Annotated in this window: 57 protein-coding genes, 1 tRNA gene and 1 pseudogene (2 of these 59 running past the window's edge); 32 read left to right on the forward strand and 27 right to left on the reverse strand. The window is 61.6% G+C overall.

Going from position 1 to position 54,530, the window contains the following annotated elements; all coding sequences use genetic code 11:
- The 9 genes from phnD to phnG all read right to left on the reverse strand — a co-directional run.
- On the reverse strand, positions 1–462 hold the 5' portion of the coding sequence (gene phnD, locus RLEG4DRAFT_RS33410) for a phosphonate ABC transporter substrate-binding protein (RefSeq protein ID WP_003583463.1). 444 nt of this gene lie to the left of the window's left edge; the window shows 462 of its 906 coding nt (coding positions 1–462); the start codon lies at positions 460–462; its stop codon lies off the left edge, out of view.
- 86 nt (positions 463–548) lie between these two features.
- On the reverse strand, positions 549–1,394 hold the full coding sequence (gene phnC, locus RLEG4DRAFT_RS33415; protein ID WP_037094493.1) for a phosphonate ABC transporter ATP-binding protein: 846 nt from the start codon (positions 1,392–1,394) through the stop codon (positions 549–551).
- A gap of 128 nt (positions 1,395–1,522) precedes the next feature.
- Positions 1,523–2,140, reverse strand: a complete 618-nt coding sequence (locus tag RLEG4DRAFT_RS33420) for a DapH/DapD/GlmU-related protein (protein WP_003583467.1) — start codon at positions 2,138–2,140, stop codon at positions 1,523–1,525.
- Positions 2,137–2,844 (reverse strand): phosphonate C-P lyase system protein PhnL, encoded by a 708-nt coding sequence (phnL, locus tag RLEG4DRAFT_RS33425; RefSeq protein WP_003583469.1) that lies wholly within the window; start codon positions 2,842–2,844, stop codon positions 2,137–2,139. Before phnL ends, RLEG4DRAFT_RS33420 begins: the two co-directional genes overlap by 4 nt.
- Positions 2,845–2,875: 31 nt before the next feature.
- Complete coding sequence (phnK, locus tag RLEG4DRAFT_RS33430) at positions 2,876–3,652, reverse strand: phosphonate C-P lyase system protein PhnK (protein WP_003583470.1); 777 nt, start codon at positions 3,650–3,652, stop codon at positions 2,876–2,878.
- Positions 3,649–4,524: an alpha-D-ribose 1-methylphosphonate 5-phosphate C-P-lyase PhnJ gene (locus tag RLEG4DRAFT_RS33435; RefSeq protein WP_003583473.1), complete on the reverse strand. Its 876-nt coding sequence runs from the start codon at positions 4,522–4,524 to the stop codon at positions 3,649–3,651. Before RLEG4DRAFT_RS33435 ends, phnK begins: the two co-directional genes overlap by 4 nt.
- A complete protein-coding gene (locus RLEG4DRAFT_RS33440) occupies positions 4,521–5,627 on the reverse strand; it encodes a carbon-phosphorus lyase complex subunit PhnI (protein ID WP_003583474.1) in 1,107 nt (368 codons plus the stop codon). The genes RLEG4DRAFT_RS33435 and RLEG4DRAFT_RS33440 overlap by 4 nt, the downstream gene beginning before the upstream one ends.
- A gap of 4 nt (positions 5,628–5,631) precedes the next feature.
- Positions 5,632–6,240: a phosphonate C-P lyase system protein PhnH gene (gene phnH / locus RLEG4DRAFT_RS33445; RefSeq protein WP_003583475.1), complete on the reverse strand. Its 609-nt coding sequence runs from the start codon at positions 6,238–6,240 to the stop codon at positions 5,632–5,634.
- On the reverse strand, positions 6,240–6,716 hold the full coding sequence (gene phnG, locus RLEG4DRAFT_RS33450; protein ID WP_003583476.1) for a phosphonate C-P lyase system protein PhnG: 477 nt from the start codon (positions 6,714–6,716) through the stop codon (positions 6,240–6,242). The genes phnH and phnG overlap by 1 nt, the downstream gene beginning before the upstream one ends.
- Before the next feature lie 119 nt (positions 6,717–6,835).
- Here phnG and phnF point away from each other — a divergent pair, with 119 nt between their 5' ends.
- Positions 6,836–7,573, forward strand: a complete 738-nt coding sequence (gene phnF / locus RLEG4DRAFT_RS33455; RefSeq protein WP_003583477.1) for a phosphonate metabolism transcriptional regulator PhnF — start codon at positions 6,836–6,838, stop codon at positions 7,571–7,573.
- Between the two features lie 39 nt (positions 7,574–7,612).
- Here phnF and RLEG4DRAFT_RS33460 read toward each other — a convergent pair whose 3' ends face one another.
- The 6 genes from RLEG4DRAFT_RS33460 to mepA all read right to left on the reverse strand — a co-directional run bounded on the left by RLEG4DRAFT_RS33460 (position 7,613) and on the right by mepA (position 13,608).
- Positions 7,613–8,248 carry a 2,3-bisphosphoglycerate-dependent phosphoglycerate mutase gene (locus tag RLEG4DRAFT_RS33460; protein WP_003583478.1) on the reverse strand — a complete coding sequence of 212 codons (636 nt, stop codon included), beginning with the start codon at positions 8,246–8,248 and terminating at the stop codon, positions 7,613–7,615.
- Positions 8,249–8,275: 27 nt separating this feature from the next.
- A complete protein-coding gene (dapB, locus tag RLEG4DRAFT_RS33465) occupies positions 8,276–9,094 on the reverse strand; it encodes a 4-hydroxy-tetrahydrodipicolinate reductase (protein WP_003583479.1) in 819 nt (272 codons plus the stop codon).
- Positions 9,095–9,109: 15 nt separating this feature from the next.
- The gene (locus RLEG4DRAFT_RS33470; RefSeq protein ID WP_003583480.1) at positions 9,110–10,897 is read right to left on the reverse strand and encodes an ABC transporter ATP-binding protein; all 1,788 of its coding nucleotides are present in this window, start codon (positions 10,895–10,897) and stop codon (positions 9,110–9,112) included.
- Positions 10,898–10,998: 101 nt separating this feature from the next.
- Complete coding sequence (locus tag RLEG4DRAFT_RS33475; RefSeq protein ID WP_003583481.1) at positions 10,999–12,024, reverse strand: glucokinase; 1,026 nt, start codon at positions 12,022–12,024, stop codon at positions 10,999–11,001.
- Between the two features lie 17 nt (positions 12,025–12,041).
- Positions 12,042–12,422: a methylglyoxal synthase gene (locus tag RLEG4DRAFT_RS33480; RefSeq protein WP_003583482.1), complete on the reverse strand. Its 381-nt coding sequence runs from the start codon at positions 12,420–12,422 to the stop codon at positions 12,042–12,044.
- A 109-nt stretch (positions 12,423–12,531) separates the two neighbouring features.
- A complete protein-coding gene (gene mepA, locus RLEG4DRAFT_RS33485) occupies positions 12,532–13,608 on the reverse strand; it encodes a penicillin-insensitive murein endopeptidase (protein WP_003583484.1) in 1,077 nt (358 codons plus the stop codon).
- Between the two features lie 273 nt (positions 13,609–13,881).
- Between mepA and RLEG4DRAFT_RS33490 the strand changes: the two genes are divergently transcribed.
- From RLEG4DRAFT_RS33490 to pncB, 7 genes are all read left to right on the forward strand, one after another.
- Positions 13,882–15,714 (forward strand): extracellular solute-binding protein, encoded by a 1,833-nt coding sequence (locus tag RLEG4DRAFT_RS33490; RefSeq protein ID WP_003583487.1) that lies wholly within the window; start codon positions 13,882–13,884, stop codon positions 15,712–15,714.
- 150 nt (positions 15,715–15,864) lie between these two features.
- Positions 15,865–16,953 carry a microcin C ABC transporter permease YejB gene (locus RLEG4DRAFT_RS33495; RefSeq protein WP_003583489.1) on the forward strand — a complete coding sequence of 363 codons (1,089 nt, stop codon included), beginning with the start codon at positions 15,865–15,867 and terminating at the stop codon, positions 16,951–16,953.
- Positions 16,953–18,101, forward strand: a complete 1,149-nt coding sequence (locus tag RLEG4DRAFT_RS33500) for an ABC transporter permease (protein WP_003583491.1) — start codon at positions 16,953–16,955, stop codon at positions 18,099–18,101. Before RLEG4DRAFT_RS33495 ends, RLEG4DRAFT_RS33500 begins: the two co-directional genes overlap by 1 nt.
- Positions 18,098–19,735: an ABC transporter ATP-binding protein gene (locus tag RLEG4DRAFT_RS33505; protein ID WP_003583493.1), complete on the forward strand. Its 1,638-nt coding sequence runs from the start codon at positions 18,098–18,100 to the stop codon at positions 19,733–19,735. The genes RLEG4DRAFT_RS33500 and RLEG4DRAFT_RS33505 overlap by 4 nt, the downstream gene beginning before the upstream one ends.
- A gap of 7 nt (positions 19,736–19,742) precedes the next feature.
- Complete coding sequence (locus tag RLEG4DRAFT_RS33510) at positions 19,743–20,702, forward strand: 2-hydroxyacid dehydrogenase (RefSeq protein WP_003583496.1); 960 nt, start codon at positions 19,743–19,745, stop codon at positions 20,700–20,702.
- 444 nt (positions 20,703–21,146) lie between these two features.
- Positions 21,147–21,512, forward strand: a complete 366-nt coding sequence (locus tag RLEG4DRAFT_RS33515) for a hypothetical protein (protein ID WP_171898259.1) — start codon at positions 21,147–21,149, stop codon at positions 21,510–21,512.
- Positions 21,513–21,700: 188 nt separating this feature from the next.
- Complete coding sequence (pncB, locus tag RLEG4DRAFT_RS33520) at positions 21,701–23,005, forward strand: nicotinate phosphoribosyltransferase (RefSeq protein ID WP_003583500.1); 1,305 nt, start codon at positions 21,701–21,703, stop codon at positions 23,003–23,005.
- Here the strand turns inward: pncB and RLEG4DRAFT_RS39535 are convergent.
- Positions 22,987–23,225: pseudogene (locus RLEG4DRAFT_RS39535) on the reverse strand (CrpP-related protein). The gene pncB and the pseudogene RLEG4DRAFT_RS39535 overlap by 19 nt on opposite strands.
- 257 nt (positions 23,226–23,482) lie before the next feature.
- Between RLEG4DRAFT_RS39535 and RLEG4DRAFT_RS33525 the strand changes: the two are divergent.
- Positions 23,483–23,737 carry a hypothetical protein gene (locus RLEG4DRAFT_RS33525; RefSeq protein WP_003583501.1) on the forward strand — a complete coding sequence of 85 codons (255 nt, stop codon included), beginning with the start codon at positions 23,483–23,485 and terminating at the stop codon, positions 23,735–23,737.
- Here the strand turns inward: RLEG4DRAFT_RS33525 and RLEG4DRAFT_RS33530 are convergent.
- Positions 23,709–23,915 (reverse strand): KTSC domain-containing protein, encoded by a 207-nt coding sequence (locus tag RLEG4DRAFT_RS33530; RefSeq protein ID WP_003583503.1) that lies wholly within the window; start codon positions 23,913–23,915, stop codon positions 23,709–23,711. The two genes, RLEG4DRAFT_RS33525 and RLEG4DRAFT_RS33530, sit on opposite strands and share 29 nt — an antisense overlap.
- 209 nt (positions 23,916–24,124) lie before the next feature.
- On the opposite strand from RLEG4DRAFT_RS33530, the gene RLEG4DRAFT_RS33535 reads away from it, so the two are divergent.
- The gene (locus RLEG4DRAFT_RS33535; protein ID WP_003583504.1) at positions 24,125–24,859 is read left to right on the forward strand and encodes a hypothetical protein; all 735 of its coding nucleotides are present in this window, start codon (positions 24,125–24,127) and stop codon (positions 24,857–24,859) included.
- Between the two features lie 270 nt (positions 24,860–25,129).
- On the opposite strand, the gene RLEG4DRAFT_RS33540 is transcribed toward RLEG4DRAFT_RS33535, so the two are convergent.
- Positions 25,130–25,219 (reverse strand) — tRNA-Ser (locus RLEG4DRAFT_RS33540).
- Between the two features lie 227 nt (positions 25,220–25,446).
- Between RLEG4DRAFT_RS33540 and RLEG4DRAFT_RS33545 the strand changes: the two genes are divergently transcribed.
- The 9 genes from RLEG4DRAFT_RS33545 to deoA all read left to right on the forward strand — a co-directional run bounded on the left by RLEG4DRAFT_RS33545 (position 25,447) and on the right by deoA (position 34,152).
- A complete protein-coding gene (locus tag RLEG4DRAFT_RS33545) occupies positions 25,447–25,764 on the forward strand; it encodes a hypothetical protein (protein WP_003583505.1) in 318 nt (105 codons plus the stop codon).
- A 314-nt stretch (positions 25,765–26,078) separates the two neighbouring features.
- A complete protein-coding gene (locus RLEG4DRAFT_RS33550; RefSeq protein ID WP_003583506.1) occupies positions 26,079–27,071 on the forward strand; it encodes a BMP family lipoprotein in 993 nt (330 codons plus the stop codon).
- 88 nt (positions 27,072–27,159) lie between these two features.
- Positions 27,160–28,671, forward strand: a complete 1,512-nt coding sequence (locus tag RLEG4DRAFT_RS33555) for an ABC transporter ATP-binding protein (RefSeq protein ID WP_003583507.1) — start codon at positions 27,160–27,162, stop codon at positions 28,669–28,671.
- A 7-nt stretch (positions 28,672–28,678) separates the two neighbouring features.
- The gene (locus RLEG4DRAFT_RS33560; protein ID WP_003583508.1) at positions 28,679–29,782 is read left to right on the forward strand and encodes an ABC transporter permease; all 1,104 of its coding nucleotides are present in this window, start codon (positions 28,679–28,681) and stop codon (positions 29,780–29,782) included.
- A 10-nt stretch (positions 29,783–29,792) separates the two neighbouring features.
- A complete protein-coding gene (locus tag RLEG4DRAFT_RS33565) occupies positions 29,793–30,764 on the forward strand; it encodes an ABC transporter permease (protein ID WP_003583509.1) in 972 nt (323 codons plus the stop codon).
- Between the two features lie 2 nt (positions 30,765–30,766).
- Complete coding sequence (locus RLEG4DRAFT_RS33570) at positions 30,767–31,156, forward strand: cytidine deaminase (protein ID WP_003583510.1); 390 nt, start codon at positions 30,767–30,769, stop codon at positions 31,154–31,156.
- Entirely contained in the window at positions 31,153–31,953 is an 801-nt protein-coding gene (locus RLEG4DRAFT_RS33575; RefSeq protein WP_003583512.1) for a purine-nucleoside phosphorylase, read from the forward strand. Before RLEG4DRAFT_RS33570 ends, RLEG4DRAFT_RS33575 begins: the two co-directional genes overlap by 4 nt.
- Before the next feature lie 113 nt (positions 31,954–32,066).
- Positions 32,067–32,843 (forward strand): deoxyribose-phosphate aldolase, encoded by a 777-nt coding sequence (gene deoC, locus RLEG4DRAFT_RS33580; protein WP_003583514.1) that lies wholly within the window; start codon positions 32,067–32,069, stop codon positions 32,841–32,843.
- 1 nt (position 32,844) lies between these two features.
- Positions 32,845–34,152 carry a thymidine phosphorylase gene (gene deoA / locus RLEG4DRAFT_RS33585; RefSeq protein WP_003583515.1) on the forward strand — a complete coding sequence of 436 codons (1,308 nt, stop codon included), beginning with the start codon at positions 32,845–32,847 and terminating at the stop codon, positions 34,150–34,152.
- A 6-nt stretch (positions 34,153–34,158) separates the two neighbouring features.
- Here the strand turns inward: deoA and RLEG4DRAFT_RS33590 are convergent, their stop codons facing one another.
- The 7 genes from RLEG4DRAFT_RS33590 to RLEG4DRAFT_RS33620 form a co-directional block, all read right to left on the reverse strand.
- A complete protein-coding gene (locus tag RLEG4DRAFT_RS33590; protein WP_003583517.1) occupies positions 34,159–34,728 on the reverse strand; it encodes a TIGR02281 family clan AA aspartic protease in 570 nt (189 codons plus the stop codon).
- Between the two features lie 125 nt (positions 34,729–34,853).
- Positions 34,854–35,483: a uracil phosphoribosyltransferase gene (gene upp, locus RLEG4DRAFT_RS33595; protein ID WP_003583519.1), complete on the reverse strand. Its 630-nt coding sequence runs from the start codon at positions 35,481–35,483 to the stop codon at positions 34,854–34,856.
- A 118-nt stretch (positions 35,484–35,601) separates the two neighbouring features.
- On the reverse strand, positions 35,602–36,570 hold the full coding sequence (locus tag RLEG4DRAFT_RS33600; RefSeq protein WP_003583521.1) for an adenosine deaminase: 969 nt from the start codon (positions 36,568–36,570) through the stop codon (positions 35,602–35,604).
- Positions 36,567–37,787, reverse strand: coding sequence for a phosphopentomutase (locus RLEG4DRAFT_RS33605; RefSeq protein WP_003583523.1), 1,221 nt, complete (start codon positions 37,785–37,787; stop codon positions 36,567–36,569). Before RLEG4DRAFT_RS33605 ends, RLEG4DRAFT_RS33600 begins: the two co-directional genes overlap by 4 nt.
- 108 nt (positions 37,788–37,895) lie before the next feature.
- A complete protein-coding gene (locus RLEG4DRAFT_RS33610; protein ID WP_003583526.1) occupies positions 37,896–38,477 on the reverse strand; it encodes a TadE/TadG family type IV pilus assembly protein in 582 nt (193 codons plus the stop codon).
- Entirely contained in the window at positions 38,477–39,112 is a 636-nt protein-coding gene (locus RLEG4DRAFT_RS33615) for a TadE/TadG family type IV pilus assembly protein (RefSeq protein ID WP_037094497.1), read from the reverse strand. Before RLEG4DRAFT_RS33615 ends, RLEG4DRAFT_RS33610 begins: the two co-directional genes overlap by 1 nt.
- A 114-nt stretch (positions 39,113–39,226) precedes the next feature.
- Entirely contained in the window at positions 39,227–39,637 is a 411-nt protein-coding gene (locus tag RLEG4DRAFT_RS33620) for a pilus assembly protein N-terminal domain-containing protein (RefSeq protein ID WP_003583529.1), read from the reverse strand.
- Between the two features lie 378 nt (positions 39,638–40,015).
- On the opposite strand from RLEG4DRAFT_RS33620, the gene RLEG4DRAFT_RS33625 reads away from it, so the two are divergent.
- The 10 genes from RLEG4DRAFT_RS33625 (at position 40,016) to RLEG4DRAFT_RS33670 (ending at position 49,633) form a co-directional block, all read left to right on the forward strand.
- Positions 40,016–40,204 (forward strand): Flp family type IVb pilin, encoded by a 189-nt coding sequence (locus RLEG4DRAFT_RS33625; protein ID WP_003583530.1) that lies wholly within the window; start codon positions 40,016–40,018, stop codon positions 40,202–40,204.
- 124 nt (positions 40,205–40,328) lie between these two features.
- A complete protein-coding gene (locus RLEG4DRAFT_RS33630; RefSeq protein WP_003583532.1) occupies positions 40,329–40,841 on the forward strand; it encodes an A24 family peptidase in 513 nt (170 codons plus the stop codon).
- Positions 40,842–40,951: 110 nt separating this feature from the next.
- Positions 40,952–41,767 (forward strand): Flp pilus assembly protein CpaB, encoded by an 816-nt coding sequence (gene cpaB / locus RLEG4DRAFT_RS33635; RefSeq protein ID WP_003583534.1) that lies wholly within the window; start codon positions 40,952–40,954, stop codon positions 41,765–41,767.
- Between the two features lie 12 nt (positions 41,768–41,779).
- Positions 41,780–43,279, forward strand: coding sequence for a type II and III secretion system protein family protein (locus RLEG4DRAFT_RS33640; RefSeq protein WP_003583536.1), 1,500 nt, complete (start codon positions 41,780–41,782; stop codon positions 43,277–43,279).
- Positions 43,276–44,034: a CpaD family pilus assembly protein gene (locus RLEG4DRAFT_RS33645; RefSeq protein ID WP_037094498.1), complete on the forward strand. Its 759-nt coding sequence runs from the start codon at positions 43,276–43,278 to the stop codon at positions 44,032–44,034. Before RLEG4DRAFT_RS33640 ends, RLEG4DRAFT_RS33645 begins: the two co-directional genes overlap by 4 nt.
- Positions 44,035–44,048: 14 nt before the next feature.
- Positions 44,049–45,326 (forward strand): AAA family ATPase, encoded by a 1,278-nt coding sequence (locus RLEG4DRAFT_RS33650; RefSeq protein ID WP_003583540.1) that lies wholly within the window; start codon positions 44,049–44,051, stop codon positions 45,324–45,326.
- Between the two features lie 112 nt (positions 45,327–45,438).
- The gene (locus tag RLEG4DRAFT_RS33655; RefSeq protein WP_003583542.1) at positions 45,439–46,914 is read left to right on the forward strand and encodes a CpaF family protein; all 1,476 of its coding nucleotides are present in this window, start codon (positions 45,439–45,441) and stop codon (positions 46,912–46,914) included.
- 5 nt (positions 46,915–46,919) lie between these two features.
- Entirely contained in the window at positions 46,920–47,927 is a 1,008-nt protein-coding gene (locus RLEG4DRAFT_RS33660; protein ID WP_003583544.1) for a type II secretion system F family protein, read from the forward strand.
- A 15-nt stretch (positions 47,928–47,942) separates the two neighbouring features.
- Positions 47,943–48,929 carry a type II secretion system F family protein gene (locus RLEG4DRAFT_RS33665; RefSeq protein ID WP_003583546.1) on the forward strand — a complete coding sequence of 329 codons (987 nt, stop codon included), beginning with the start codon at positions 47,943–47,945 and terminating at the stop codon, positions 48,927–48,929.
- Positions 48,930–49,000: 71 nt separating this feature from the next.
- On the forward strand, positions 49,001–49,633 hold the full coding sequence (locus tag RLEG4DRAFT_RS33670) for a LysE family translocator (protein WP_003583548.1): 633 nt from the start codon (positions 49,001–49,003) through the stop codon (positions 49,631–49,633).
- Positions 49,634–49,665: 32 nt separating this feature from the next.
- Here the strand turns inward: RLEG4DRAFT_RS33670 and RLEG4DRAFT_RS33675 are convergent, their stop codons facing one another.
- The gene (locus RLEG4DRAFT_RS33675) at positions 49,666–50,502 is read right to left on the reverse strand and encodes a tetratricopeptide repeat protein (RefSeq protein WP_003583550.1); all 837 of its coding nucleotides are present in this window, start codon (positions 50,500–50,502) and stop codon (positions 49,666–49,668) included.
- A gap of 142 nt (positions 50,503–50,644) precedes the next feature.
- Here RLEG4DRAFT_RS33675 and RLEG4DRAFT_RS33680 point away from each other — a divergent pair, with 142 nt between their 5' ends.
- The 3 genes from RLEG4DRAFT_RS33680 (at position 50,645) to RLEG4DRAFT_RS33690 (ending at position 53,476) form a co-directional block, all read left to right on the forward strand.
- Positions 50,645–52,036 carry a leucyl aminopeptidase gene (locus tag RLEG4DRAFT_RS33680; RefSeq protein WP_003583552.1) on the forward strand — a complete coding sequence of 464 codons (1,392 nt, stop codon included), beginning with the start codon at positions 50,645–50,647 and terminating at the stop codon, positions 52,034–52,036.
- A 174-nt stretch (positions 52,037–52,210) separates the two neighbouring features.
- Positions 52,211–52,561, forward strand: a complete 351-nt coding sequence (locus RLEG4DRAFT_RS33685) for a MarR family transcriptional regulator (protein ID WP_003583553.1) — start codon at positions 52,211–52,213, stop codon at positions 52,559–52,561.
- Positions 52,562–52,594: 33 nt separating this feature from the next.
- Entirely contained in the window at positions 52,595–53,476 is an 882-nt protein-coding gene (locus RLEG4DRAFT_RS33690; RefSeq protein ID WP_003583555.1) for an NlpC/P60 family protein, read from the forward strand.
- Here the strand turns inward: RLEG4DRAFT_RS33690 and RLEG4DRAFT_RS33695 are convergent.
- A protein-coding gene (locus RLEG4DRAFT_RS33695) for an amidase (RefSeq protein WP_003583556.1) crosses the window boundary here: on the reverse strand, positions 53,445–54,530 show its 3' portion. 306 nt of this gene lie beyond the right edge of the window; 1,086 of the gene's 1,392 nt are visible here — the last part of the coding sequence; its start codon lies off the right edge, out of view; the stop codon is at positions 53,445–53,447. The genes RLEG4DRAFT_RS33690 and RLEG4DRAFT_RS33695 overlap by 32 nt on opposite strands.

The following is a 54,530-nucleotide window of genomic DNA, read 5'->3' on the forward strand; positions in this document are numbered from 1 at the left end:
CAGCGGAACGAGGTAGCCCGAGGTGGAGTCCGGATCGGCATAGCCGAGCTTCTTGCCCTTGGCGTCCTTGATGTTCTTGATGCCGGAGGACTTCAGCGCCAGGCCGATCGAATAATAGCCCGTCGAACCATCCTTCTGCTGCGTCGTCAGGATCGGGGTAACGGCCTTCGGATCCTTGAGGTAGACGGAGGCGTAACCGGAGGCGCCGAGTTCGGCGAAGTCGAGCGTGCCGCCGAGCAGGCCCTGGATAACGCCGTCATAATCGGCGGCCGGGAACAGCGAGACCTTCTCGAAGCCGAACTCCTGCTTCAGGTGGTCGGCAAGGCAGGCATAGTTGCGCAGGCGATCGGTTTCGTTTTCGCCGCCGAGGATGCCGATGCGGAATTCCTTGAGGTCTGCAGCATGGGCTGCGCCGGCGAGCGCAAAGAGCGCCGTTGCCGCAAAGAGTGCTTTCTTCAACATGTGTCTCTCCTATTGACCGGTGTCCCCGGTCTCCCGTTACGAAGAAGTGTGCCCTTGACGCGGGCGCTCGATCGCGGCCGTCTCCCTCAGAGACCGGCCAGCGCCAGCGGTTGGATGCCGGCGGATTGATTGTCTGCCCGTTCGGGAGCGATATTGATGGAGGTCGAGGTCATCGTTTCGTCGATGCCGGCGCCGTCCTTGTCCCTCCCGTAGATTTCCTTCACCGCTTCGGCGGTCAGCTCTGAGGGCTTGCCGTCGAAGACGACGCGGCCGCCGGCCATGCCGACGATGCGCTCACAATAGTTGCGGGCGGTGTCGAGCGTGTGGAGGTTGGTGATGACGGTGATGCCCTCGCGCTCGTTGATATCGCGCAGCGCATCCATGACGATCTTGGCGTTCAGCGGATCGAGCGAGGCGATCGGCTCGTCGGCGAGAACCATCTTCGGGTTCTGCATCAGCGCGCGGGCGATCGCCACGCGCTGCTGCTGGCCGCCGGAAAGCGTGCCGGCCGCCTGCAGCGCCGTCTGCTCGATGCCGAGGCGTTCCAGCGCTGCGATGGCATGCACACGCTCCTCGCGGGTGAAGATGTTCAGCAGGCTCATGAGCGTCGAGCGATGGTTGAGGCGACCGAGCATCACATTGGTGAGAACATCGAGGCGCGGCACCAGATTGAACTGCTGGAAGATCATCGCGCAATCGCGCTGCCAGTTGCGCAGCGACCGGCCGCGAAGCCCGGAGACCTCGACGCCGGCGAAATGAATGGAGCCGGAGCTCGGCTCCTGCAAGCGGTTGATCATGCGCAGCAGCGTCGACTTGCCGGCGCCGGAGCGGCCGATGATGCCGACCATCTGGCCTTGGGGAATGTCGAGCGTGACGGAATCGACGGCGAGCTTTTTTCCGAACCGACGTGTGACATTCTTCAGCTCGAACATCATGCTTTCCCCTTGCACTCCAGGCCTTGGTCAGCATCGCATTAGTCCCGCTTGATGAACCTCGCATGTCATATTTGTGTAAGTCCTGTCACATATCTCCGCGCTTGTTCCGCACCTATATCGGCGGTTTAACCGCCGTAGCGGGCGAGGAAATCTTCCGCGCTCAGGTTGCGGAAATCCTGAAGCGCCAAGCGCAGCCGGTCATGCTCCCAATCCCACCAGGAAAGCCTGTCCATCCGTTCGCCGATCTCTTTTGAGAAGCGTTCGCGGATAAGTTTGGCCGGCACGCCGCCGACGATCGCATAGGGAGCGACGTCCTTCGATACGACGGCGCCGGCGCCGATCACCGCGCCGTTGCCGACGCTGACGCCGGGCAGGATGGTCACCCCATGACCGATCCAGACGTCGTTGCCGATCGTCACGCGGTTTGCGCGCCGCCAGGCGAAGAAGTCCGTTTCCATGTCGCCGTCCGGCCAATAGTCGGCGGCGCGATAGGTGAAATGATGTAGCGTCGCCCGCCAGGTCGGATGGTTGGTGGCGTTGATGCGCACGGCAGCCGCGATATTGACGAACTTGCCGATCGTCGCACACCAGACGGAGCCATCCTGCATGATGTAGGAATAGTCGCCGAAAGTGGCTTCGCTGATGCGGCAGCGTTCGGAGACCTCGGTATAGCGCCCGAAGGTAGAATCGCTGATCGATGCGGTCTCATGGACATAGGGCTCGATATCAAGCTTGCGGCTCATGCGGCGATCTTTCGAGGAGAGAACTGCTGGACGTCGAGGATGCGGTCGGCGACCGCCTCGCGCACTTCCTCGTCGTGGAAGATGCCGAGAAGGGCGCCGCCGGCCTTCTTCTTCTCGGCGATCATGTCGACGACGACGGCGCGATTGCGAGCGTCGAGCGATGCCGTGGGTTCGTCGAGAAGCAGGATCGTGTGTTCGGTGATGAAGCCGCGGGCGATGTTGACGCGCTGCTGCTCGCCGCCGGAGAAGGTGGCGGGCGGAAGCTGCCAGAGCGCTTCCGGCAGGTTGAGCCTGGCGAGCAACGCGCCGGCTTTTTCCCGTGCAACGCCGGCTTCCTCGCCGCGCGCCACCAGCGGTTCGGCAACCACGTCGATCGCCGCCACACGCGGCACGGTGCGCAGGAACTGGCTGACATAGCCGAGCGTATTGCGCCGCACGTTAAGCACGGTGCGCGGATCGGCGGAGGCCAGATCGACGACGCGGCCGTCATGGCGGATGAGGATCTGGCCGGTGTCGACGGCATAATTGCCGTAGATCATCTTGAGCAACGAGCTCTTGCCGATGCCCGAGGGGCCGCCGAGCACGACGCATTCGCCTGAGGCGACCGAAAAGCCGACATCGGAAACGACAGGCAGCTTGATGCCGTCGCGCAGGTGCATGGTGAAGCTCTTCGAGACTTCGGAAACGACGAGGGGCGTTGGCATGATGTGTTCTTCCTGGTTTTAGACCGTGCGCTCAGACCTGCAGGATCGAGGAGACGAGCAGCTGCGTGTAGGGTTCGCGCGGATCGTCGAGCACCCGGTCGGTGAGCCCGTGTTCGATGACGTAGCCGTCCTTCATCACCATCATCCGATGCGAGAGAAGGCGGGCGACGGCAAGATCGTGGGTGACGACGATGGCCGACAGGCCGAGATCGTTGACGAGCCCACGCACGAGATCAAGCAGGCGCGCCTGCACAGAGACGTCGAGGCCGCCTGTGGGTTCGTCCATGAAGACGAGACGCGGGCCGGTGACGAGGTTGCGGGCGATCTGCAGGCGCTGGCGCATGCCGCCGGAAAAGGCGCGCGGCTGGTCGTCGATGCGGTCGGCGTCGATCTCGACGCGTTCGAGCCAGTCGATCGCCGAGGCGCGGATCTTGCCGTAGTGCCGGTCGCCGATCGCCATCAGCCTTTCGCCGACATTGGCGCCGGCCGAGACCGCCATACGCAGGCCGTCGGCCGGGTTCTGGTGCACGAAGCCCCAGTCGGTGCGCATCAGGAAGCGCCGCTCGGCCTCGTTCATTCGGTAGAGATCGCGGTAACTACCGTCGCGCATGTGGTATTCGACGCTTCCGGTGCTCGGCAGCAGCCGTGTCGAGAGGCAGTTCAGCAGCGTCGTCTTGCCGGAGCCGGACTCGCCGACGATGGCCAGCACTTCGCCGGGCCAGAGTTCGAAGGAAACGTCGCGGCAGCCGATGCGATTGCCGTAGAATTTCGAAACGTTATGGACTTTGAGAAGTGGGATATCGCTCATTCTGCAGCCTCCCGGGCCAGCATCTCGCCGGCATGCCCTTGCGCGCGGCGGTCTTCGCAATGATCGGTGTCGGAGCAGACGAACATGCGCCCGCCCTTGTCGTCGAGGATGACCTCATCGAGGTAGACTTCCTCTGCGCCGCAAAGGGCGCAGGGCTTGCCGAAGCGCTGGATCTCGAAGGGATGGTCTTCAAAATCCAGGCTGACGACGTCGGTATAGGGCGGAACCGCATAGATGCGCTTCTCGCGTCCGGCGCCGAAGAGCTGCAGCGCATCCGACATGTGCATCTTCGGATTGTCGAATTTCGGCGTCGGCGAGGGATCCATGACATAGCGGCCATGAACCTTGACCGGGTAGGCATAGGTCGTGGCGATGCGGCCGTTGCGGGCGATATCCTCGTAGAGCTTCACATGCATGAGGCCGTATTCTTCGAGCGCGTGCATCTTGCGGGTCTCGGTCTCGCGCGGTTCGAGGAAGCGCAGCGGCTCGGGGATCGGCACCTGGTAGACGAGCACCTGGCCGACCTTAAGCTTTTCCTCCGGGATGCGGTGGCGCGTCTGGATGATCGTCGCCTCGCTCGTATGCGTGGTCACCGCGACATTGGCGACCTTCTGGAAGAAGGCGCGGATGGAGACGGCATTGGTGGTGTCGTCGGCACCCTGGTCGATGACCTTCAGCACGTCGTCCGGTCCGATGATCGAGGCCGTCACCTGCACGCCGCCGGTGCCCCAACCATAGGGCATCGGCATTTCGCGCGAAGCGAAAGGCACCTGATAGCCGGGAATGGCGATCGCCTTCAGGATGGCGCGGCGGATCATCCGCTTGGTCTGTTCGTCGAGATAGGCGAAGTTGTAGCTGGCCAGATCGCTCATTCGGCGGCTTCCTTCATGTCTTCGCCACCGTTTCGGGCGGCTTCGAATTCGCGGCGCATGCGGCGGACGAGATCGAGTTCGGCCTGGAAGTCCACATAATGCGGAAGCTTCAGGTGCTCGACGAAACCGGTCGCCTGGACGTTGTCGGAGTGCGAGATGACGAATTCCTCGTCCTGGGCCGGCGCGGTAATGTCTTCGCCGAGTTCTTCCGCGCGAAGCGCCCGGTCGACCAGTGACATTGCCATTGCCTTGCGCTCGCTCTGGCCGAAGACCAGGCCGTAACCGCGGGTAAATTGCGGCGGCGCCTTGGCCGAACCCTTGAACTGGTTGACCATCTGGCACTCGGTAATCTGGATCGTGCCGAGCGAGACGGCGAAACCGAGTTCCGGCACGTCGAATTCCACCTCGACCTCGCCGATGCGGATCTCACCGGTGAAGGGGTGGTTGCGGCCGTAGCCGCGCTGAGTGGAATAACCGAGCGCCAGCAGGAAGCCTTCGTCGCCGCGGGCAAGCGCCTGCAGGCGCAAATCGCGGCTCATCGAGAATTCCATCGGCTCGCGGGTCAGATCGCCGATTTCGTGATCTTCAGGCATGTCGCCGTCGGCCTCGATCAGGCCCTCCTCGCCGAGGATCTCGGAGACACGCATGACGCGGCCGGTCTCGGCCTCACGCCGGGCGGGTTCCTCGATCGCTTCGTCGTGAAGCAACGAGGGATCGAGCAGCCGGTGGGTATAGTCGAAGGTCGGGCCGAGCAGCTGGCCGCCCGGCAGGTCCTTATAGGTCGCCGAGATGCGGCGTTCGATCGTCATAGCGGCCGTGTCGAGCGGCTTGGAATAGCCGAAACGCGGCAGCGTCGTGCGGTAGGCGCGCAGCAGGAAGATCGCCTCGATCATGTCGCCGCGCGACTGGCGGACGGCCAGCGCTGCGAGCCTGCGGTCGAAAAGCGAGGCCTCGGCCATGACGCGGTCGACGGCGAGCGCCAGTTGCGCCACGATCTGGTCGATGCCGATCGCCGGCAGCGACCGGTCGCCGCGGCGGCGGTCGGCAAGCAGGCGGTGAGCATTGGCGATGGCGGCCTCGCCACCTTTGACGGCAACATACATGAGCTCAGATCTCCGTTGCTGTGATCTTGGTGGTACGCGGCAGGCAGAGGAAGCGCTTGCCCGCCGCCAGCACGATGTCGATGCCGCGCGGGAACAGCGCGCGGTTCTCGGTCCACAGCCGCAGAAAGGTTTCCGGCAGGCCGACAGGCGCGATCTCGGTCACGCTCTGAATGCCGGGACCCATCAGCGCCAGTCTGCGCCCGCCCTCGAGTTCGGCGAGTTCGATGATGAGCGTCGTCGAGCGGTCGGGATATTCCTGTGTGCCTGATGCAAAGAGGCCGAAGGGGCAAAGTGCGGTGCCGGCTTCGGTGAAGGCGAAACGCGCCTCGGCCTTTTCGGTGGTCAGCGGCGCGCCGGTGTGGAAGCCGAGCCACTCCGGCACGGCGGATTTCGCCAGTCCCTGGGAAAGCCAGACAGATGTGTCGTGGTCGCAAAGCGTCAGCGCGATCGTGCCGGCGGCGATGCCGAGCGGCGCCGGCGGCGCGATATCGGGCTGAACGGTCTGGATCGTGCCGGGACGGGACATGCCGTCCATCAGCATCTTAAAGACGCTCTGGGCATGGAAGACCGGCTGGGCAAAGCCGCCGGTCAGGGCTTCGGTCTTCATGCCCATCAGTTGTCCCCCCGCACCATGGTGAAGAAATCGACACGGGTCGCCGCCGTCTCGTCGGCCTTGCGGCGTTCGGTCGTGGCGATCCGCTCAGCGATCGGCAAAAGCAGCGCCTTTTCGACGAAATCCTTCGTCGCATCCTCCTGCCAGAGCGCGTCGAAGATCGCCGCAAGCCGGGCCTTCTCACGGTCGGTGCCGAGCGCCTGCGCATGGCCGATCGAGCCGGAATCGAGCCGGACGGTTGCCCGCGTCATCGTCACCTCGCCGAGATTGAAGGGCGCGCCGCCGCCGCCGATGCGGCCGCGGACCATCACCAATCCAGTCTCCGGTCCGCGCACCGGATGCGCCGCAGGCTTTTGCGGCAACGCATCCCAGGCTGCCTGGAGTTCGCTGCGTTCCGCGCGCGCCAGCAGATCGGCGGCGCGTTTGCGCCCGGATGCCGTCTGTGACGCAGCGTCTTTCCTGTCCGCTGAGATCATTGCCGCTTTCCCCAAAATGTCTATTGATATAGACAACTATACAAGCTATCTTTAGTCCTAAATCGATGTCGTGACAAGCGTATGACGTCGTCGGGTTGAAATGACGGGGCAAGGGCGGAATGGCAGGATTGAAACAGGTGCAAAGGCAGACCGGCGTAGCGCTCTGGCGCCAGATCGCCGACCGGATTCGCGAGTCGATCAGTACCGGAACCTATGATGAAACGGGAATGATGCCGCCGGAAACGGTCCTGGCGCTGCAATTCGGCGTCAACAGGCATACTGTGCGCAGCGCTTTGGCGGCCCTGGCGCAGGAAGGCATCGTCCGTGCGGTACAAGGTCGCGGCACACTGATCGAGCGCAAGGAGCGGCTGAATTTCCCGATCACCCGGCGCACACGTTTTACCGCCGGCATCGGCGATCAGGCGCGCGAGATGCGCGGCCTTCTACTTCACGATGTCACGGAGGAGGCGAGCGCGGAGGTGGCCCGCTGGCTGGGCCTGAAGCAGGGGGAAAAGGTGATCCGCCTGGAAACATTGCGCCATGCCGACAAGCGGCCGGTTTCAAAGGCGACCAGCTGGTTTCCTGCGAAGCGCTTCACCGGGATCGGCGAGGCCTACCGCAAGCGCGAATCGATTACCAAGGCCTTTGCCGACCTTGGCCTGTCGGACTATGTCCGCGCGACGACCGAGGTGACGGCCGCGCATGCGAGTGCAGCCGATATGGCCGATCTCGAACTCACCCCCGGCGCCATCCTGCTGATCGCCAAGGCGATGAATACCGATCTCGACGGCGTACCGGTGCAATATTCGATCAGCCGCTTCGCGGCCGACCGGGTGCAGTTCACGATCGAGAATTGAGATGTGCCAGCCGCTTCCGGCTGGCACGGGCAACTTGTTTCAATGCGCGCCGGACATGTCGCCGAGCACTTCCTTGGAGGCGACGGTGGAATCCGCCTTCAGCGTGTAGACCATCGGCACGCCGGTGGCGAGATTGAGGGCAAGCACGCCTTCCTTGCTCAGCTTGTCGAGGACCATGACAAGCGAGCGCAGCGAATTGCCGTGTGCGGCAACCAGCACCTTCTCGCCCCTCAGCACGCGCGGAAGGATTTCGGTGAGGTAGTAGGGCCAGACGCGGGCGCCGGTGTCGCGCAGGCTTTCGCCGCCCGGAGGCGGCACGTCATAGGAACGGCGCCAGATATGCACCTGTTCCTCACCCCATTTGGCGCGCGCATCGTCCTTGTTGAGGCCGGAGAGATCGCCGTAGTCGCGCTCGTTCAGCGCCTGGTCGCGGATCGTCTCGAGATCGGGCTGGCCGACCTTGTCGAGGATGAGCTTCAGCGTGTGCTGCGCGCGCACCAGCACCGAGGTGTAGGCGACATCGAATTTGATCCCGTATTCGGCGAGCGCCTTACCGCCGGCATTGGCTTCCTCGATGCCGAGCGCCGTCAGATCGGGATCCTTCCAGCCGGTGAAGAGATTCTTCAGGTTCCAGTCACTCTGGCCGTGGCGAACGAGGACGAGGGTACCGCTCATGAATTAGCCTCCGAAATATCGTTATTGCTAGGAAAGCCCGAGCACGTCGAGCATGGAATAGAGACCCGGCTTCTTGTCGCGCGCCCAGAGGGCCGCCTTGATGCCGCCGCGCGCAAAGATCGAGCGGTCGGCGGCGCTATGCGACAGGGTGACGATTTCGCCTTCTCCGGCGAAGAGCACCGAATGCTCGCCGATGACGGAGCCGCCGCGCAACGTTGCAAAGCCGATCGTGCCGGCCTCGCGGGCGCCGGTATGGCCGTCGCGCACCCGGACCGATTTCGAGGTCAAATCGATGCCGCGCCCCTTTGCTGCGGCCTCGCCGAGGAGTAGGGCGGTGCCGGACGGCGCATCCACCTTGTGTTTGTGGTGCATTTCCAGGATCTCGATATCCCAATCGGCCGGCTCGAGCGCACGCGCCGCCTGCTGGGTCAACACGCTGAGCAGATTGACCCCAAGGCTCATATTGCCTGATTTGACGATGCGGGCATGGCGGGTGGCGGCCGCAATCTTGGCATCGTCGTCGGCCGAACAGCCCGTCGTGCCGACGACATGGACGATGCGGGCCTGCGCGGCGAGGCCGGAGAATTCAACCGTCGCGGCGGGCGAGGTGAAGTCGAGCACGCCTTCGGCATGCAGAAAGGCATTGAGCGGATCGTCGCCGATGATGATACCGGTCGGGCCGAGGCCGGCAATCTCGCCGGCATCCTTGCCGATGAAGGGCGAGCCGCTGCGCTCGACCGCGGCATGCAGCGTCGCGCCCTCGATGGAATGGATGAGCCTGATCAGCGTCTGGCCCATGCGCCCGGCTGCGCCAACCACCACCAGTTTCATCGCAGCATCGCTCATCTCGGTCTCACCAGGTCAGTTTGAATCGGAGGCCGAAGGCCTCTGCAGATTGTTGAGGCGAGCGTAAAGACCGTCGCTGACCTTCGCAAGCGTCTCGTGATTGCCTTCCTCGACGACGCGGCCCTGCTGCATGACGACGATCTTGTCGGCGCGCACCACGGTCGAAAGCCGGTGGGCGATGACGACGACGGTGCGTCCGGTCATCGCCTCGTCGAGCGCCTTCTGCACGGCGGCTTCGGATTCGGTATCGAGAGCCGAGGTCGCCTCGTCGAGCAGCAGGATCGGCGCATTGCGTACCAGCGCACGCGCAATCGACAGCCGCTGGCGTTGACCGCCCGAAAGCGTCACGCCGTTTTCGCCGACCGGCGTGTCGTAACCCTGCGGCTGCGCTGCGATAAAGTCATGCGCATAGGCAAGCCGGGCCGCCTCTTCCACCTCTGCATCGGTCGCTTCCGGCCGGCCGTAGCGGATATTGTCGCGGATCGTGCCCTCGAACAGGTAAGGCTGCTGCGAGACATAGGCGAGCTGATGGCGCAGCGACTTCTTGGTAATGTGGGCGATATCCTGTCCGTCGATCAGAATTTCGCCCTCGCGCGGATCGTAAAAGCGGGGAATGAGGTTGATGACCGTCGATTTGCCGGCCCCCGAAGGACCGACCAGCGCCGTGGTCGCGCCGCCCTCGGCGATGAAGCTCACACCGCTGAGCACGCTCTCATTGCCGTAGCCGAAGGAAACATTGCGGAATTCGATCCTGGCTTGCGTCACCGTCAGCGGCTTTGCGTCCGGCAGGTCGCGCTGGCGTGGCTCCATGTCGAGCAATTCATAAATCATCCGCGCATTGACGACGGCACGCTCCATCTGCACCTGCAGGCGGGCAAGCCGGCGGGCCGGGTCATAGGCAAGCAGCAGCGCCGTGACGAAGGAGAAGAAGGCGCCCGGCGGCACATTGTAATAGATCGACCGGTAGGCGGCATAGGCAAGCACGCTGGCGACGGCAAAACCCGCGAAACTCTCGGTCAGCGGCGAGGTGCGTTCGGAAAGCCGGGCAATCCGGTTCGCCCTGTTTTCGGCGCCTTTGATCAGCTTGGTGACCTTGCGCTCCAATTCGTCTTCCATCGTGAAGGCTTTCACGATGGCGATGCCCTGGATCGTCTCCTGCATGGCGCCGAGAACGTGGCTGTTCAGATGCACCGCCTCGCGCGTCGCCGAGCGCAGCCGCTTGGAAACATAGCGCAGCGCGTAAAGCAGCGGCGGCGCCATGATGAACACCGCAAGGCTGAGCAGCGGATCCTGGAGGATCATCACGGCGAGCAGCGAGATGAAGGTCAGCAGATCGCGCACCGTCGAGGTGATCGTCAGGTTGAGCACATCGCGGATGCCGCTGACGTTCTGGCTGACCTGCGCGGCGATATGGGCAGAGCGGGCTTCGCTGAAAAAGCCGACTGAAAGCGTCATCAGATGCGAATAGAGCCGGCGCTGGTAACGCGCGACGATATCGTTGCCGACCTTGGACAGCGCCACCGCCTGGCCGTAGCTCGCAAAACCGCGCAGCACGAAGGCAATGAAGATCGAAAGACAGATGATCCAGACGACGTCGGCGCGCCGGTTGGCGAAGGCCTCGTCGATGATCGCCCGCATGATCCAGGCGGTAAATGCCGTCGAAAGCGCCACGACGATCAGGCAGGCAATCGCAAAGACATAGCCCCAGAGATGGTCGCGGCCGTTTTCAGCGATGATGCGCTTCAGGATGCCGGTTACGGTATCGCTGCTGACGCTCTGCGTTCTGCTTTCCGCCGCTTCCAAAAATCGGGTTTCCTGTCTCGCACCAAACGCGGCGCAGGGGGCGACGCGTACTTTTGCCGGCTCTATAAAGAGTTGGGATTGGTTTGGCTAGAGCGCCGGGGTCAGCGCCGCCAGCGGCGGCCTTCCGTCGAGACGCCGAAATTCGCCGGCATTCGCGCATAGGAGGAAAGCCCGGCAAGCGCTGCCAGCGGATGCGTCACCACATAGGTCGGGATGGTGCGAAGGAGGCCCGTATGCGGCGCCTTGTCCTCGAAGGCCAAGCGGAATTCCGGTCTCTTCAGCGCCGGCAGGATTTTCTGCGAGATGCCGCCGGAGAGATAGACGCCGCCGCGCGCCATGAACACCATCGCCATGTCGCCCGCCACGCGGCCGAGATAGGTGGCAAACAGCGAGACCGTCTCGACGGCCGCCTTGTCGCTGCCGGCCAGCGCGTGCGAGGTGATGTCGGCCGGATCCTTCATCGTCGGCTGGATGCCGTCGACAATGCAGATGGCGTTGTAGAGGTTGACGAGGCCCCGGCCGCAGAGGATCTGCTCGGCGGAGACGCGGCCCTCGATCGTCTCGATATGCGGAAAGATTTGATAGTCGCGTTTGCTGCGCGGTCCGAGATCGACATGGCCGCCTTCGCCGGGAACCGGGATCCAAGTATGCTGGGCATGCACCAGCCCGCCGACGCCGAGCCCGGTGCCCGGTCCGAGCACGACGCGGGAAGCGATCATGTCGCCGGTGGCGTCGCCGATGCGTTCGCGGTTCTCATCCGAAAGGGCGGCGACTGCGAGCGCCTGCGCCTCGAAATCGTTGACGACGAGCACGTCCTCCATGCCGAGGCCCTCGATCATCGTCTTTGGCCGCACCACCCAGTCGCAATTGGTCAGCGGGATCTCGTCGTCGTTGATCGGGCCGGCGACGGCAAGGATAGCCGAGCGCGGCTGCACGGCTGTTTTGTCAAGCACCCCTTGCTGGATCGCTTCGTCGATCGTGGCGAAATCTGCCGTGCGCACGTTCGGAAACTGCTTCGGCTCGGCATAGGCGTCGCTCAGGATGGAGAAACGGCCATTGGTGCCGCCGATATCGCCGATCAGGATCGGGAAAGGCAGCGGAGCGGTGCTGTTGTTCGGTTTTGGCATGGCCGGTTCCGTGCTGATCAGGCTTCGAGTGTGGGAAGAAGTTTTATAGCGGTCGCGTGGTTGAGCGCCATCGGAATATCGTAAACGATGGCCAGCCGCATCAGCGCCTTGACGTCGACATCGTGCGGCATCGGCGTCAATGGATCGACGAAGAAGATCAGGGCGTCGACCTCGCCGGTGGAAATCAGCGCGCCGATCTGCTGGTCGCCGCCGAGCGGCCCGCTTTTCAATCTGGTGACGTCGAGATCCGGGGCGGCGTCCAGCACGCGCCCGCCGGTCGTGCCGGTGGCGACGATCTTCCAGCGGGAGAGAATATCCCGGTTGGCGCGGGCGAAGTCCGCCATGTCGTCTTTTTTCTGGTCATGCGCAATCAATGCAAGGCATTTGCCGCCGGCCATGAACCCAATCTCCGCCCAAGCATTTCAATCGATTTGACCGCTTCTATACCAAGAATTTGCGATTTGAAAGACAGCGCATCTTGCCTCGGTTTCCAGGCTTTGAGCACCGTCATTGGATCGCCGGTTTATCGTTCGGAACCGGGCCGACATCCGGCAGTGCCCCATCGGGATCGGCGGCCGGCTCTGCTGCCGGCGTGGCAGTCAGCGCGCTTGCCGCAGAAGCTCCGCCGTAAGTGGCGGCCTGCATAGACGCGACGGAAGCGGCATCGAGCACGGCGGCGCAGGCCTTCGGCAGGTCGGAGACCATCATCTCACGCGGCGGTTTCGGCGGCTTGGCGCCGGGCTTCGGCGGTTTCGGCGGCGCCCAGGGTGCCGGCGTGAACCACCAGGCGAGCGACTTGTCGCAGCCGTCGCCGGCGGCAACTGGCGCCTGCGGCGTGCATCCGGCGGCACCGGCTGGGCATTTGATGCGGATGTGGAAATGCGAGTCATGGCCGTATTCCGGCCGAAGCTTGCCGAGATTGGTACGATCCCCCGTCCAGGTGTCGCACATCTTCTTCTTGATCGCCGGATTGACGAAGATGCGTTCCACCTCGGGATAGCTTGCCGCCAACATCAGGAGCCGCGCCCGCGATTGCGTCCACACATTGGGGTCGACGGTCAGGAACTTGTCCTTCTGCAGCATGCTGGTGAAAGGCAGGGTCTCGCGCGCCTCGGCGCTCATGCGGCGCGCCGGCATCGGCGTGAACCAGACATCGGCATCGAGACCGATCTGATGCGAGGCGTGACCGTTGATCATCGGGCCGCCGCGCGGCTGCGCGATGTCGCCGACGAGGATGCCCGGCCACCCGGCATATTTGGCCCCGTCCTGGGAAAGACGTTCGAGCAGCGAAATCATCGCCGGATTACCCCAGCGGCGATTGCGCGAGAGCCGCATCGCCTCCCAGGTCGGCCCGTCGGCCGGCAGCGCCACCGCCCCAGTCATACAGCCCTTGGCGTAAAAACCGATCGGCTGCGCTGGTCCCTGGGTCGGCAGGCCGACGGCACCGAACTGGCCCTTGGCACTGCCGGGGCTCGGCGTCTTCTGCTCGGCGCCGACATCGCCGGCGGCAAGGCTTGCGCCGATTGCGCCGGCAAGCGTCAGTTTGCCGAATGTCCTGAAAGCCTGAGCGAAGCCGAAAGCCATACTGTGTCCTTGAAACGCTGCCGAAGTGATTTGCGTCGAGCCTATCGTGAAAAGAGATTTTGGTGAATCGATGTTTTGGCCGGCGGCGATAGGCGACAGCGGTGACGGATCGCCGCAGCGTTGCGGCCGCCTGCAATTCCGATGATATCTTCAACCTTGACGCGGCCGAGCAAGGTCAAAAATTCGCGAGCCCGGCAAAAACCAAACTCTCTCCTGTTTTTCGCCGGTATTTTTCGTATTGTCGAACCCACCAATAATTAGGGGAAAGCGTGAATGGCGGCTTTGTGGTCGAAGATCGGTTTGTTTCTGACGCTTGCGGGTGCCTTGGCGCCCATGACGGCAACAGCTCAGGACCAACCCTTTCAGATTGGCAGCTCGGTCATCAGCGAGATGAAGTACAAGCCGGGCTTTGCGCATTTCGACTACGTCAATCCCGATGCTCCAAAAGGTGGAGATCTGCGTCTGTCCGCCAGCGGCGCCTTCGACACCTTCAACCCTCTGTTGGCAAAAGGCCAAACAGCGATAGGCCTGTCGCTTGTTTACGACACGCTGATGAAGCCGGCCGATGACGAACTTCTCGTCTCCTACGGTCTGCTTGCCGAGGGGCTATCCTATCCTGATGACGTCTCCAGCGCGACCTTTCGCCTGCGCAAGGAAGCAAAATGGGCGGACGGTCAGCCGGTAACGCCGGAAGACGTCATTTTCAGCCTGGACAAGACCAAGGAATTGAACCCCGTCGCCGGGAATTACTACCATCACGTCGTCAAAGCGGAAAAGACCGGCGATCGGGACGTGACCTTCACCTTCGATGAGAAGAACAACCGCGAATTGCCCAACATTCTCGGACAGTTGATGATTGTGCCGAAACATTGGTGGGAAGCGGCGGGGCCGGATGGCAAACCGCGTGACATTACCAAAACGACGCTGGAGCCGGTGATGGGTTCCGGACCTTACAAGATTGCTTCCTTCTCGCCTGGCGCAACCATCCGTTATGAGCTGCGTGACGACTATTGGGGCAAAGACCTCAATGTGAATGTCGGCCAGAACAATTTCCGCAATGTCATCTACACCTATTTCGGTGACCGCGATGTGGAGTTCGAAGCCTTTCGCGCCGGCAATAGCGACTATTGGCAGGAGACCACGGCTGCGCGCTGGGCGACTGGATATGATTTTCCCGCAGTGAAGGAAGGACGCGTCAAGAAGGAAGAGGTTGCAAATCCCCTGCGCTCCACCGGCATCCTGCAGGCTCTTGTGCCGAATATGCGGCGTGACCTCTTCAAGGATATCAGGGTCCGCAAGGCGCTGAACTACGGCCTCGATTTCGAGGAGCTGAACCGCACCGTTGCCTTCAACAGCTACAAGCGCATCGACAGCTATTTCTGGAACACCGAGCTCGCCTCCTCCGGCTTGCCGCAGGGGCGTGAGCTGGAAATACTGCAAGGCCTGAAGGACAAGGTTCCGCCGGAGGTCTTCACAACGCCATACACCAATCCCGTCGGCGGCGATCCGCAGAAGAGCCGCGACAACCTCCGCAAGGCGATTGCTCTGCTGAAAGAAGCCGGTTGGGAGCTGAAGGGCAATCGCATGGTCAATACCGAGACCGGCCAGCCAATGAGTTTCGAGATATTATTGTCGAGCCCGATGTTGGAGCGCTGGGCGGTGCCCTATGCCAGTAATCTCAAGAAAATCGGCATAGATGCGCGCGTTCGGACAGTCGACGCTTCGCAAGCTGTCAACCGCGAACGCAGCTTCGACTTCGATATGATCTGGAATGTCTGGGCGGAGACGATGAATCCGGGCAACGAGCAGGCCGACTATTGGGGATCCGGCTCGGTCAACCAGCAGGGTTCTCGCAACTATGCCGGCATTGCCAACCCCGCCGTCGACGAACTCATCCGCATGATTATCTTCGCGCCCAACCGCGATGAACAGGTCGCGGCGATCAAGGCGATGGACCGGGTTTTGCTCGCAAATCACTACGTCATCCCGCTGTTCTACCGCGATACCTTTAATATCGCCTATTGGAACACGGTCACGCATCCTGCCGAGTTTCCGGCCTACAGCCTGGGCTTCCCGGAAGCCTGGTGGTCGACCTCGGCAAAATGAGCGGGCTTGCATTGCGTGGGGCCTGGGCTCCAAATGGCGCGAACGAATCACGACACGCCGGCAGCGCCGGCAAGGAAAGGCTGGCGGATTGAGCGGCATTGGACTGGACGGCAGGCAGACGAGAAAAACATTTCCGGAGGCTGAAGGCTGATGGGTGCCTATGTCATTCGCCGCCTGCTTTTGATGATCCCGACCATCGTCGGCATCATGGCAATTTCCTTCATCGTCATTCAATTTGCGCCCGGCGGCCCCGTCGAGCAGGTGATCGCCCAATTGACCGGTCAGGCCGACAGTGCCGACCAGCGCCTGTCCGGCGGTGGCGATCTTCTCGGCGGCGGCGGCAGCGACGAAGGCTCTAGATATCGCGGTGCCCAGGGGCTCGATCCGGAACTGATCGCCAAGCTGGAAAAACAATTCGGCTTCGACAAGCCGCCACTGACCCGTTTTGGCGAGATGATGTGGAATTACATCCGCTTCGATTTCGGCGAGAGCTTCTTCCGCAATACCTCGGTGCTCGACCTCGTCAAGGAGAAGCTGCCGGTGTCGATCTCGCTCGGCATCTGGATCCTGATCTTCTCCTATGCCATCTCCATCCCGCTCGGCATCCGCAAGGCGGTCAAGGATGGATCGACCTTCGATGTCTGGACGTCGGGCGTCATCGTCGTCGGTTACGCTGTACCGAGCTTCCTCTTCGGCATTCTCCTGATCGTGCTTTTCGCCGGCGGCTCCTTCTATGACTGGTTTCCGCTGCGCGGTCTGGTTTCCGATAATTTCGACCAGCTGGCCTGGTGGCAGAAGCCGCTCGACTATTTCTGGCACCTCACCTTGCCGCTGATCTCGCTTTCGCTCTCCGCCTTCGCGACGACGACGCTTCTGACCAAGAACTCCTTCATCGAGGAGATCAAGAAGCAATATGTCGTCACCGCCCGCGCCAAGGGCCTGAACCAGCGGCAAGTGCTCTACGGTCATGTCTTCCGCAATGCCATGCTGATCATCATCGCCGGTTTTCCCGGCGCTTTCATTTCGGCTTTCTTCACCGGTTCGCTGCTGATCGAAAACATCTTCTCGCTGGATGGCCTCGGCCGCCTCGGCTATCTCTCGGTCATCAACCGCGATTACCCGATCGTCTTTGCCACGCTCTACATCTTCTCGCTGCTCGGCCTCGTCGTCAGCCTGGTTTCCGACCTGATCTATACCTGGATCGATCCGCGCATCGATTTCGAGCGGAGGGATGTCTGATGGACGCCGCCGCAAATCCTGCTGTCGCAACACCCGTCAAGCCGCCGCGCAAGGGCCTGCTGTCGCCAACCAATATTCGCCGCTGGCAGAATTTCCGGGCGAACGGCCGAGGTTACTGGGCGCTTTGGCTGTTTCTGGTGTTGTTCGTGCTCAGCCTGTTTGCCGAGTTCCTCGCCAACGACCGGCCGATTATCGCCTCCTACAAGGGCGAGATCCTGTTTCCGGTTATCATCGACTATCCCGAGGAAAAGTTCGGCGGCTTCCTGGCCGAGACTGACTACCGTTCCTCGGTGATATCGGAGGAGATCAATGCGAATGGCTGGATGATCTGGCCGCCGATCCGCTATTCCTACCGCTCCGTCAATTCCAACATTCCGCATTCGGCGCCGACCGCCCCCTTCTGGCTGATGACCAAGGAGGAACGCTGCGCCGGTTATCCGCAAGGCGTGAACGATCCGGATTGCACGCTTGGCAATCTCAACTGGCTCGGCACCGACGATCAGGCGCGCGACGTTCTGGCACGCGTCATCTACGGTTTCCGCATATCTGTGCTCTTCGGCCTGGTGCTGACCATCTGCTCGGCGATCATCGGCGTGACGGCAGGTGCGGTACAGGGTTATTTCGGTGGCTGGACCGATCTGCTGTTGCAGCGCTTCATCGAGATCTGGTCGTCGATGCCGGTGCTTTACATCCTGCTCATCATCGCCGCACTCCTGCCGCCCGGCTTCTTCGTGCTGCTCGGCATCATGCTGCTTTTCTCCTGGGTGGGTTTCGTCGGCATCGTGCGCGCCGAATTCCTGCGTGCCCGCAATTTCGAGTATGTCCGCGCCGCCCGCGCGCTCGGCGTCAACAACCGCACCATCATGTGGCGCCACCTGTTGCCGAATGCCATGGTTGCGACGCTCACATTCCTGCCTTTCATCCTCTCCGGCTCGATCACCACGCTGACCTCGCTCGATTTCCTCGGCTTCGGCATGCCGCCGGGTTCCCCGTCGCTTGGTGAGATGATCGCCCAGGGCAAGGCCAACCTGCAGGCGCCATGGCTGGGGCTGACGGCATTCTTCGCCATGTCGATCATGCTGTCCCTGCTGATCTTCATCGGCGAAGCCGTGCGCGATGCCTTCGATCCGAGGAAGACGTTTCAATGAGTGACATGACAGAACCGCTGCTCTCCGTCCGCGATCTCTCGGTTGCCTTTCATCAGGGCGGCGAGACGTCGCTTGCCGTCGATCATATCTCCTTCGATATCGCCAAGGGCGAAGTCGTGGCGCTTGTCGGCGAATCCGGCTCCGGCAAATCGGTTTCGGCCAACTCGATCCTGCAGCTCTTGCCCTACCCCTCGGCAAGCCATCCTTCCGGCGAGATCCTGTTCAAGGGCAAGGACCTTCTGAAGGCGTCGGAGCGGGCGCTGCGCGAGGTGCGCGGCAACGACATCACCATGATCTTCCAGGAGCCGATGACCTCGCTCAATCCGCTTCACACGATCGAGAAGCAGATCGCCGAGATCCTGGCACTGCACCAGGGTCTCAGCGGCCAGTCGGCGCGACAGCGCATCCTGGAATTGTTGAATCAGGTTGGCATCCGCGAGCCGGAGAAGCGGTTGAAGGCCTATCCGCATGAACTCTCCGGCGGCCAGCGCCAGCGCGTGATGATCGCCATGGCACTTGCCAACCGGCCGGAATTGCTGATCGCCGACGAGCCGACCACCGCGCTCGACGTCACCGTGCAGGCGCAGATCCTCGAACTGCTCCGCCAGTTGAAGGCCGTGCACGGCATGTCGATGCTGTTCATCACCCACGATCTCGGCATCGTACGCAAATTCGCTGATCGCGTCTGCGTCATGACCAAGGGCAGGATCGTCGAAACCGGAACGGTCGAGGAGGTCTTCGCCAACCCGAAACACGAATACACCCGCCACCTTCTCGCCTCCGAACCGCGCGGCGAGCCGCCGATCGCCGATCCGTCGAAACCGATGGTGATGGAAGGTTCGGACATTCGCGTCTGGTTCCCGATCAAGGCCGGGCTGATGCGCCGCGTCGTCGATCACGTCAAGGCGGTCGACGGCATCGACCTTTCGCTGCGCGCCGGGCAGACTCTCGGCGTCGTCGGCGAATCCGGCTCCGGCAAGACCACGCTCGGCCTGGCGCTTACCCGGCTGATTTCTTCGCAGGGGCGGATCGCCTTCGTCGGCAAGGATATAGCCGGCTATTCGTTCAGCGAGATGCGGCCGCTGCGCAACCAGTTGCAGGTGGTCTTTCAGGATCCCTACGGCTCGCTCAGCCCCCGCATGTCGGTCGGCGATATCGTCGCAGAAGGGCTGAAGGTGCATGAGCGCGCGTTGACATCGGAAGAGCGCGACCAGCGCGTCTGCTGGGCGCTGGAGGAAGTCGGTCTCGATCCCCTGACCCGCTGGCGTTATCCGCACGAATTCTCCGGCGGCCAGCGCCAGCGCATTGCTATTGCCCGCGCCATGGTGCTGAAGCCGCGCTTCGTCATGCTCGACGAGCCGACCTCGGCACTCGATATGAGCGTGCAGGCCCAGGTGGTCGATCTGCTGCGCGATCTGCAGAAGAAGCATGACCTCGCCTATCTCTTCATCAGCCACGACCTGAAGGTGGTGAAGGCGCTCGCCAACGACGTCATCGTCATGCGTTTCGGCAAAGTGGTGGAGCAGGGCCCGTCAGCGGAAATCTTCCGCGCGCCGAAGGACGATTACACCAGGGCGCTGATGGCCGCCGCCTTCAACATCGAGGCGGTGCCGACGCCCGCCGTGCAGCAGTAAAGAGATCATGTCCGCACATCCTCCCGTTCTCGTCGATATCAAATTCAATCCCGAAGGCGTCGCCCGCGTGCTGAAGACGGCCTTTGCCGATCGCGGCAGCATCAATCTCGCCGATCCGGGCGATCGGGCGCGGGATCTCCGCGAGGCCGAATACGCGCTTCTCTGGAAGCCGGATGCCGACCTTTTCGCGCGGGCGCCGAACCTCAAGGTGATTTTCTCGGGCGGCGCCGGCGTCGACCATATCATCGGCATGGACGGGCTGCCCGAGATCCCGATCGTCCGTTTTGTCGATCGCAGCCTGACGACCCGGATGAGCGAATGGGTGGTCATGCAATGCCTGATGCATCTGCGTGGGCAGTACGCCCATGACAGCCACCAGCGGCAGCGCCAATGGGCCAAGCTGATCGCGCCGGAGGCGGCGGAGGTCACGGTCGGCGTCATGGGTCTCGGCATTCTCGGGCTGGATGCGGTCGCCAAGCTGAAGGTGATGGGTTTCAACGTCATCGGCTGGTCGCGCACCCGCAAGCAAATCGACGGCGTCGAAACCTTCGATGCCGGCGCGTTGGACGAGTTCCTCGGAAAGACCGACATCCTCGTCGGCCTGCTGCCGCTGACGCCGGAGACGACGGGCTTCTATGATAGCGGGCTATTCAACAAACTCCGCAGCAACGGCGCGCTCGGAAAGCCGGTCTTCATCAATGCCGGCCGCGGTAAGAGCCAGGTCGAGGCCGATATCGTTTCCGCTGTCCGCAACGGTACCCTCGGCGGTGCGTCCCTCGATGTCTTCGAGGTGGAACCGCTCGGCCCCGACAATCCGTTGTGGGAATTGGAAAATGTCTTCATCACGCCGCACGACGCGGCGGTCTCCGAAGAAAACGCCCTGTTCCGTCATGTCGAGATGCAGATCGCCCGTTTCGAGCGCGGCGAGCCGCTGCAGTTCGTGGTCGATCGCGCCGCCGGCTATTAGAGCCTTTCCGGGTTAGATTGAAGCATTCTGTTGGCTCAAACGGAGTCGGATGGTCGACCGGCCGGCGCGCGTCGTAGCCCGGCTCTACGGCCAAGCCGGCCGGTCGATCAGCCGGCCCGTTTCAGCCAACCCTCCCGCAGATTTGCCTTGGCAAATCTGCAAGACTTAGAAATTGCCGGGCGCACTTATCGCTTCGCCATGCGAAGCGGTGCGGCCGGTGGGCCGGGCATCTCTAGCCAGGATCAAAGGCGATCGGCTCGGACGTACCAAAGGGTATGCCCTTCGCCAATCGCCTTTGCCCTGACGAAAATGTGCTCCGGCAGAATGCTTCAATCTAACCCGGAAAGGCTCTAAGCCTCCCGGAACCTTCCAGACGGCCACCCGTTTCCTCTGCTGAAATTCTTCGCTGGCCGGATATGCCGGTCATGACGGCGGAAGGAGACGATGATGGCGCATCAGACGGAAACACGCTGGGAAAAGTCCGACGGCCAGCTCCACAAGGAAGAGCAGATCCCGACGGTGAAGGCCAAGCAAGGGCGCACGGGTTATCGCATTCTGCTGGTGCTGGTCGCCGCGCTGGTGCTCGCCTTCGTGGTTTGGATCCCCGTCGAGATCTGGGGCAAGCGCGAGGCAAACCAGGTGGCGCCGCAGCAGCCCGGCCAGCAGTTGCAGTCGCAGCAGCCCGCCACGGCACCGGCGCCGACACTGCAAAATGGCACTGCGGTTCCGACCGAGACCGAGAACACTGCGCCGGCTGCTCCTGGCGTCACGCCCGCAGCACCGGCCCAACCCGCAGCACCGGCGCAATGAGCATCCGGCAGGTGACCTCTCACATCCCGCCGCCGTACCGCGGCGGGATGTTTATTGATTTGTCTGGACTTTCTCTGCCGATTTTTCGATAAGAAGGCGCACGAGCCGGTTTCGTGCGCCGGCCCCGCACTTGGCAGCACGCGGGAATTTGGCAGCACCTGACCGGAGTGGACAGGGGCGGGAATTTCATGGCCAGGACCGATATCGCAAGACGCGTCTACAATCACGCTTGGAAGCTCGATCCGATCGTCCGCAGCCTGATCGATACCGACTTCTATAAGCTGCTGATGCTGCAGATGATCTGGAAGCTTTATCCCGACGTCAACGCGTCCTTCACCCTCATCAACCGCACCAAGCGCGTGCGCCTCGCCGATGAGATCGACGAAGGCGAATTGCGCGAGCAGCTCGATCATGCCCGCACCCTGAAGCTCTCCAAGAAGGAGATGATCTGGCTGGCAGGTAACAGCTTCTACGGTCGCGCGCAGATCTTCGAGCCGGAATTCCTCGCCTGGCTTTCCAACTTCCAGCTCCCCGAATACGAGCTGTCGAAGAAGGACGGGCAATATGTGCTGGATTTCCATGGCTCCTGGAAGGAAACCACGATGTGGGAAATCCCGGCGCTCGCCATCGTCAACGAGCTGCGGTCGCGCTCGGCGATGAAGGCGCTCGGCCCCTTCACCCTCGATGTGCTCTATGCCCGCGCCAAGGCGAAGATGTGGTCGAAGGTCGAACGGCTGAAGGAACTGCCGGGCTTGCGTATCTCCGATTTCGGCACCCGCCGCCGTCACAGTTTCCTCTGGCAGCGCTGGTGCGTCGAGGCGCTGAAGGAAGGCATCGGCCCGGCCTTTACCGGGACCAGCAACGTCTTGCTGGCGATGGATTCCGATCTCGAGGCCGTCGGCACCAATGCCCATGAGCTGCCGATGGTGGCGGCGGCCCTTGCGCAAACCGATGAGCAGTTGCGCAACGCGCCCTACAAGATCCTGCGCGACTGGAACAAGCTTTATGGCGGCAACCTTCTGATTGTCCTGCCGGATGCCTTCGGCACCGCCGCATTCCTGCGCGATGCGCCGGAATGGGTGGCGGACTGGACAGGCTTTCGCCCCGACAGCGCCCCGCCGATCGAAGGCGGTGAAAAGATTATCGACTGGTGGAAGAAGATGGGCCGCGATCCGCGCCAGAAGCTCTTGATCTTCTCCGACGGTCTCGATGTCGACGCCATCATCGATACCTACCGGCATTTCGAAGGTCGCGTGCGCATGAGCTTCGGCTGGGGCACCAATCTGACCAATGATTTTTCCGGTTGCGCGCCGACCGAAATATCAGGCCTCAACCCCATCTCCGTCGTCTGCAAGGTCAGCGACGCCAATGGCCGGCCGGCAGTCAAACTGTCTGACAATCCGCAGAAGGCGACCGGCGAACCGGCAGAGGTCGAGCGCTACCTGAAATTCTTCGGTGCCGAGGACAGGATCGATCAGACCGTCCTGGTGTAGGTTTGGGACAGGGGCTGCCATTGCGTGGTGGACTGTTATGCCCGGCCATCGCATCCTCGATCGACCAACCGAAGCGCCAGGCGTCGAACATCGAATACCATTCCTGGAAATCGGTGATCGGCAGGATATCCGGCTTCGACATCGGATTGTCGGCCAGGCTGCGGCCACGTGCGCGGTCCCGTACGCCACGCTCCTGCATCTCAAGCAGCGTCTCGAACATCATCACCCCCTCGGTTCTATCCGATCGATTCATGCAATCATTCTAATAAAGCATTGTCGAGTCCGGATTCGAGAATTGGGGTTTTTCACAGGATTAGCCCCAAATCGCTAGTTCGGGGGCTAGAGCAATTCCAGGAAAAGTGCGAAGCGGTTTTCCGCCCGGAATTGCGTAAAAACAAAAAGTTAGAGTGGTTCAGCGCTTCCGTGAAAACCTGAACCGCTCTAGTGCAGACCGGAACGGTCCGGGATCATGCGATCATGATCAACGACAATGTCGGGAGGCCCGGCTTCCTGGCTGGGGTCCGCCACCGGGCCTCCCGGCTAGCCGACCTTGAACAAGCCGGCAGCGCCGACACGTTGCCGCCTTTCGGCCGGCGCGATCCAACCAAGATGATGGGGAAGGTTAAAGGACAGTTAATATCCACCGGGACCTGTGCCGATCCCGCGCACGCCTGCCCGTGGGCCGGCGGCATTCCTCGGCTGGTCAGGCAGCTCTCCGAAACCGGGTTCTGATCCGGTCGAGGTAATAATGGCCGGGAGACGGCGCCGCCGTCATCGCATGGGCTTCCGAGGACGGCACGCCTTCGAATAGACGTTCCTCGCCATTCTTGAAAAAAATCCTGAGCCGTCCGTCTTCCTGGCTGAAATAGACGGATTTGATGATCTTCGACTTCACCGAAAGTTCTTCCACCTGTTTAATCTCCGTTTTTTAGTTTGGCAGAAGATAAACTCAAACGTGCAAAGACGCGGTGAAGCGGAATGGTAAAAATTCTGGAATCCTCGGAATGCTGTCGGCTCCCTTGGTTCCACAATGTTCATGACACTCCCCGCATTTGACAGCGTCATATTTTAATGACGATATCTTCGACTCAGCGCGAGCGGCAGGTGGCAGGGGTGACAATGCTAGGTGAAACGATTTCTTTTGTAAGACATAATCTAGCTCTTGTTTGTTTATTTGTTGGATTAAGTTGTGCGATAATAGTATTTTCTGAGTATAGCGAGAGCCGTAGCGGCGGTTCCACTCAGTTTTTTATTGCGCTATATATAGGCTATTGCGTCCAAAGTACCATATTGAACGGAACCGGGCGAGTGCAGATCGGCCGGGGCATGGTTGGGTTTGGCAGCTACATCTGGAAAAATTTGCTTATCCTGCTTCTTGTTTTGGGTGTCGCAATCGGCGTCCCTCTTGCATCCGGCGCCGCTTCCTTTTCAATGGGCGCATTTTTACTGTTATGCGGCGGGCTGTTCGCAATTATCTATCCGTTGCTCCTCGCCCTTGTCGGAACCTGGCCGACTGCCGGAATAGCAGGTTCGAAGAGCGGACTTGCAGATGCCTTTGCCAAGGGCAAACATAGCTTCCTTCCAACCTTTCTGCGCCTGTTTGCGGGGATTATTCTTCCCTCTATGGTGTCGTTTCTGTTGCTAGCCGTAGCGGCGTCGATGTCATACGAAGCGGATGCTGTCTTTCAAGGTGGAAAAATAAGCCCGGTGGCTTTGGTGCTCCTGATTGTTTCTCAAAGCCTGGGCACATTTGGATTATGCTATGCCTCGGTGGTTTTGGCTCGCAAATTCCAGTTTTCCGAGTTCGCACGGAACTCCCCTCAAGGAGATGCCGTCTCAGAAATATTCCGCTAGACATCCAGAGCCGTGATGACCCGGATGCTTTTCGGCCGGCAATCTGACGGCTCTCAGCCTCGATCGCGGCTCATTCTTTGCGAGCGAATGGCTCCGGAACCCATCCGATTTGAGGCTGTTTTGTCATGGTTCGAGAGAATCGCAGATACCTGGAACGCCAGATGTTCTCCGGCTTGCAGCGCCTTGGGCGCGCAATCGATTTTCTTGAAAGCTCGCGGCGCCGCTAAAGACGCAAGGGTTCCACGTGCCCGACCTGAGAGAGAAGGGGTATGGCGGACAGGGTGGGATTCGAACCCACGGTACGCTTTCACGTACACACGCGTTCCAGGCGTGCGCCTTAAACCACTCGGCCACCTGTCCTTCTTGGGCGTTCGCGCCTGGATAGGAGCAAATCGTCGGAACGGCGCGATATATACCGATGAATTTTTGTCGATCAACCGAAATCTAACAGTTTTTTGACTTCTTCAGATAAAACTCGCCTCCGCCCGTCCATTGTGCTTCACCCCATCGACGCCTATGTAATTCTCAAGGTGAGGAATGGCGCGGCCGGCCGGGATTGTCCGGCATATCGAGCGTCGGAGGAATTGATGCGTTTCCTGTTGCGTCTGGCCAGCCTTGTCGCGCTAGCGGCGGCCGTTATTGCCGGGACCATCGATTCGATCCAATCGGTTGCTGCGTCCGCAGTGGTGGTGACGCCGATCTCCGATGCCTGGCAGGATGTGAGTCCGACAACCCTCACGTCGCTGCAATCCTCCCTTTCCTATTATATCCACCCACGTTTCTACGCCTTCATCTTCCAGTGGCTGATGCTGCAGCCGGCCTTTGCCGTTTTCCTGGTAATCGCGCTGCTTCTCTGGATGGTCGGCTATAAGAAGTCGCCGGTGGCCGGTCGCTTCACTGCATAGGCAAGCCGGTTTGGCGCCGCGACCCGGCCGGAATCCGATCGGCCGCCAGTGTTTTCGTCATCCCGACATGCTGTCGGATTGGCTGGAAATTTTGCATTCCGGCGGCGGAAATGTCTAAAAATCAATCCCGCAGAGATGATTTTCGGCAATTGCTGCAAATCTTTACCAGCCGAAAAATTTCTGGTGAATTTTTCCGTGAGCCATGCAAGGATGCGCGCAGCCAGGCCTCCGGGGGGAGGTCGGTGGTTCCGCAGACATGTCCGAAAAGGGCTTGCGGGAGGACCCCTAACGAATAGCAACAACAGGGCTGCACAATGAAAAAATCCCTTCTCACTCTCCTTGCCGTGGCTGCCATGTCGACGACGGCGCTTGCCGCCGATGTCAAGCCGGCGCTGGTTTACGGCACCGGCGGGAAGTTCGATAAGTCTTTCAACGAAGCGGCCTATAACGGCGCCGAGAAGTTCAAGGCCGAGACCGGCATTGCCTATCGCGACTTCGAGCCGACCGGCGACACCCAGGGCGAACAGGCCATCCGCAACTTCGCAAGCCGCGGTTTCAATCCGGTGGTTGCCGTTTCTTTCGCCTGGACGTCGGCGATCGAGAAGGTCGCAGCTGAATTCCCCGATACCAAGTTTATCATCGTCGACTCCGTCGTCGATAAGCCGAACGTCCGCTCGGTGGTCTACAAGGAAGAAGAAGGCTCCTACCTCGTCGGCGTTCTCGCCGGCATGGCGTCGAAGACCGGCAAGGTCGGCTTCGTCGGCGGCATGGACATCCCGCTGATCCGCAAGTTCGAATGCGGCTACGAGCAGGGCGCGCGCGCCGCCAAGGCCGATGTCGAAGTTTTCCAGAACATGACCGGCACCACGGGTGCGGCTTGGAATGACCCGGTTCGCGGTGGCGAGCTCACCAAGAACCAGATCGACCAGGGCGCCGATGTCATTTACGCGGCAGCCGGCGCTACCGGCCTCGGCGTTCTGCAGACCGCCGCCGACAACAAGAAGCTGTCGATCGGCGTCGACAGCAACCAGAACCATCTGCATCCGGGCTCGGTCCTGACCTCGATGGTCAAGCGCGTCGATCTCGCCGTTTACAACGCCTATAGCGACACCAAGAACGACAAGTTCACCGGTGGCGTCCAGGCGCTCGGCGTCAAGGAAGACGGCGTTGGCGCCGCGATCGACGACAACAATAAGTCGCTGATCACACCGGAAATGCAGGCCGCCGTCGACAAGGCCAAGGCCGATATCATTGCGGGGACCATCAAGGTTCACGACTATACCTCGGACAATGCTTGCCCGAAGTGATCCGCGCCCTGATGTAATCGACGATTGAGATCGGGCGTATGGCGGAGGGTATTTTCGCCATACGCCCTTTTCTTATTTGGAGCCTGCAGTGACAGATAAGCCCGCTATCGAGCTTGTCGGCATCGATAAGAAATTCGGTGCCGTCCATGCCAACAAGGACATCAACCTCACCGTTGCCAAGGGAACGATCCACGGCATCATCGGTGAAAACGGCGCCGGCAAATCGACGCTGATGTCGATCATCTATGGTTTTTACCATGCCGACAGCGGCGAGATTCGCGTCAACGGCAATCCGGTCACCATCCGTGACAGCCAGGCGGCGATCGCCACCGGCATCGGCATGGTGCATCAGCATTTCATGCTGGTCGATAATTTCACGGTGCTCGAGAATATCATGCTCGGCGCCGAAGGCGGCATGCTGCTGGCGAGAGGCGTTGCATCGGCCCGCGCCGAACTCAAGCGGCTGGAAACGGAATACGGCCTCGAGGTCGATCCGGACGCGCTCATCGAAGAACTCCCGGTCGGTCTGCAGCAGCGCGTCGAAATCCTGAAAGCCATGTATCGCGGCGCCGAGATCCTGATCCTCGACGAGCCGACGGGCGTGTTGACGCCGGCCGAAGCCGATCACCTCTTCCGCATCCTCAAGGTGCTGCGCGACCAGGGCAAGACGATCATCCTCATCACCCACAAGCTGCGCGAGATTATGGCGATCACCGACACGGTCTCCGTCATGCGCCGCGGCGAGATGGTCGCCACCCGCAAGACGGCCGAAACGACGGTGGAGGAGCTTGCCGAGCTGATGGTCGGCCGCCGCGTGCTGCTGCGCGTGCAGAAGGGCGAGGCGAATCCAGGCGCCCCCGTTCTCTCCGTCCGCAATCTCTCGGTCAAGGACAATCGCGGCGTCACCATGGTCGACAATGTTTCCTTCGACGTGCGTGCCGGCGAGATCGTCGGCATTGCCGGCGTCGCCGGCAATGGCCAGTCCGAATTGCTGGAGGCGATCGCCGGCATCCGCAAGCCCGCCTCCGGCGAAATCCTTCTCGACGGCCAGACGATCGACAAGGCCGATCCCGCCCGGCTGCGCGAACTCGGCCTCGCCCATATTCCCGAAGACCGCCATCACATGGGTCTGGTTTTGAAGTTCGAGGAATACGAAAATTCCGTACTCGGTTATCACCGCCGTCCGGGCTACAGCCGCGGCCCGCTGCTTGATCTCGAAGCGATCCGCAGGGATGCGATGGAGAAGATCGAAAAATACGACATCCGCCCGCCGAACCCGCGGCTGAAGACGGCGAATTTCTCCGGCGGCAACCAGCAGAAGATCGTCGTCGCCCGCGAGATCGAACGTGACCCGAAGATGCTGATCATCGGCCAGCCGACGCGCGGCGTCGATATCGGCGCCATCGAATTCATCCATCGCCGGATCATCGAAATGCGCGATGCGGGCAAGGCGATCCTGCTTGTCTCCGTCGAACTCGATGAAATCCGCTCCCTTTCAGACCGTATCCTTGTCATGTTTGCCGGCCATGTCGTCGGCGAGAAGACGCCCGATGCCGGTGAACAGACCCTCGGCCTGATGATGGCCGGCATTGCCGCGTGAGGCCTTTATGAGCACTGCTTCCGTTCCGCTGCCAAACTGGATCAACTACGGTCTGATCCCGCTCTTGAACCTCATCGTCGCCTTCCTAATCTCAGGCCTGGTCGTCTGGCTGATCGGTGAGAGCCCGCTCGCTGCGCTGTCACTGCTGATCGAAGGCGCGTTCGGCAGCGGTGAGGGCATCGGCTTCACGCTGTACTACGCGACGAGTTTCATCTTCACCGGCCTCTCGGTGGCTGTTGCCATCCACGCCGGTCTGTTCAACATCGGCTCGGAAGGCCAGGCCTATGTCGGTGGGCTGGGCTGCGCGTTGGTGGCACTGGCGCTCGATCGTTACGTGCCGTGGTATGTGACGATGCCGATCGCTGTTGTCGGAGCCGGCCTCTTTGGTGCGGCCTGGGCCTTTATCCCCGCTTTCCTGCAGGCCAAGCGCGGCAGCCATATCGTCATCACCACGATCATGTTCAACTATATCGCCGCCGCCCTCATGGTGTATCTTCTGGTGCACGTGTTGATCGTGCCGGGCAAGATGGCGCCGGAAACCCGCACCTTTCTAGAAGGCGGGCAATTGCCGAAGCTTGGCTGGATCATGCAGATGTTCGGCGCCAAGCTGGGTGCTGCCCCGTTCAATGTTTCCTTCATCATCGCCCTTGTTGCCGCCTGGTTTGTCTGGATACTCATCTGGCGTACCAAGCTTGGCTTCGAGATGCGCACACTGGGCGTGAGTTCGACGGCGGCAGCCTATGCCGGCATTCCCTACGCGCGTATCGTTATCATCGCCATGCTCATTTCCGGCGCGCTCGCCGGCATGATGGCGCTCAATCCCGTCATGGGCTCTTCCGCCCGGCTGCAGGTGGAGTTCGTCGGCGGCGCCGGCTTCGTCGGTATCGCCGTTTCGCTGATGGGCCGCAACCATCCGCTCGGCATCATCTTTTCCGCCATCCTTTTCGGCATTCTTTATCAGGGCGGCGACTGGATCTCCTTTGAGATGCCGAACATCACCCGCGAGATGATCCTGGTCATCCAAGGTCTGGTGATCCTGTTTGCCGGCGCTCTGGAATATATGTTCCGGCCGGCGATGGTGCATCTCTACCAACAGTTCAAGCGAGCCTGAGGAGCGGACGATGGATTATTATGACATCTTCATCAGCGTTCTGAGCTCGACGATTCGCCTGTCGATCCCGCTGATCTTCACCGCCCTTGCCGGTCTGTTTTCGGAACGTGCCGGCATCTTCGATATCGGTCTCGAGGGCAAGATGCTGGGCTCGGCCTTTGCCGCCGCCTGCGTTGCCTATCTGACCGATTCCGCCTGGCTCGGGCTCGGCGCCGGCATCGCCTGTTCGGTGGCGCTCAGCCTGGTGCACGGCTTTGCCTCGATCACCAACCGCGGCAACCAGATTGTCTCGGGTGTGGCGATCAATTTCTTCATCGCCGGCATCACCATCGTGCTTGGCCAGGCCTGGTTCGGCCAGGGTGGGCGCACGCCGCAGTTGCCGCCGGATGCGCGCTTCGCGCCGATTATCCTGCCCGGCGCCGATGCCATCCGCGACGTACCGATCGTCGGCCCGCTCTATGCCAACGTCATATCCGGCAACAATATCCTCACCTATCTCGCCTTCCTCGCCGTACCCTTTTCCTGGTGGGTGCTGTACCGCACACGCTTCGGCCTCCGGCTGCGCGCCGTCGGCGAAAATCCGGGTGCGGTAGATACCGCAGGGATCTCGGTCGCTTGGCTGCGCTATCGCGCCGTCATGTGCGCCGGCATCCTCTGCGGCTTTGCCGGCACCTATCTGGCGATCGCCCAGTCGGCCGCCTTCATCAAGGACATGTCGGCCGGCAAGGGCTATATCGCGCTCGCCGCCCTCGTCTTTGCCAAGTGGAAGCCGGTGCCTGTGATGTTTGCCTGCCTGCTCTTCGGCTTCCTCGATGCGCTGGCGAACTTCATGCAGGGCAAGCAGGTGCCGCTGATCGGCGAAGTGCCGGTTCAGGTCTTCCAGGCGCTGCCCTATATCCTCACCTGCATCCTGCTTGCAGGCTTCATCGGCGTCGCGACCCCGCCGAAGGCCGGCGGCGTGCCCTATACGAAGGAACGTTGATCATGTCCCACGATCTGTTCGAAGCCGCCCGCGGCGCCATGGCCTTTGCCCATGCGCCCTATTCGAAATTCCCGGTCGGTGCCGCGATCCGCGCCGAGGACGGCAAGGTCTATATCGGCGCCAACATCGAAAACCTCTCCTTTCCGCAAGGGTGGTGCGCCGAACCGACGGCGATCGGCGCCATGATCATGGGCGGCGCCAAAAAGATCATCGAAATGGCCGTTATCGCCGAGAAGCTGCCGCTCTGCCCGCCCTGCGGCGGCTGCCGCCAGAAGATCTCCGAATTCGCCTCGAAGGACACAAAGATCTATCTCTGTGATGAGGCGGGCGTGAAGAAGGTGATGACGATGGAAGAGCTGCTTCCCTTCAGCTTCGAGACGGAACTCGGATGAAGGCGACGGTCAACCTGCTTGCCGCATTGTTCGGCGGTATCAAGCCGCGGCATGGCATCGTGCTCGGCTCCGGTCTCGGCTCCCTCGTCGCTCAGCTGGACGGCGCCGTCCGCGTTCCCTATCGCGATCTGCCGGGCTTTCCCGTCAGCGCCGTCTCCGGCCATGCGGGCGAGGTCGTGGCCGGCCGTCTCGGTGGCCAACCCGTGGTCATGCTCTCCGGCCGCGTGCATTATTACGAGAAGGGCGACGCCAACGCCATGCGGCTGCCGATCGAGGTGCTGAAGGCGTTGGGTGTCGAGGCGCTGATCCTGACCAATTCGGCCGGATCGCTACGCGACGACATGCCGCCCGGTTCGGTGATGCAAATCACCGATCATATCAACTATTCCGGCATGAACCCGCTGATCGGCGAGGAAAGCGATCACCGTTTCGTCGGCATGACCAATGCTTACGATGCCGGCCTCGCGACCGCGATGCAGAAGGCAGCGGCAAAGCTCAAAATCGAGCTGGCGCAGGGTGTGTACATGTGGTTCTCCGGCCCAAGCTTCGAAACACCGGCTGAAATCCGCATGGCGCGTATTTTGGGCGCCGATGCTGTCGGCATGTCGACGGTGCCCGAGGTCATCATCTCAAGAATGCTGGGCCTGAGGGTTGCCGCCGCCTCGGTTATCACCAACTATGGCGCAGGCATGACCGGCAATGAGCTCAGTCATGAAGAAACCAAGGACATGGCGCCCGTTGGCGGCGCCCGTCTCGCCGCCATACTGAAAGAGATGCTTGCGACTGGAACGGGATGATTTTAGGCCGGGTCGGCCAAAAATTTGAATCCTGTTCTAAATTAGATAGTTAGAGCATGATGTCATGAGAAAACGCTCACACTTTTCGGCATCATGCTCTAGAGGAAGTGAAGATGAATAGCCATTCCATCCGGGAAACGGCGGCGGTCGCCCTTTCCCTTCTCGATCTCACCAATTTGAAGGATGATTGCACCGAGGCGCAGATCGACGTGCTTTGCGCCCGCGCGCAGACGCCCTATGGCAACAGTGCGGCGATCTGCATCTGGCCGCGCTTCGTCGGTTATGCCCGCAACATCCTCGGCACCGGCCATGCCGTGCGGATCGCCACCGTCGTCAACTTCCCTTCGGGTGACATGGAAGTGGCCGATGTCGCCGCCGAAACCCGTGAGGCGATTGCCGACGGCGCCGATGAGATCGATCTAGTCATTCCCTACCGCAAGTTCATAGCCGGCAATGAAAAGGCCGTGACCGATATGGTCAAGGCAGTGCGCGCCGAATGCGCCGGTCCCATCCTGCTGAAAGTCATCATCGAGACCGGCGAATTGAAGGATGCGGCATTGATCCGCCGCGCCTCCGAGCTTGCCATCGACGCCGGCGCCGATTTCATCAAGACCTCCACCGGCAAGGTCGCCGTCAACGCAACGCTCGAAGCCACCGACATCATGATCCGGGCCATTCGCGAAAGTGGACGCAAGGTCGGCTTCAAGCCGGCAGGCGGTATCGGCTCGGTGGCTGATGCAGCCCTATATCTGAGCTTGGCCGAAACCATTATGGCGCCGGACTGGGCGATGCCGTCGACCTTCCGCTTCGGCGCCTCCGGCCTGCTGGACGATATCCTGGCGGTCCTGAGCGGAACACAGTCTGCATCTGCCGTGGCGTCGAGCTATTGAGATGATTCCGCAGGAGATCATCCGGCGCAAACGTAACGGCGAGGAACTAGGCCCCGCCGATATCAACTCCTTCATCGCGGCTCTCGCTGCCGGCCATCTGTCGGAAGGCCAGATCGGCGCATTCGCCATGGCTGTCTGGTTCAAGGGCATGTCGCGGGCCGAAACCGTCGCTCTGACGCTGGCGATGGCCAATTCCGGCGACCGGCTGCAATGGGCTGACATCGACCGCCCGGTCGCCGACAAACATTCGACTGGCGGCGTCGGCGACAATGTTTCGCTGATGCTGGCGCCGATCACTGCTGCCTGCGGCCTTGCCGTTCCGATGATATCGGGGCGCGGCCTCGGCCATACCGGCGGCACGCTGGACAAGCTCGAATCCATTCCAGGCTATAGGATCACCCCGGATGCTCACCTGTTCCACAAGGTCGTGAAAGAGGCGGGATGCGCCATCATCGGCCAGACCGGAACCCTGGCGCCTGCCGACGGCAGGCTTTATGCCGTGCGCGATGTGACCGCCACCGTCGATTCCATTCCCCTCATCACCGCCTCCATCCTGTCGAAGAAGCTTGCTGCCGGGCTTCAGACCCTGGTGCTTGACGTTAAGGTCGGCAACGGCGCCTTCATGGCCGACCGCACCCAGGCCGAGATCCTGGCCCAGTCGCTGGTCGAGGTGGCCAATGGCGCCGGTGTCAAGACTTCGGCGCTGATCACCGACATGAACCAGCCGCTCGCCGATGCCGCCGGCAATGCCGTTGAAATGCGCAACTGCCTGGATTTCCTGGCGGGTGGGAAGGCGGACACCCGGCTTCAGACCGTCGTTCTTGCCTTCGCCGCCGAAATGCTGGTGAAATCGGGCATTGTCGCGTCGTCTGACGAAGCCGAAGGGATGGCGCGTCGGGCCTTGTCATCGGGGAGGGCGGCCGAGATCTTCGCTCGCATGGTCTCCATGCTCGGCGGTCCGGCCGATCTCATCGAAAAGCCCGACAAATATCTGGCCAGGGCGCCGGTGAAAAAACCTGTTCCGGCCAGCCGGGCCGGCTGGCTTTCCGCCTGCGATGTCCGAGGTATCGGCGTCAGTGTCATCGATCTCGGCGGCGGAAGACGCCATCCCCAGGACCGGATCGACCACCGCGTCGGCTTCTCCGAACTCCTGCCGCTCGGCACCCGCGTCAGCGCCGGCGAACCGATTGCGGTGGTTCACGCCGCCGACGAAGCGGCGGCGGAAAGGGCAGCGGCCGCGCTTGCCGCGCACTACCGCATCACCGAGGAAAAGCCGGAACAGACGCCGGTGATTTCGGCCAGGATCTGACGCGGTTTACTGCTTGAGGCTGAGCGAACCGTCGGCGACGGAATAGGAGGCCAGCTTCCGCAGGAAGCTCATGCCGACCAGCGTCGTCGTCAGTGCATCGTCCTTGAGCACGAAGGCTTCGACCTCCCGCACGCGGATGCCGCCGATTTCCACCCGGTCGAGCATCACATGCGCCGCCTTCGTCTGGCCGTTGGCGGTGTTCACCCCATAGCGGAAATCGAGTTGGTTGGCCGTGTAGCCGAGCCGGCGGGCAAGCGTCTCGTTGAGCGCGACATAGGTGGCGCCGGTGTCGATCAGGCCCTGCACCGGCTTGCCGTTGATCTTGAAGCTGCCGGTATAGTGGCCCTGCGCATCCGCCTGCAGACGGATCGCATTGCTGGCGGGGACCGGCGCGGGGGCGGCTGGCTTGTCGCTTTCGGTCGATAGATAATTGGCGGAGAGGGCGTCGGCGGGATGCTCGCCGGTGTTTCCGAAGAAGGAGGGCGCCTGTGTGGCCAGCACCGCGGCGATGCTGGCGAATATGACGGTACGCACGAGCATGAAACAGAAATCCTTCCTGTATAAACCCGGCTTCATGCAGGGCCTCATGCTTCCAGCTTGCTAAGCCTCAAATCCTGATAAGTCGCTAAGATCGATAGAAAAAGGCCCGGAACGAACGATCCGGGCCTAAACTCTTTCGATTTGGTAAAGGAACGCTGAAACTATTTGGTGCCGTACATGCGGTCGCCGGCATCGCCGAGGCCAGGCATGATATAGCCCTTCTCGTTGAGATGACTGTCGATCGATGCGGTGAAAACCGGAACATCGGGATGGGCGGCGCGGAAGCTGCGGATGCCTTCCGGGGCGGCAAGCAGGCAGAGGAAGCGGATATTGTGGGCGCCGCGCTCCTTGAGCTTGTCGATCGCTGCAATCGATGAATTGCCGGTCGCCAGCATCGGGTCGACGACGATGATCAGGCGCTCGGCCACATCTTCCGGCGCCTTGAAGTAATATTCGACCGGCTGCAGCGTCTCGTGATCGCGGTAGACGCCGATATGCGAGACGCGGGCGGAGGGCACGAGATCAAGCATACCTTCGAGCAGTCCGTTGCCGGCGCGCAGGATCGAGGCGAAGACCAGCTTCTTGCCCTCGAGGATCGGCGATTCCATCGTCTGTAGCGGCGTCTCGATTGTTGCCATGGTGAGTTCGAGATCGCGGGTCACCTCGTAACAGAGCAGCGTAGAGATTTCGCGCAGCAGGCGCCGGAAACTTCCCGTCGATGTCTCCTTGCGCCGCATGATGGTGAGTTTGTGCTGCACCAGCGGGTGATCGATGACCGTAACGCCGTCCATGGGGAAGCCTTTCATTCTTTCTATCGAATGTTTCTTTCACGGAAATCGGCCCGACTGCAAGAGTGGAGGCCAATTTGCGCCGATCATCCCCAGCCTCTTAAGGCTTCACATTTAGCCCTTAGAGCCGGGCGAGCAGGGCCTTACGGGTCGCTTCGTCGACGAAGGCCGCCTCGATCGCCGTGCGCGTCATGGCATCGATCTCGGCGTCGCTGAAGCCGAAGGCCCCGGCGGCAAGCTCGTATTCCCGCGCGAGCGAGGTATGGAAAAACGGCGGATCGTCCGAGCTGATCGTCACCCGAACGCCCGATTCCTTCAGCCGGCGCAGCGGATGCGAAGCAAAATCGGGAAAGACGCCGAGCGCTATATTGGAGCCCGGGCAGACCTCGAGCACGGTGCCGAGATCGGCAAGCCGCTTCACCAGATTGAGATCCTCGACGGCGCGCACGCCATGGCCGATGCGCGCCGGGCGCACCGCATCGAGCGCGTCGGCAACGCTGAAGGCGCCGCAGACCTCGCCGGCATGAATTGTCAGCCCCAGGCCCGCATCCCGGGCGATATCGAAGGCCCTGATATAATCGGCGACGCGACCCATGCGCTCTTCGCCGGCAAGATTGAAGCCGGTGATCAAAGGGTTGCCTGCCTTGGCAGCGTATTCGGCGGCACCGATCACACTCTCCGGACCGAAATGCCGCTCGCCGGTGACGATCAGCCGGGCCTCGATGCCGCTCTTTTCCCTGGCCCGCCGGATCCCTTCGCAGATGCCTGAGATATAGGCATCGGCGCCGAGCCCGATGCGTTTCCCATGGTCGGGCGAAACGATCAGTTCGCTGTAGATCGTATGGATACCGGCTAGTTCGTCGAGATAGGTTTCGGTCAGAAGCGCATAATCCTCCTCGGTCCTGTAGACCTCGGAAACCTTGTCGTAACATTCGAGGAAGCTTGCGAAATCATGCCAGACATAGGCGCCGTCGCGAAGCTCTCCGCTGATATCGACGCCGTATTTGCGCGCCTGCGCCTCGGTGAGTCGAGGCGGTGCCGCACCCTCCAGATGGCAGTGCAGCTCGACCTTCTTCAAATGCGATGTCACAGAAAACTCCTTCCGTGCGATCCGGTCGGAATGCCGAGATGGCGCGCGATACTTTCGCCGATATCGGCATAGCTGCGGCGCACGCCGATCGAACGTGACCGGATGCCGGGGCCATAGGCGATGACAGGTACGCGCTCGCGCGTGTGGTCGCTGCCGCGCCAGGTCGGATCGCAGCCGTGGTCGGCGGTGAGCACGACGAGATCGCCGGGCTTCAGTTTCTTGTGGACTTCGGGCAAACGTGCATCAAAGGCTTCGAGGGCCGCGGCATAACCCGGCACGTCGCGGCGATGGCCGTAAATCATGTCGAAATCGACGAAATTGGTGAAGACGAGATCGCCGTCCTCGGCCTCGTCGATGGTGGAAAGCGTCGCATCCATCAGCGCCTCGTTGCCGTTCGCCTTGATGACCCTGGAAATGCCCTGATGCGCGAAGATGTCGCCGATCTTTCCCACCGCATGCACGTGCCGGCCGTGCTCGATAATCCGGTCAAGCAAAGTCGGTTCCGGCGGCAATACGGAGAAATCGCGCCGGTTTCCGGTGCGCTGGAAGGTGGAGAAGGACTGGCCGATGAAGGGCCGGGCGATGACGCGGCCGATATTGTAGCGATCGAGCAGTCCCCGAGCTATCTGGCAGAAAGCAAGCAGCCGTTCGAGGCCGAAATGCACTTCGTGCGCTGCCACCTGGAAGACCGAATCCGATGAGGTGTAGCAGATCGGCTTGCCGGTTCGGATATGCTCCTCGCCGAGCCGGGCAATGATCTCCGTTCCCGAAGCATGGCAGTTGCCGAGAATGCCGGGCACATCTGCCGCTTTGCACAGCGCCTCGATGAGTTCCTCGGGAAAGGCATCGCCCTCTATCGGAAAGTAACCCCAGTCGAACGTAACAGGTGTTCCCGCGATCTCCCAATGGCCTGAAGGCGTATCCTTGCCGCGGGAAATTTCGCTGGCGGCGCCATAAATACCATAGACCTTCTCGGGGACGGGCATGCCGGCCGGGAAACGGCCCGAGGCGGAGCGTGCGATCTGCATCAGCCCGAGTTCCGACAGGTTGGGCAGGGAAAGAGGCCCGCTGCGCAATCCGGCGCGATCTCCCGCTCCGGCCGAGCAGAATTCGGCGATATGACCGAGCGTATCGGCACCCTCGTCGCCATAGGCCGCCGCATCCGGCGCTCCGCCGACGCCGAAAGAATCCAGAACGAAAAGAAAGGCACGCGCCATTTTACACCCGAATAAGCCAATCGCCGGCCTCTGGAGTGCCAGAGGTGACGGGGATCCAGCCATATAATGCTGCGGCCGGCTTGGCAAATTTGAGTTGGGGAAGAGGTGTCAGCAGTCGCCGCAGGGGATCGATTCGCCCTGCCGCTGGCGGTAGTAGAAACTGCGGCTGATGGTAATCGTGCGCATGCCATCCGGCATGAAATTCGGCGCAAACAGGAACATCGTATAGGGGATGCTGAGCTCGGTGCGAACGAGGAAACTGTTCGCCGTCTTCATGTCAGCCGGCACATTGCTCACGGTCGTGTTCTTGCCATAGGGCACCGTGCCGTCCTGCGCCCAGGACCACAGCACCTTCGCATTGGCGCCGGTGTCGATGGTAATGCCGGTGATCTTCAATCTCAGCGATGTCGTGTTATAGGGCACGAAGATCGAGTTTGCGACCGACGGCATCTGCGCGAGCGTGCTCTTGGTGATGGATTGCTGCTGGGTGACGAGGTCGGCGATTGAACCTGCGGCGCGTGTCACCCGCTTGCTGACGCTGAGGCCGACCGTGATCTCGAAAGCGCCGATATAGAGCATGACGAGCACGGGAAAGAGGATCGCGAATTCGATCGCGCCGGCGCCGTTGCGCTCTCGGGCCAGCCGCCGCGCCGTCAATACCAGTCTGGTGAACGGGTTGAGAAGCGCCATTATGGATACTGCTCGTTCTGGAAGGCCGCGGTGGCGACGATCAGGTAATCCCTCGGCATCGAACCGTCGGAGGGCCGTATCGTCGCGATATAAGGCCGGACCAGATCCGTGATGATTTCCCAGCGGTAGTAGGCGCGGACCATGTTGATGGCGCCGGTGCCGCCCGGTGCATATTTGAAGGCAGCCGTGTTGAGGTCCGCATATCTGTCGGTGGAGAGCTTGGGAATCGTCGTCGGAATGGCCAAGAAGGTGCTGAACGTCTGCACATCCAGGTAGAGCTTGCTCGGCGTAGCCACTTCGGTCGCCGAGCAGCGGATCAGGATCGAGATCTCATTGCAGAAAGCCTGGCGGAACTGCGTCTGGCTCATATCGGTCGTGCGGCCGAGATTATAGGTAATCTGCCCGGTTCGCATCTTGCGGCTCATCGTATCGACCGCGTTGGAGACGAGTTCCTCGGCAGCAAAGGCGACGAAGGTTTCGAGGATTGCGAAAATCACCAGGAAATAGGGAATGGCGAGCAAGGCGAATTCGATCGCCGCAGCCCCCTCGCGCGAGCCGGCGAGAGCGCGAAACCGCAAGAAACGGAACGGCGCTGGGGAATGCGCCTTATCCGTCTTCTGATCAATTACCGTCATAGCCTGGACCCGAGCGACATTCTCTGTCCGCCACACTAGGATCCGTTCGTTGATTTTCCGTTTCAGTGTGACACGACGATTTTAACGAATGGCCGAAGAAGTGAGATAAGCCAATCAGGGCGAGGTGGCGGCGGTAGCCGCCTGCTGTGCATGCTGCTCGCAGTTCGGCGTGCACGACAGCACCGAGCGTTCAGTTTGCCGGTAGACGCGCACCGTATTGCCCTCATCGATCGACACCAGAATGCGCTCGTCGAGGATCGCATTGCCGTCGGCATCGAGCAGCACCAGATTGGTGGTGCCAAAGCTGCGTCCGGTGAGGACGATGGTTTTGGCGTCGGCGACGGTCGCATCGGCGACTTTGGCATTGCCGACAATGACCTTGCTGACGGGGCGGTCGAGCTTCAATACGCGCGCGTGATCCATATAGACGCGCAGCATGTCATCGTCTGCGGCCGCGGAAACTCCCGAAATACCGAAAACGGCGATCATGCCGGCAAAGAAAATGGTTTTGCCGCTCGATGACATTTGGTCCTCTTTCACGATCACAGCGCAATATCGCCATAGAATGGAAAAAAATGGTGAACGAAGCCTTAAGCCAGTAGCCTTGTTCCGCAATGACGCGTGGTGAGCCGATTTGGTACGGCCTCTGGAGGCGCTCGCGACGGTTACAGGTCGGGCCTGTGCTATTTCCGGATGAATGCAGCTGATATAGCAGGAATATTGTTAAATATTGAGGGAAGCCCATAAGGAAATACTTACTCTACAAAGGCATGTTGTCTCGTTCAAATCTCGTTAACTCTTTTCCTTAAGTGGATGGAAACGCCCATTCGCTAGGTTGCCGTCATCCGATCAACGGCAACAGTTGGCGGACGTGCTGAACATCAACTGGAGTTAGGAGTTACCATGACCAAGCTTTTTAGCCGTTTTCTGAAGGACGAATCCGGCGCGACCGCAATCGAATACGGCCTGATCGCCGCTCTCATTTCTGTAGCGCTCATCACCGGCGCAACGGCGCTTGGCGGCAAGATCGGCAACACGTTTAACGGCCTGAGCACCAAGATGACGACAGCTGAGACCGCAAGCGGCGGCTGAGCTGACTACCGCCACGCGGCGTAGGGACGATGCCGGCCGGATTTGCTTCGGCCGAACTTTCGAGCGGGCTCACAGGCTGAACGGCCGTGAGCCTTTTCGTGTCTTGCTATGATCGGATATGAGCATGATCGCAGCTGCAGTCTTCGTGATACTGCCACTCTGCCTGGCTATGGCGGCCTTCTCGGATCTGTTCACCATGACGATCCCGAACCGCGTTTCCCTGATCCTCGCCGCCTCGTTTTTCGTCCTCGCGCCGCTGTCCGGTCTTGCAGTTCAAACGATCGGCATGCATCTCGCCGCAGCGGCCATCGTCTTTTCGGCCTGTTTCACTCTTTTTGCCTTCAATGTGATGGGCGGCGGCGACGCCAAGTTGTTGAGCGCCACCGCGCTCTGGTTCGGTCTGAACCAGTCCCTTCTTTTCCTGATGACCGATGTCGCAATGATCGGCGGCCTGATCACCTTGTTGATCCTGATGGTAAGAGCGCAATCGGATACGATCCTCGCCATCGGCCTGCCGGTGCCGAACTCGATCCTCATCGCCAACAAGATCCCCTACGGCATTGCGATCGCGATCGGCGGCTTCCTCGCCTTTCCTTCCTCGCCGCTCTTCCTCGCTGCGCTGGAAAGCCTGAAATAACGGCATTTTAAATGCCCGTTAACTTAAAATGTAAGCGTTCCATTAACCATAATTATACCAATTGCTGAGCATTCTGCAGGGCGAACATATCGTGCCCTGAGGAATGATCGATGAAACCGGCCCGCCTTATAATCCTAGCTGTCGCCCTGGTGGCAGCCGGCCTCGCCGGCTTCCTGGCGATGCAAATGGCAGGCAGTGGCGGTGTCGTCACCCAGGTTCAGTCGGTTATCGAGAAGGAACCGACCGTCAACATCCTCGTCTCCAGCGCCAATCTGGCGGTTGGCGAAAGGCTGAGCGACCAATCGGTTCATTGGATAGCCTGGCCGCAGGGCGGCGTCGTCCCCGGCCTGATCACCGAAGCCGACAAGCCGGATGCAATCAAGGATCTGCAGGGTGCCGTCGTGCGTCTGCCGATCTTCGAAGGTGAACCGATCCGGCCGGAAAAGATCGCCGATTCCAACAGCCGCATCCTTTCCTCGTTATTGCCGGCCGGCAAGCGCGCCGTCGCGACCGAGATATCGGTGGCGACAGGTGCCGGCGGTTTCATCCTGCCAAACGACCGCGTCGACGTCATCATGGTCCGCAAGGGCACCGAGGCCAATAAACTCATCACCGAAACCGTGCTGAGCAATGTCCGTGTCCTCGCCATCGACCAGCAGATCCAGGAAAAGGACGACGGTTCGAAGTCGGTGGTCGGCACGACCGCGACGCTCGAGCTCACGCCCGACCAAACGAAGGTTCTCGCTGTCGCCCAGCAGATGGCGGACCGGCTGTCGCTGGCGCTGCGCTCGGTTGCCGATGCGCAGGAGCAGGATACCAGCGCCGCCGACTATCTGCTGAGCGGCGATAACGGCAGTGCGATCATCCAGGTCATCAAATCGGGCGCCATCGTTACCGATGCCGGCGCAGCGCCGAAAGCGGAGTAAGAGGACGTGCAAATGGGCAATTCAAAGCGGCGCGCCGGGCTTCTCCTGACAGGTTGCCTGTCACTGGCAGTCGGCGTCTCCGGTATTGCGCCGGCCTCTTTCGCGCCGCTTTTAGGATCAAGCGAGGCGCGTGCCGATTCCGACAATCTCGTCCGCATCTCACAGACCGGCCGTGATGCCCACCGCCGGCTGAAGCTTGGGCTGAACAAGGCCGTCGTCGTCGATCTGCCCGAGGATGCGCATGATATCCTCGTCTCCGATCCGACCATGGCCGATGCCGTCACCCGCACCTCCAGGCGCATCTACCTGTTCGGCAAGAAGGTGGGACAGACGAATATCTTTGTTTTCGGCGCCGGCGGGCAGGAGATCGTCAATCTCGACATTGAGATCGAGCGTGACGTTTCCGGCCTCGAAGTCAATCTCCGCCGCTTCATTCCAGACTCCAATATCAACGTCGAAATCGTCTCCGACAATATCGTGCTGACCGGCACCGTGCGCACCCCGCAGGATGCCACACAGGCGGCCGATCTGGCGCAGGTCTTCCTGAAGGGCGGCGAGGCGACGACCAGAACCGAGACGGCGTCCGGCACTGGTGGCGACAGTTCGGTGGCGCTCTTTGCCGAAGGCCGCCAGAGCTCGCAGGTTGTCAACCTGCTGCAGATCGAGGGTGAGGACCAGGTCACCCTCAAGGTGACGATCGCCGAGGTCCGCCGCGAGGTGCTGAAGCAGCTCGGCTTCGACAATCTGGTTTCCAATTCTTCCGGCATGACGGTCGCCCAGCTCGGCAGCCCCAATGCCGACAGCGCTGCATCAACAGTCGGCGGCGGCCTGGCGGCGCTCTTCAAGAGCTCGATCGGCAAATACGACATTTCCACCTACCTCAACGCGCTGGAGCAGGCCAAGGTCGTCAAGACGCTCGCCGAGCCGACGCTGACGGCAATATCGGGCCAGGCCGCAACCTTCAATTCCGGCGGTCAGCAGCTTTATTCGACGACCGATAGTAACGGCAACGTCACCGTCGTGCCGTTCAATTACGGCATCAACCTCGCCTTCAAGCCAGTGGTGCTGTCATCGGGGCGCATCAGTCTGGAGATCAAGACCAATGTCTCCGAACCGGTGGCTGGCAGCGGCAACGCCACCTATCAGCGCCGCTCGGCGGAGACTTCGGTGGAACTGCCCTCGGGCGGCTCGATCGCGTTGGCCGGCCTGATCCGCGACAACATCTCCCAGACGATGGGCGGCACACCAGGTGTTTCGAAGATCCCGCTACTCGGTACCCTCTTCCGCCAGAAGGGGTTCGAGCGTCAGGAAACCGAGCTCGTCATCATCGCAACCCCCTATCTGGTGCGGCCGGTGGCGCGCAATCAGCTCAACCGGCCGGACGATAATTTCAGCCCCGAGAACGATGGCGCAACGTTCTTCCTCAACCGTGTCAACAAGGTCTATGGCCGCCGCGAGGCGCCCGTCGCCGATGCGCAGTTCCACGGCTCGATCGGGTTCATATACAAATGAGCGGGGCAGGATCGGCAGCAATGGACGAGAACAGAGATCAGGCGATGGCCCATATGAAATCGACAAAACCCCGCCTCGGAATCTCGAAGGCGCTGCTCGCCGCAGCCGGCGTTTCGGCCGCGATTCTTTCCGGATGCGCCGGCCCGCACGACCAGCTGACAACAGGCGGTATTCCGGATGATTACCGCGCCCGCCACCCGATCATCGTGACGGAAGCGGAGCAGACGGTCGATATACCTGTGGCTTCCACCGATCGCCGCCTGACCATCGCCCAGCGTGACCTCATCCGCGGTTTTGCCGCAAACTACATGGCCCGCGCCTCGGGTCCGGTTTACGTGCTGTCGCCGCAAGGCTCGCCGAATTCGGCGGCGGCCTATCAGCTGCGCAATCAGGTCCGTGCAGAGCTGACTTCAAGGGGAATCGCAAGCTCGAAAATCGTCAACACCTCCTACGCCGCGGTCGGCCCCGGCGATGCGGCGCCGATCCGGCTGAGCTTCACCGGCACCACTGCGATCACCACCCAATGTGGTCAGTGGCCGAAAGACATCTCGAACGATTTCACCAACCAGAACTATTATAATTTCGGCTGTGCCTCGCAGAACAACCTCGCCGCCCAGATCGCCAATCCGGAAGATCTGGTGGCGCCTCGCGGCATGACGCCGATCGACGCGCAACGGCGGAACAACGCGATCCAGGAATACCGGACGACGACATCGACGATCGAGGATGTCGCCGGCAGCGACAGCAGCTTCTGAGGCGGAACGGGACGATGAGCGCCATCGAATACGAAATCAAAAATCCGAGCGAGCTTCGCCACGCCGAGGAGGCGGTGCGCATGGCGGATCTGGAAAACATGCGGCCGCTGCCACGCATTTCCGTGCATGCCTTCTGCGAGAGCGAAGCGCTGCAGCAGGTCATGGAACGCTGCGCCAATGATCGGCGGATGGCCAAGGTCAGCTTGCGCATTACCAGCGGTGGCATCGCCGCTGCCGCCAATATGTTTTCGGGCGCCCCGACGCCGAATCTGATCATCCTTGAGACCAAGGCGAATTCCGGGAGCCTTCTCGGTGAACTGGCGCCGCTCGCTGCCGTCTGCGACCCGACGACCAAGGTCGTGATCGTCGGCCATTACAATGATATCGGGCTCTATCGCGAACTCATCCGTAACGGCATCTCCGAATATATAGTCCAACCGGTGGCAATGCCCGATATTCTGACGGCAATGGCTTCGATCTTCGTCGATCCGGAAGCCGAGCCGCTCGGCCGCAGCATCGCCTTTATCGGATCGAAAGGCGGCACCGGCGCTTCGACCATCGCGCATAACTGCGCCTTCGGCATTTCCAATCTTTTCTCCACCGAGACCATCCTGGCCGATCTCGACCTGCCCTATGGCACGGCGAACATCGACTTCGACCAGGATCCGGCCATGGGCATCGCCGAAGCGGTCTTCGCGCCCGATCGTCTCGACGAGGTCTTCCTCGACCGTCTGCTGACGAAATGCTCCGAGCATCTTTCCCTGCTTGCGGCACCCTCGCTGCTCGACCGCGCCTATGATTTCGACGGCCAGGCTTTCCAGCCGGTGCTCGATGTCCTGCAGCGCAGCGCGCCCGTTACGGTTCTCGACGTTCCGCATGCCTGGTCGGAATGGACACGCTCGGTGCTTTCGAGCGTCGACGAAGTGGTCATCACCGCGGTTCCCGATCTCGCCAACCTGCGCAATGCCAAGAACATGCTGGACGCGCTGCGCAAGATGCGGCCGAACGACAAGCCGCCGCATCTGATCCTCAATCAGGTCGGCATGCCGAAACGCCCGGAGATTTCACCGTCGGATTTCTGTGAGCCGTTGGAGATCGATCCGATCGCGATCATTCCCTTCGACATCAATCTTTTCGGCAACGCCGCCAATAGCGGTCGGATGATCTCGGAAGTCGACCCGAAATCGCCGACGGCGGAGACCTTTTCGCAGATATCGCACATCGTCACTGGCCGTGTCGCGATCAGGAAGGCGAAGAAGGGCGGCCTCCTGGGCCTCCTGAAGCGCAAGTAGACGATGAGCAATTCCTGCAAAACTGTGCAGCGGTTTTGCCAGGCAAAGCGCAAAGCGCTTTTGCCGGGAATTGCTTGAAAACAAAAAGATAGAGCAGATTGGATTAAGCGGCATGTTTGGAAAACGCGGAAATGAAGGTTCCGGAAAGGTCGGAGGGGCGATTGCTCCCCCGCCGCCGGCTCCGGCTGCCGCCCCTGCGGCCTCTTCCCCCTCCATTCTGGTCGAACCCTCGCGCGAGCCCGCACGCCAGCAGGTGACGCCGCCGCCGATGCAGACGCCGCAGCGCAAGCGCCCTGTTCGCACCGATGAATATTACGACACCAAGGCGCAGGTCTTTTCCGCGCTGATCGATACGATCGATCTCTCGCAGCTTTCCAAGCTCGACGGCGAAAGCGCGCGCGAGGAAATCCGCGACATCGTCAACGACATCATCACCATCAAGAACTTTGCGATGTCGATCTCCGAGCAGGAAGAACTGCTCGAGGATATCTGCAACGACGTGCTCGGCTACGGGCCGCTGGAGCCGTTGCTGGCGCGAGACGATATCGCCGACATCATGGTCAACGGCGCCGGCCAGACCTTCATCGAAGTCGGCGGCAAGACGATCGAATCGGAGATCCGCTTCCGCGACAATGCGCAGCTTCTCTCGATCTGCCAGCGCATCGTCAGCCAGGTCGGCCGCCGCGTCGACGAATCGAGCCCGATCTGCGACGCCCGTCTGCCTGATGGCTCGCGCGTCAACGTGATCGCGCCGCCGCTGTCGATCGACGGGCCGGCCCTCACCATCCGCAAATTTAAGAAGGACAAGCTGACGCTCGATCAGCTCGTCCGTTTCGGGGCGATCACGCCGGAAGGCGCGACCGTGTTGCAGATCATCGGGCGTGTGCGCTGCAATGTCGTCATTTCGGGAGGCACCGGTTCGGGCAAGACGACGCTGCTGAACTGCCTTACCAACTATATCGACAGGGATGAACGCGTCATCACCTGCGAGGATACGGCTGAACTGCAGCTGCAGCAGCCGCATGTCGTGCGTTTGGAAACGCGTCCGCCGAATATAGAAGGCGAGGGCGAAATCACCATGCGTGATCTCGTCAAGAACTGCCTGCGTATGCGTCCCGAGCGCATCATCGTCGGCGAAGTGCGCGGACCTGAAGTTTTCGACCTGCTGCAGGCGATGAACACCGGTCACGACGGCTCGATGGGTACCATCCACGCCAACACGCCGCGCGAGTGCCTGAGCCGTATCGAATCGATGATCGCCATGGGTGGATTCACCCTGCCGGCAAAAACGGTGCGGGAGATCATCTCCAGCTCGGTGGACGTGGTCATCCAGGCGGCGCGCCTTCGCGACGGTTCGCGCCGCATCACCCAGATCACCGAGGTGATCGGCATGGAAGGCGACGTCATCATCACCCAGGACCTGATGCGTTACGAGATCGAAGGTGAGGATGCCGGCGGCCGCCTGATCGGCCGGCACATGTCGACCGGCGTCGGCAAACCGCATTTCTGGGATCGTGCCCGCTACTTCAACGAGGAAAAGCGTCTTGCCGCCGCCCTCGACGCGATGGAAGCGAAAACCAAGGAATAGGCGAGATGTTCGGGTTCGATCCGATAGTGCTGGCAATCGTCGTCCTCGCCGCCGTCTCGGCGGCAGCGGTTGCCTATGCCCTGATGTTTTCCCGGATCGAGGCCGACAAGAAATCGACAAGCCGCATCAACCGCGTCAAATCGGCTGAAAGCGATAGGGTCAAGGTCAAGGCCGCCCGCGACCGGGTGCAGGAACTGTCGAAGCGCCGGAAATCGGTGCAGGACAATCTCAAGGATCTGGAAAAACGCCAACACGAAAAGACCAAGAAGACCCTGTCGATGAAATCCCGGCTGGTGCAGGCCGGCCTGACGATCACGGTCGGGAGATTCTATTTGTTCAGTGCCATCTTCGCCTCGGTGCTGCTGGTCATGGCGTTCGTGGTCGGCGTATCGTTGATGGTGATGATCGGTATCGCGGTCGTCGCCGGTCTCGGTCTGCCGCGCTGGATCGTCGGCTTCCTGATCAAGCGCCGCCAGAGCAAGTTTCTCAACGAGCTCCCCAATGCGCTCGACGTCATCACCCGGTCGATCAAATCAGGTCTGCCGCTCAACGATGCGATCCGTCTGATCGCCACCGAGGGCACCGAGCCTGTGAAGAGCGAGTTCCGGCGCGTGATCGAGGCGCAACAAGTAGGCCTCAGCATCCCAGACGCCTGCGCCCGCATGACGCTCCATATGCCGCTCCAGGAAGTCAACTTCTTCGCCATCGTCATTGCCATCCAGTCGCAGGCCGGCGGCAATTTGTCGGAAGCGATCGGCAACCTTTCCAAGGTATTGCGAGAGCGCAGGAAGATGAAGGCCAAGGTCCAGGCGCTGTCGATGGAAGCCAAGGCGTCGGCCGTTATCATCGGTGCCTTGCCCTTCATCGTCGCGACCCTCGTTTATCTCACTTCGCCGAACTACATGATGATCCTTTTCACCGATCCGCGCGGCCATTTCATCATGGGTGTCTCGGCGATCTGGATGTCGATCGGCATTTTCGTCATGCGCAACATGGTCAATTTTGACATCTAGCCGGAAGGACGCCCCATGTCGCAGGACCTTGCCGCAACCCTGACCAATCCCAGCATGCTGATCGCGCTCCTCGTCGCGATCGCCGTCTTCGCCACGTTTTATACGATCGCCGTCCCCTTCTTCGAGCGCGGCGATCTCAACAAGCGTATGAAGGCCGTTTCGACTGAGCGCGAGCAGATCCGCGCGCGCGAACGCGCCCGCATGAACACCGAACCCGGCGCCGGCAAGGCCTCTCTCAGGAACCAGAACAATCGCTCGGTCCGCCAGATCGTCGAGCGCTTCAACCTGCGCAAGGCGCTCGTCGACGAGAATACCGTCAACAAGCTGCGTGCCGCCGGTTTCCGCTCGGAGAATGCGCTGAATACCTTCCTTGTGGCGCGTTTCCTGCTGCCCTTCCTCTTCCTGGCGCTTGCCGCCTTCTGGGTCTTCGGCCTCGGCAATCTCCCCGAGAGAGGCACGCCCATCCGCCTCTTTGCCGTCATCGGCATCGGTTATCTCGGCTTTTACGCGCCGAACATCTATATCTCGAACCGCATGGGCAAGCGGCAGCACTCGATCAAGCGTGCCTGGCCGGATGCGCTCGACCTGATGCTGATCTGCGTCGAATCGGGCATCTCGATCGAGGCGGCGATGCGTCGTGTGTCGGAAGAGCTCGGCGAGCAGTCGCCGCCGCTGGCCGAGGAGATGGTTCTGACCACGGCCGAGCTCTCCTTTCTGCCGGATCGCCGCGTGGCGCTCGACAATCTTGCCACGCGCACCCAGATCGAGCTGGTACGTTCGGTCACGCAAGCGCTGATCCAGGCCGACCGCTATGGCACGCCGGTGGCGCAGGCGTTGCGTGTCCTGGCCCAGGAAGGACGCGATGAGCGCATGAACGAAGCGGAAAAGAAGGCGGCCGCCCTGCCGCCGAAACTGACGGTACCGATGATCCTGTTCTTCCTGCCGGTGCTGATCGCCGTCATTCTCGGCCCGGCCGGCATCCAGGTGTCAGACAAGTTCTAATTCTTGCCGTCGTCTCGGTTCCGATTTCAGGAATAATGCAGTAACCTTCGATCTCAAACGAGGGTTCTTGAATGTCTTCCGCAGGCGTTTTCATCAGCATCATGGCAGCCTTGGCAGTCGGTGCCATGAGTCCCGGCCCAAGCTTCGTCGTCGTCTCCAGGATTGCCATTTCGCGGTCACGGCTGGATGGCTTCGCGGCCGCACTCGGCATGGGCGCCGGCGGTGGTGTTTTTGCCGTGCTGGCGCTTGCCGGTCTGACGGCGCTGCTGTCACAATTCGACTGGCTCTATGTCTTGCTCAAAGTCGCATGCGGCGCCTATCTCATCTATATCGCCGTCAATATCTGGAGAGGTGCTGCACAGCCGCTGGAGGTTTCCGACGCCGGCGATAGCCACCGCGCGCCGAGGCGCAGCTTCACGACCGCGCTGCTGACCCAGCTCAGCAACCCGAAGACCATCATAGTCTATGCCAGCCTCTTTGCAGCGCTTCTGCCAAGGGCAGTACCGCTCGATCTTATGATTGCGCTGCCGCTCGGCGTCTTTGCGGTGGAAGCGGGGTGGTATTCGATCGTGGCGCTGGCCTTTTCCGCCCGCCATCCGCGGCGGCTCTATCTGGCTGCGAAAAGTTGGATAGACCGGGCCGCCGGTGCCGTCATGGGCGGCCTCGGACTTCGTCTTATTCTTTCAGGCCTGAGCGTCCGCTAAGACCCCCGGTAAGACCCCCACCAAGACTATCGTCAGTTGGTGTTGCTGCCGTCCGCGCCCCCCGGCGTCTTGTCCTTGGCGGCAAGCTTCTGCCAGGAATTCTGCTGCGAGAGCATGCCGCGGAGATAGGCGACATTGGCATCGGCCTGCTGCGGCGAAAGTTCGCGCCGCGCAATCTGCTCGGCCTCCGGGAAACGTCCCTGCAGGCCGACGACGAGGGCAAGGTTCTGCCTAACGCGGCTGTCGGCGGTCGGCTGGCCGGCGGCAGAGCGCAGATAGGTTTCGGCCGTGCGCAGATCGCCGGTCAGCACATAGGACATGCCGAGGTTGGAAAGGATGGAGGGCTCGTTCGGCTGGATGTCGAGCGCATCGCGGTAGCGCTGCCGGGCATCGCTTGCCCGGCCCATCTGGTCGAGGATCGCGCCTTCGGCCGAGATCAGCTTCCAGTCCGGACGATCAGGTGTCTGGGCGCGGCCGATGGTGTCGAGCGCCTGCTGGAACTGGCCGGCCGCCGCCTGCGCCTTGCCATAGGCGGCCAGCACGTTGCGGTCGGCGGGATTGCTGATCGCCACCTGCTGCATGACGGCGAGTGCCTGCGCATCACGGCCGTTCATGCGCAGCAGATTGGCATAGCTGACGCCGGTGACGGGATCGCGCGGGTTCTTTTCATACGCCTGACCGAGCCGGTCGGTTGCCGAGCGCAGTTCGGTGGCGTCCATTTCTTCAACCGGCTTGGTGAGCTTCGGCACCAAGCCTGTTGTCATCCGATCCTTGGTCGTCGAGCAACCGGCGAGCGCCATAACGATCAGCGATGCGGCAGCGCCCAGCAGGATACGATTGGTGAATGTGGTGGTGAGCGAGGCCGGCATGATGCGTTCCTGGATTCCGAAATCGGCGCCTGACCTCGAAGCGGAACAGGGAAAGGTTTGACGCAATCTTCGCTCCAGCAATAGTCTGTTAACCCTAACAGACCGTTAAGGAGTGATTCCTTACGACCGCCGAAGGACAATCATGGCCCCCTATCAGTTCATCGAGAGATCGACCCCTTTCAACACCAAGGGCGGTTCGACGCTGCCGATCTTTGCCGTCACCCCCGCCCATATCGAGACAGGCACGATCGATCCGATCGCGCTCGATTGGGCGCGCAGGGCGGGCTACAAGGCCGAAAGCGGGTCGTTGCTGCTGATCCCGACGGCCGAAGGCCATCTCGGCGGCGCGCTTTTTGGCCTCGGCACCAATCCATCCGAGCAGCCTTATATCACCGGCAGGCTCGCCCGGGCGCTGCCGGCCGGCGACTGGCACATCGAGACTGCACCGCTGACGGCAAATCGCCTGGCGCTCGGCTTTGGTCTCGGCAGCTACCGTTTCGACCGCTACAAGTCCGAAAAAACGCCGGCGGCGACGCTGATGATCCCCCGCGATGCCGACAGTGCCGACATCAAGCGCCAGCTCGCCGGCGTCTTTCTCGCCCGCGACCTCATCAACACGCCGACGAACGACATGGGGCCGGACCAGCTCGAAACCGTTTTCCGCAGCCTGGCCGCCCATTACAAGGCGGACGTATCGGTCATCACGGGCGACGAGCTGCTCGAGCAGAATTTCCCGCTGGTTCATACCGTCGGCCGCGCCAGCGCTGATGCGCCGCGCCTTCTCGAGCTGCGCTGGGGCAAGAAAGGTCATCGCAAGGTGACGCTCGTCGGCAAGGGCGTCTGCTTCGATACCGGCGGTCTCGACATCAAGCCGGCCGCCTCCATGCTGCTGATGAAGAAGGACATGGGTGGTGCTGCGAATGTCATGGGGCTTGCCCTGATGATCATGGACGCCAAGCTGAAGGTCGATCTGCGTGTTATCGTCCCGGTCGTCGAAAACGCCATCTCGTCCAATGCCTTCCGCCCCGGCGATATCTATAAGAGCCGCAAGGGTCTGACCGTCCAGATCGACAACACCGATGCCGAAGGCCGTCTGATCCTTGCCGATGCGCTTGCCTATGCCGACGAGGAAGAGCCCGATCTCCTGATCGACATGGCGACGCTGACGGGGGCCGCCCGCGTCGCCCTCGGCCCGGATCTCCCGCCCTTCTTCACCGATGACGCCAATCTCGCGCACGACCTGACTGAAGCGAGCCTGGAAACGGACGATTCGGTCTGGCGCCTGCCGCTCTATTCCGGTTACGAAAAGGATATCCGCACAAAATTCGCCGACCTTACCAATGCGCCGGCCGGCGGCATGGCGGGGGCGATCACCGCGGCTCTCTTCCTCAAGCGCTTCGTCGGCAAGGCGAAGAGCTGGGCGCATTTCGACATTTACGGCTGGGCCCAGTCAGAGCGGCCGCATTCGCCTGGCGGCGGTGAGGCACAGGCCATCCGCGCGCTCTTCCATCATATCCGCGAGAGCCTGCGCTGAACGCTGCAAACAGGGCTGAGGGGCGATCGCATGATCCTGAGTCAGGCATTGCCCCTCGCTGCCGATCGTTAAAATTTTATTTACCCTGCCGGGCGGCAATTCCTGCCGCCTCTTGCATGTCCATGGCAACTGCCGGAAAATGAAACGTTAGCGTAACGATTTTCCGGAGGGGCCGTGCCGATCGAACTGACCGCCTCGCAGGCGCTGGGGCTCTGGCATGGCGTGGCGCTCGATCAGGTCCGCCACGATGACCGCGATTTGACGTTGCGCCAGATGGCGATCCTGCTGCATATTTATCTGGTGCCGCCGCCGCATACGGTGCGCGGGCTCGCCGCGACACTCGAGGTCACCAAGCCGGTCATCACCCGCGCCTTGGATACGATGGGCGAGATGGGGCTGGTCGATCGTGTGCGCGACGATGCCGACCGGCGCAGCGTGATCGTCAAGCGCACCGTCGGCGGCGCGCTGTACCTGGAAAAGCTCGGCGACCTCGTCCGTGATCAGGCCCGCCGGCTGCCGCTGTGAGAGACCTCTGAAGGCCGTCTGAAAGGAAAGTCAATGACGATGCTCGACCGCCGCCTGCATGCCTATCGGCCCGATCTCGCCGAAGCGGGGCTCGAAGGCAAGGTAGAGGCGTCGCGCTTCGTCGAGGGCGCCCCGGCCCGCATTGCCGTTCCGGTCGCGGGCTTGCGCCCCGAACCGAACCTTGCGCGTGGCATCGATACCGAGCTGCTTCTTGGCGAGGATGTGACGGTGTTCGATCGCACCGGCGGCTGGTGCTGGGTGAAAGCCGCTTCGGACGGCTATGTCGGTTATCTCCCCGCAGAGGCGCTTTCGCAGGACAGGCCGGCGCCGACCCATATCGTCACCGTTCAGCGCACCTTCCTCTATCCGGAACCGGAGCTGCGCAAACCCCACCAGGCCATCCTGTCGATGGGAAGCCGCGTCTATGTCGCCGGCGAGGCGGAAGCGCGCGGCAATCGCTATGTCGTGCTGGAGGATGGAACCGCGATCTTCGCCAGGCATGTCCAGCCGATCGGCGGGCTCGACGGCGCCGATTACGTCGAGATCGCAGCCCGTTTCCTGGAGACGCCCTATCTCTGGGGCGGTCGGTCCGGCCTTGGCATCGATTGCTCCGGCCTCGTCCAGCTGGCGATGCTGATGACGGGCAGATCTGCGCCGCGCGATACCGACATGCAGGCGGCTGGCCTCGGCCAGCCGATCGACCGCTCTGAGGTCCGCCGCGGCGACTTGGCGTTCTGGAAGGGCCATGTTGCCGTCTTCGAGGATCCGGAAAACATCCTGCACGCCAACGGCCACAGCATGACGGTGTCGCGCGAGAATTTCGAGGCCGCCGTCAAACGTATCGGCGGGCTCTATGAGCAGCCGACCGGCTACCGCCGTCCATTTAGCGACTCGGCGGCCGCGGCCAGGCTTTGACGCCGCCCGTCCAGTCTTCGAAGGCTTTCGACAGTCTCAGGACCCGCATGTCGTCAAAACGCGGCCCGACGATCTGCAGCCCGATCGGTAAGCCCGACCGGGAGAAGCCGCAATTGATCGAGGCGGCCGGCTGCTCCGACATGTTCCACGGAACCGTGAAACCGATATGCTCGAACGGCAGGGCCGGATCGTTGGTTGGCGATGCCCACTCGGCCGGATAGGAGATGATCGGATTGGTCGGCGACAGCAAGGCGTCGACCTCGGTGAACAGCCGTCCGCAACTCCTGCGCATCTCGATCGTCTGGTTGAAGCCCTTGACCGCATCGACGCCGCTGATATCGGCGCCGCCCTTCGCCCAATCACGGATATAGGGCAGGATGCTATTGCGCCTTCTTTCGTCGAGCCCTGCGATATCACCCCAGAGGCGGGATCGCCAGAAGTTGTCGAGCCCATCCAGCATCGCCTGTGTCAGCACCGGCTGGACGGATATAATGGTGGCGCCGGCCTTCTCGAAGTGTTTCGCCGCCGCTTCGACCGCGACCTTGATCTCGTCTTCCACCGCAAGCCCGCAGCCGGCATCGAGCATCAGCCCGATCCTCATGCCCGATAAGTCGATGCCGAGATCCATCCAGTTGAAATCGTTTGGCGGCAGGCTGGTGCCGTCGCGCCAATCCGGTCGTGACAGCGTCGCCATCGAGAAGGCCGCATCCTCGACCGTGCGCGCCATCGGGCCGACGCAGCGCCCGACATAATAGGGATCGGCCGGAACGCGCCCATGGCTCGGTTTGAAGCCGAAAACGCCGGTCCAGCCGGCGGGAAGCCGCACCGAACCGCCGATATCGGTACCGATATGCAGTGGTCCGTAGCCGGCCGCCGCGGCTGCGGCAGCCCCGGCGCTTGATCCGCCGGGATTCTGAGTCCTGTCCCAGGGGTTGCGGCTGAGAGCATGAAAGCTTGAAAGGCCGGAGGACAGCATGCCGTAATCGGGGCAGGTGGTCTTGGCGAAGATCACCGCGCCATCCTCCCGCAGCCGGGCCGCAGCCGGCGCATCGGC

It is taken from the genome of Rhizobium leguminosarum bv. trifolii WSM2297 (genome assembly GCF_000271845.1).

Excerpts from the sequence above, each read along its gene's own strand:
- phnC (WP_037094493.1), bottom strand. The coding sequence starts at position 1,394 with ATGTTCGAGCTGAAGAATGTCACACGTCGGTTCGGAAAAAAGCTCGCC.
- RLEG4DRAFT_RS33420 (WP_003583467.1), bottom strand. The coding sequence starts at position 2,140 with ATGAGCCGCAAGCTTGATATCGAGCCCTATGTCCATGAGACCGCATCG.
- phnL (WP_003583469.1), bottom strand. The coding sequence starts at position 2,844 with ATGCCAACGCCCCTCGTCGTTTCCGAAGTCTCGAAGAGCTTCACCATG.
- phnK (WP_003583470.1), bottom strand. The coding sequence starts at position 3,652 with ATGAGCGATATCCCACTTCTCAAAGTCCATAACGTTTCGAAATTCTAC.
- RLEG4DRAFT_RS33435 (WP_003583473.1), bottom strand. The coding sequence starts at position 4,524 with ATGAGCGATCTGGCCAGCTACAACTTCGCCTATCTCGACGAACAGACC.
- RLEG4DRAFT_RS33440 (WP_003583474.1), bottom strand. The coding sequence starts at position 5,627 with ATGTATGTTGCCGTCAAAGGTGGCGAGGCCGCCATCGCCAATGCTCAC.
- phnH (WP_003583475.1), bottom strand. The coding sequence starts at position 6,240 with ATGGGCATGAAGACCGAAGCCCTGACCGGCGGCTTTGCCCAGCCGGTC.
- phnG (WP_003583476.1), bottom strand. The coding sequence starts at position 6,716 with ATGATCTCAGCGGACAGGAAAGACGCTGCGTCACAGACGGCATCCGGG.
- phnF (WP_003583477.1), top strand. The coding sequence starts at position 6,836 with ATGGCAGGATTGAAACAGGTGCAAAGGCAGACCGGCGTAGCGCTCTGG.
- RLEG4DRAFT_RS33460 (WP_003583478.1), bottom strand. The coding sequence starts at position 8,248 with ATGAGCGGTACCCTCGTCCTCGTTCGCCACGGCCAGAGTGACTGGAAC.
- dapB (WP_003583479.1), bottom strand. The coding sequence starts at position 9,094 with ATGAGCGATGCTGCGATGAAACTGGTGGTGGTTGGCGCAGCCGGGCGC.
- RLEG4DRAFT_RS33475 (WP_003583481.1), bottom strand. The coding sequence starts at position 12,024 with ATGCCAAAACCGAACAACAGCACCGCTCCGCTGCCTTTCCCGATCCTG.
- RLEG4DRAFT_RS33480 (WP_003583482.1), bottom strand. The coding sequence starts at position 12,422 with ATGGCCGGCGGCAAATGCCTTGCATTGATTGCGCATGACCAGAAAAAA.
- mepA (WP_003583484.1), bottom strand. The coding sequence starts at position 13,608 with ATGGCTTTCGGCTTCGCTCAGGCTTTCAGGACATTCGGCAAACTGACG.
- RLEG4DRAFT_RS33490 (WP_003583487.1), top strand. The coding sequence starts at position 13,882 with ATGGCGGCTTTGTGGTCGAAGATCGGTTTGTTTCTGACGCTTGCGGGT.
- RLEG4DRAFT_RS33495 (WP_003583489.1), top strand. The coding sequence starts at position 15,865 with ATGGGTGCCTATGTCATTCGCCGCCTGCTTTTGATGATCCCGACCATC.
- RLEG4DRAFT_RS33500 (WP_003583491.1), top strand. The coding sequence starts at position 16,953 with ATGGACGCCGCCGCAAATCCTGCTGTCGCAACACCCGTCAAGCCGCCG.
- RLEG4DRAFT_RS33505 (WP_003583493.1), top strand. The coding sequence starts at position 18,098 with ATGAGTGACATGACAGAACCGCTGCTCTCCGTCCGCGATCTCTCGGTT.
- RLEG4DRAFT_RS33510 (WP_003583496.1), top strand. The coding sequence starts at position 19,743 with ATGTCCGCACATCCTCCCGTTCTCGTCGATATCAAATTCAATCCCGAA.
- RLEG4DRAFT_RS33515 (WP_171898259.1), top strand. The coding sequence starts at position 21,147 with ATGATGGCGCATCAGACGGAAACACGCTGGGAAAAGTCCGACGGCCAG.
- pncB (WP_003583500.1), top strand. The coding sequence starts at position 21,701 with ATGGCCAGGACCGATATCGCAAGACGCGTCTACAATCACGCTTGGAAG.
- RLEG4DRAFT_RS33525 (WP_003583501.1), top strand. The coding sequence starts at position 23,483 with ATGATCAACGACAATGTCGGGAGGCCCGGCTTCCTGGCTGGGGTCCGC.
- RLEG4DRAFT_RS33535 (WP_003583504.1), top strand. The coding sequence starts at position 24,125 with ATGCTAGGTGAAACGATTTCTTTTGTAAGACATAATCTAGCTCTTGTT.
- RLEG4DRAFT_RS33545 (WP_003583505.1), top strand. The coding sequence starts at position 25,447 with ATGCGTTTCCTGTTGCGTCTGGCCAGCCTTGTCGCGCTAGCGGCGGCC.
- RLEG4DRAFT_RS33550 (WP_003583506.1), top strand. The coding sequence starts at position 26,079 with ATGAAAAAATCCCTTCTCACTCTCCTTGCCGTGGCTGCCATGTCGACG.
- RLEG4DRAFT_RS33560 (WP_003583508.1), top strand. The coding sequence starts at position 28,679 with ATGAGCACTGCTTCCGTTCCGCTGCCAAACTGGATCAACTACGGTCTG.
- RLEG4DRAFT_RS33565 (WP_003583509.1), top strand. The coding sequence starts at position 29,793 with ATGGATTATTATGACATCTTCATCAGCGTTCTGAGCTCGACGATTCGC.
- RLEG4DRAFT_RS33570 (WP_003583510.1), top strand. The coding sequence starts at position 30,767 with ATGTCCCACGATCTGTTCGAAGCCGCCCGCGGCGCCATGGCCTTTGCC.
- RLEG4DRAFT_RS33575 (WP_003583512.1), top strand. The coding sequence starts at position 31,153 with ATGAAGGCGACGGTCAACCTGCTTGCCGCATTGTTCGGCGGTATCAAG.
- deoC (WP_003583514.1), top strand. The coding sequence starts at position 32,067 with ATGAATAGCCATTCCATCCGGGAAACGGCGGCGGTCGCCCTTTCCCTT.
- deoA (WP_003583515.1), top strand. The coding sequence starts at position 32,845 with ATGATTCCGCAGGAGATCATCCGGCGCAAACGTAACGGCGAGGAACTA.
- RLEG4DRAFT_RS33590 (WP_003583517.1), bottom strand. The coding sequence starts at position 34,728 with ATGAAGCCGGGTTTATACAGGAAGGATTTCTGTTTCATGCTCGTGCGT.
- upp (WP_003583519.1), bottom strand. The coding sequence starts at position 35,483 with ATGGACGGCGTTACGGTCATCGATCACCCGCTGGTGCAGCACAAACTC.
- RLEG4DRAFT_RS33605 (WP_003583523.1), bottom strand. The coding sequence starts at position 37,787 with ATGGCGCGTGCCTTTCTTTTCGTTCTGGATTCTTTCGGCGTCGGCGGA.
- RLEG4DRAFT_RS33610 (WP_003583526.1), bottom strand. The coding sequence starts at position 38,477 with ATGGCGCTTCTCAACCCGTTCACCAGACTGGTATTGACGGCGCGGCGG.
- RLEG4DRAFT_RS33615 (WP_037094497.1), bottom strand. The coding sequence starts at position 39,112 with ATGACGGTAATTGATCAGAAGACGGATAAGGCGCATTCCCCAGCGCCG.
- RLEG4DRAFT_RS33620 (WP_003583529.1), bottom strand. The coding sequence starts at position 39,637 with ATGTCATCGAGCGGCAAAACCATTTTCTTTGCCGGCATGATCGCCGTT.
- RLEG4DRAFT_RS33625 (WP_003583530.1), top strand. The coding sequence starts at position 40,016 with ATGACCAAGCTTTTTAGCCGTTTTCTGAAGGACGAATCCGGCGCGACC.
- RLEG4DRAFT_RS33630 (WP_003583532.1), top strand. The coding sequence starts at position 40,329 with ATGATCGCAGCTGCAGTCTTCGTGATACTGCCACTCTGCCTGGCTATG.
- cpaB (WP_003583534.1), top strand. The coding sequence starts at position 40,952 with ATGAAACCGGCCCGCCTTATAATCCTAGCTGTCGCCCTGGTGGCAGCC.
- RLEG4DRAFT_RS33640 (WP_003583536.1), top strand. The coding sequence starts at position 41,780 with ATGGGCAATTCAAAGCGGCGCGCCGGGCTTCTCCTGACAGGTTGCCTG.
- RLEG4DRAFT_RS33645 (WP_037094498.1), top strand. The coding sequence starts at position 43,276 with ATGAGCGGGGCAGGATCGGCAGCAATGGACGAGAACAGAGATCAGGCG.
- RLEG4DRAFT_RS33650 (WP_003583540.1), top strand. The coding sequence starts at position 44,049 with ATGAGCGCCATCGAATACGAAATCAAAAATCCGAGCGAGCTTCGCCAC.
- RLEG4DRAFT_RS33655 (WP_003583542.1), top strand. The coding sequence starts at position 45,439 with ATGTTTGGAAAACGCGGAAATGAAGGTTCCGGAAAGGTCGGAGGGGCG.
- RLEG4DRAFT_RS33660 (WP_003583544.1), top strand. The coding sequence starts at position 46,920 with ATGTTCGGGTTCGATCCGATAGTGCTGGCAATCGTCGTCCTCGCCGCC.
- RLEG4DRAFT_RS33665 (WP_003583546.1), top strand. The coding sequence starts at position 47,943 with ATGTCGCAGGACCTTGCCGCAACCCTGACCAATCCCAGCATGCTGATC.
- RLEG4DRAFT_RS33670 (WP_003583548.1), top strand. The coding sequence starts at position 49,001 with ATGTCTTCCGCAGGCGTTTTCATCAGCATCATGGCAGCCTTGGCAGTC.
- RLEG4DRAFT_RS33675 (WP_003583550.1), bottom strand. The coding sequence starts at position 50,502 with ATGCCGGCCTCGCTCACCACCACATTCACCAATCGTATCCTGCTGGGC.
- RLEG4DRAFT_RS33680 (WP_003583552.1), top strand. The coding sequence starts at position 50,645 with ATGGCCCCCTATCAGTTCATCGAGAGATCGACCCCTTTCAACACCAAG.
- RLEG4DRAFT_RS33690 (WP_003583555.1), top strand. The coding sequence starts at position 52,595 with ATGACGATGCTCGACCGCCGCCTGCATGCCTATCGGCCCGATCTCGCC.